This window comes from Stenotrophomonas sp. FW305-3-2-15-E-LB1, from assembly GCF_058787375.1.
Map to the genome: position 1 here is coordinate 1 of NZ_JBYSZR010000031.1, position 55,587 is coordinate 55,587.

Here is a 55,587-nt window from a genome sequence, read left to right on the forward strand (position 1 = left end):
TGCGGCGACCAAGCCCCCATGGATGGGTTTACGGCGTCCCCGCAAACCCACAGTGCCCCGCCATCCCACGGAATGCCGCTTCGGCTTTTGAAGTTGCCGTTGCAGTGAGCAGGTGCAGGGCTGCAAGCCCTGCAGAAAAAACCTACCTCGCCTGCTCCTGCTTGCGCACGATCGCCATCGCTATCTCCAGCGACTGCTCATAGTTCAACCGCGGGTCCACCGTCGAGCGATACGCACGCTCCAGATCACGCTCGGTCAACTCGCGCGCACCACCGGTGCATTCGGTCACGTCCTCGCCGGTCAGCTCCAGGTGCACGCCACCCAGCCGCGTGCCCGCTGCTGCGTGCAGGTCGAAGGACATCTCCACCTCGCCCCGCACGTTGTCGAAGCGACGCGTCTTGAAGCCGTTGGCCGTGCTCTCGGTATTGCCGTGCATCGCATCGCACACCCACAGCACGCGACGGCCATCGCGCTTCACCGCGTCCAGCAACGGCGGCAGCTTCCCGGCAATCTGCGCCGCACCCATGCGGTGGATGAAGCTCAGGCGGCCGGGTTCGTCATCCGGGTTCAGCACGTCGATCAACCGCAGCAATTGGTCCGGCTGCACCGACGGGCCCACCTTGATCGCGATCGGGTTGCGCACGCCACGCAGGTATTCCACGTGTGCACCATCCAGCGCGGCCGTGCGCATGCCGATCCACGGGTAATGCGTGCTCAGGTTCAACCAGCCCTGCTGGCGCGGCACCTGGCGGGTCAGGGCCTGCTCGTAGGGCAGCAGCAGCGCTTCGTGCGAGGTGTAGAAATCGATGCGGTTGAGGTTGTGCACGCGGGCCCCGGCCAGGGTCTCCATGAAGTGCACCGCGTCGCCGATCGAGGCCACCATCTTCTGGTACTCGGCGGCCAGCGGCGAATGCCGCACCCACTCCAGGTTCCAGTACTCGGGGTGGTGCAGGTCGGCGAAGCCACCATCGATCAACGCCCGCACGAAGTTCATCGTCATTGCCGAATGCGCGTGGGCCTGCAGCATCCGCTTCGGGTCCGGCAGGCGCGCAGCCTCGGTGAACGCCGGCGCGTTGATCACATCGCCGCGGTAGCTGGGCAGGGTCACGCCATCGCGGGTCTCGGTGTCGGCCGAACGCGGCTTGGCGTACTGGCCGGCGAAGCGGCCAACGCGGATCACCGGCTGGCGCAGGCCGTGCACCAGCACCAGGCTCATCTGCAGCAGCACCTTCAGGCGGTTGGAGATCGTGCCCGATTCGCAGTCGCTGAAATTCTCCGCGCAGTCACCGCCCTGCAGCAGGAAGCGCTTGCCCTCCTGCGCATCAGCCAGCTGCTGCTTCAGCGCCAGGATCTCCCACGAGGTCACCAGCGGCGGCAGCCGCTTCAGCTCATGCAGGGCCGCGTCCAGGGCAATCGGATCGGGATAGGTCGGCATCTGCAGCGCGGTCTTGCCACGCCAGCTCTCCGGCGACCAGCCAGCGCCGGACACGGTCGCAGCAGGATCGGAGACGGGCGGAACGGCGGACAGGCTCATTGCAGGATTCCGGGGGTGGGGGACGGTCATGGTCGCAGAGCCGGCCGCTGCCGCAAAGGCCCGGGCGACGCCTGCACATGGCTGAACGCCGGGGAAAGGTCAGCGCGAGCGGCCACAAACCGCATGCCCACAGCCCCCCGGACAGGCGCATGATTCGCTCCGCAGTGTTACGAAGTAACAATCCAGTCACCCCTACCGGCCCCTTCCACAGCCCATCCGCCATGAAGCCCTCCCTGCTCGCTACCGGCATCACGTTCGCCCTGGCCCTGGCCAGCCTGCCCAACCTCGCCCTGGCCGCCGATGCCGGCACCGACGCGGCGCCGGTGAAGGACCTCGATACGGTCACCGTCAGCGCCCAGCTCGACCAGGCGCGCAACGCGCTGTCGCCCGACATCGGCAGCAGCCAGTACCAGATCACCGCCGAGGACATCCAGAAGCAGCCGCTGGGGGCGTCCGCGCCGCTCAGCCAGGTACTGCTGCAGGCGCCCGGCGTGGTCCAGGATTCCTACGGTGGCGTGCACGTGCGCGGCGACCACGCCAACCTGCAGTACCGCATCAACGGCGTGCTGCTGCCGGAATCGATCTCCGGCTTCGGCCAGACCCTGGATGCGCGCACGATCAAGAGCATCCGGCTTATGGACGGCGCGTTGCCAGCGCAGTTCGGCGAGCGCACCGCCGCGGTGGTCGACATCACCACCCGCAGCGGCGCCGAACTCGGCAATGGCGGCAGCGTCGGCATCACCACCGGCTCGTTCGGCAAGGTCAATCCGAATGCGTCCTGGTGGGGCTCGCAGGGGCGCTGGAGCTGGTTCCTGACCGGCAACTACGACCAGAACGAGGTCGGCCTGGAGAACCCGACCAGCTCGCGCAAGCCGGAGCATGACGATACCCACCAGGGCAAAGCCTTCGCCGACCTGACCTATCTGGTCAACGACACCACCCGCCTGAGCGTGTTCGCCGGCTTCGCCAACAACCGCTTCCAGACTCCGGTCAATCCGGGGCAGACGCCCCAGTTCGGCTACCTGGACACCACCACCTTCGATTCCAGCCAGCTGGATGAGACGCAGCGCGAAACCACCCGCTTCGGCATGCTGGTGCTGCAGGGCACGCTGGGCGAGACCGCCTACCAGCTCTCCGCCGGGCAGCGCTACAGCGATGTCGGCTTCAATCCCGACGTGGCCGGCGACCTGGTGTTCAGTGGCGTCGCCTCGCAGGTCCAGCGCAACAACCGCGCCAATACGCTGCAGGCGGATTTCTCCACGCCGCTGGGCGACAACCACACGCTGCGCTACGGCGTATACGGCAACCAGGAACGCGCCCGTGCCAGCACCAACAGCTGGGTGTTCCCGGTCGACGATGACGGCGCGCAGGCCAGCACCACGCCGCTGCAGATTGCCGACAACAGCGCGTTCAAGGCCACCACCCTGGCGGTCTACGTGCAGGACGAATGGAAGATCGGCGAGGACTGGACGGTCAACTACGGCCTGCGCGGTGATCGCTACAAGGCCTTCGGCCAGACCGAGGGCCAGCTCAGCCCGCGCCTGGGCGTGGTCTGGAATGCCAGCGACAGCACCACCGTGCATGCCGGCTACTCGCGCTACTTCACCCCGCCGGCCAGCGAGCTGATCGCCACCAGCGACATCAGCCTGTATGACGGCACCACCAACGCACAGCCGTCCGGTGGCAACAACATCCCGCTGGCCGAGCGCAGCGACTACTACGACATCGGTGTCTCCCAGCAGGTCGGCGACCACCTGACCCTGGGCCTGGATGCCTACGACCGGCGCGTATCGCGCCTGCAGGACGAAGGCCAGTTCGGCGCCGCCTACATCTACTCGACGTTCAACTACCGCCGTGGCCACATCCGTGGCCTGGAATTCAGTGCCGACTACAGCAACGGTCCCTTCAGCGCCTACGTCAATGCCGCCCTGAACAAGGCCATCGGCACCGACGTCATCACCAGCCAGTACAACCTCGACCCGGAAGCACTGGCCTACGTGGCCGACCACTGGATCCACCTGGACCACGACCAGAAGCTGACCTCGTCGGGCGGTTTCAGCTATGCCTTCGCCGGCCACAACCGCGTCGGCGCGAACTACGTGTTCGGCAGCGGCCTGCGCTCGGATACCGACACCGTGCCCAACGGCGGCGAACTGCCGTCCTACCTGCAGGTGAACCTCAGCGCCGGCCACGACTTCAATGCCGACAGCGGGCATCCGCTGCACATGCAGGTGGCGTTGATCAATGCACTGGATCGCAGCTACCAGCTGCGTGATGGCGGCGGTGTGGGTGTGTTCGCCCCGCAGTGGGGCCCGCGCCGCGGTGCCTACCTGAGCCTGCAGCAGGACTTCTGAGGACGGGCCGTGGTAGTGCCGGCCGCTGGCCGGCAACTACGGGACACCCGCCATCGCTCATGAGGTTGCCGGCCAGCGGCCGGCACTACCTTGCCTCAGCGCCTGACCTTGCGCAGCGACACCACCAGCGCCCACAGCGCCAGCAGGACGAACCACACGCCCGACCACATCGGCATGGTCATGCCCAGGAAGGTCCAGTCGATGTTGCCGCAGTTGCCGGTGCCGGTCAGCACGGTGCGGAACACTTCCAGCGGCCCCATGGTCTCGCTCAGGAACGCCAGCGGCGGGCCGCAGGTGGAACCCATCTCCGGCGGGAGCATCTGCACGTACACATGGCGCCCAGCAATGCCGATTCCGACAGCTGCCGCAATGAAGGCAAGGATGCCGTAGGTCGCGCGCCCCGGCCGGTTGGAGGGGCCGTGCAAGGCGCCGATCAGGAACAACAGGCCCAGTGCAGCGAATGCCAGGCGCTGGAAGATGCACAGCGGGCAAGGCTCCAGCCCCATCTTCAGCTGCAGGAATATCGCGTAGCCAAGCAGGCCCACGCAGATCAGGAAGCCCAACAGGAACTGGGCGCGGAAGGGCCAGCGCAAAGGATTCATCGTGAACGCTCGAACGGATCAGGCGCCAAGCGTAACCGAGAGCGCCTCCCGTTCGAACCGCCACACGGCACGCCTGTCGGAACGGTGTGGGCCGGAGCGGAGCCCGGAAACGGAAACGCCGGGCATGGCCCGGCGCTACCAGAACGCAAAAGCCCGGCAGAGGCCGGGCTTTCGCTGTGTCGCGTTGGAGCGGTCCGATTACTCGGCCACTTCCTCAGCCACGGCCGGACGGTCGACCAGCTCGACGTAGGCCATCGGAGCGTTGTCGCCGGCGCGGAAGCCGCACTTCAGCAGACGCAGGTAGCCGCCCGGACGGTTCGCGTAGCGCGGGCCCAGGATGGTGAACAGGTTGCCCACGGCTTCGTTGTCACGCAGGCGGGCGAAGGCCAGACGGCGGTTGGCGACGGAGTCGACCTTGGCCAGGGTGATCAGCGGCTCGGCAACGCGGCGCAGTTCCTTGGCCTTCGGCAGGGTGGTCTTGATCAGCTCGTGCTTGAACAGCGAGGCGGCCATGTTCTTGAACATCGCTTCGCGGTGGGCGCTGGTGCGGTTGAACTTACGGCCAGACTTCATGTGACGCATGGTGATATTCCTTGGTTAATGATGAGGCTGTGTGGATCGTTGTCGCCATCCTGGCGTTGCTGCACGGACTGCGGTTGGTCCTGGCCATCCGTCCTGGACGACCTGCCCGCGAACCTGCGGTTCGTCGTGGCATGTATGTTGCGTTGAAGGCCCCACCGCGAACGGTGGAGCCTCCAGGCATTACCGATATCAGCCCAGCATGCCGTGGCTGGCGACGCCGGCCGGCGGCCAGTTCTCCAGCTTCATGCCGAGGGACAGGCCGCGCTGAGCCAGCACTTCCTTGATCTCGGTGAGCGACTTCTTGCCCAGGTTCGGGGTCTTCAGCAGCTCCACTTCGGTCTTCTGGATCAGATCGCCGATGTAGTAGATGCTTTCGGCCTTCAGGCAGTTGGCCGAACGCACGGTCAGCTCCAGATCGTCGATCGGGCGCAGCAGCACCGGATCCACGCCGTTGTTGGCCGGCTTGGCTGCACCGCGGTCGCGATGGGTGAAGTCACCGAACACCGACAGCTGGTCGCTGAGGATGTCGGCGGCGGTGCGCACGGCTTCCTCGGCGTCGATGGTGCCGTTGGTCTCGATATCGATGACCAGCTTGTCCAGGTCGGTACGCTGTTCGACACGAGCCGCTTCCACGGCATAGGCGACGCGGCGGACCGGCGAGAACGAGGCATCCAGGACCAGGCGGCCGATGGCACGGGTTTCTTCGTCCGGACGACGACGCGCGGCAGCCGGCTGGTAGCCGAAACCACGTTCGATCTTCAGACGCATGTTGATCGCCGTATCCTTGGTCAGGTGGCAGATCACATGATCGCTGTTCAGGATCTCCACATTGTGGTCGACCTTGATGTCAGCTGCAGTGACAACGCCCGGGCCCTGCTTGGACAGGGACAGGGTGGCGCTGTCGCCGGAATGCATACGGATGGCCACGTCCTTCAGGTTCAGCAGGACTTCGAGCACGTCCTCCTGCAGACCTTCGACCGTGGTGTACTCGTGCAACACGCCGTCGATTTCGACTTCCGTGATGGCGAAGCCCGGGATGGACGACAGCAGCACGCGACGCAGGGCATTACCCAGCGTATGCCCGTAACCCCGCTCCAAAGGTTCGATAACGACCTTTGCACGGGTGTCGGTAAGGCGTTCGATCTGCGGACCGCGAGGACGCAGAACCTGGTTGGCGGTAACCGTCATGTTGCGGGTTCTCCTAGTGAACCCCCGGCCGTCGCCGGGGGCTCTCCAATGATGAATTACTTCGAATACAGCTCGACGATCAGCGCTTCGTTGATGTCCGCAGGCAGATCCGAACGATCCGGAACAGCCTTGAAGATGCCGGTGAACTTGCCGGAATCCACTTCAACCCACGACGGGCTCAGGTCATGCTGGGCGGCGACGGTCAGGGCTTCCTGGACGCGCAGCTGCTTGGCAGCCTTTTCAGACAGAGCGATGGCGTCGCCAGCCTTGACCTGGTACGAAGCCAGGTTGACCGACTTGCCATTCACGGTGACGCCGCGGTGCGACACCAGCTGACGGGCAGCCGGACGGGTCACGGCGAAGCCCATGCGGTAGACGACGTTGTCCAGGCGGGTTTCCAGCAGCTGCAGCAGGTTCTCGCCGGTGTTGCCCTTCTTGGTCGAGGCCTTCTTGTAGTAGTTGCGGAACTGACGCTCCAGCAGGCCGTAGATACGCTTGACCTTCTGCTTTTCACGCAGCTGGGTGGCGTAGTCGGACAGCTTGCCCTTACGGGCAGTGGCGCCGTGCTGGCCGGGCTTCTGCTCCAGCTTGCACTTGGAGTCCAGCGCACGCGCCGGGCTCTTCAGGGACAGGTCGGCGCCTTCGCGACGGGCGAGCTTACAGGTAGGACCGATATAACGAGCCATTTCTTATCGCTCCCTTTAGACGCGACGCTTCTTCGGCGGACGGCACCCGTTGTGCGGGATAGGCGTCACGTCGATGATGTTGGTGATCTTGTAGCCGACGTTGTTCAACGAACGCACGGCCGACTCACGGCCCGGACCCGGGCCCTTGATGCGGACTTCCAGCGACTTCACGCCGTAGTCCAGCGCAGCGCGACCGGCCTTTTCGGCAGCCACCTGGGCAGCGAACGGGGTCGACTTGCGCGAACCGCGGAAGCCAGCGCCACCGGAGGTCGCCCACGACAGAGCATTGCCCTGGCGGTCGGTGATGGTCACGATGGTGTTGTTGAACGAAGCGTGGACGTGGGCAACGCCGTCGGTGACGACGCGCTTGATCTTCTTCTTGGTCTTAGCAGCGGGCTTAGCCATTTATAGGTCCCTTACTTCCTGATCGCCTTGCGCGGGCCCTTGCGGGTGCGGGCGTTGGTACGGGTGCGCTGGCCACGCAGCGGCAGGCCGCGACGGTGACGCAGGCCGCGGTAGCAGCCCAGGTCCATCAGGCGCTTGATCGCGATGCCGATTTCACGGCGCAGATCGCCTTCCACGATGTACTTGCCGACTTCGGCGCGCAGGCGCTCGATTTCCGGCTCCGACAGATCGCGGATCTTGGTGGTCGAAGCAACGCCTGCGACTTCGCAGACCTTCTTCGAACGGGTACGGCCGATGCCGTAAATGCTTTGCAACCCGACCCAGACGTGCTTCTGGGCTGGCAGGTTGACGCCTGCAATACGCGCCATGACGCGGTTCTCCAGCTGAGTGATGGCCGACAGCGCGCCTCGGGCACGCCAATCCGGCAGGATGGATCAAAAAAGTGAACTAGCGATACTAACAAGGTTCCGGTCTACATGGAAGCCCGTGAAACATTGAAGTTTCATGGACCCGGCCTGGGGAGTGTGCCCAGGCTCCGGCGCCGGACAAGGTTGGACCTGGGTTTCCCCGGGGCCGCCCGCGCTACTCCAGCGCAGGACCACCTCGCCACACCCCCACCCGGAACCGCTGCGGGGGCCGCCCTTCGTTTGTGTGGCCAGAGTCCGCGAAGCGGAGGACCATCACGTCAGGAAGACGAAAGTATAACAGGCTTATCAGCCGCGGGCAAAACCGCCGCGGTTGCCGCCCTTCAGGTTGGCCTTCTTCAGCAGGCTCTCGTACTGGTGGGACATCAGGTGCGCCTGCACCTGGGCGATGAAGTCCATCACCACCACCACGACGATCAGCAGCGACGTACCACCGAAGTAGAACGAGGCGTTCAGCTGCGTGCGCATCAGTTCCGGCAGCAGGCAGACGATCACCAGGTAGGCCGAACCGGCAGCGGTCAGGCGGGTCAGCACGCCGTCGATGTAATCGGCGGTGGCCTTGCCCGGACGGATGCCCGGAATCAGCGCGCCCGACTTCTTCAGGTTGTCGGCGGTTTCCTGCGAGTTGAACACCAGCGCGGTATAGAAGAACGCGAAACCGGTGATCAGCGCAGCGAACACGATCATGTGCAGCGGCTCGCCCGGGCCCAGGGCGTTGGCGACCTTCTGCAGGGTCTGGCCGACGGCGCTCTGGTTGGCGGCCTGGCCGGACCACATGGCCAGGGTGGCCGGGAAGGCCAGCAGGCTCGAGGCGAAGATCGCCGGGATGACGCCGGCCATGTTCAGCTTCAGCGGCAGGAACGAGGTCTGGTTCATGTACGCGTTGCGACCGCCCTGGCGGCGCGCGTAGTTGACCGTGATCCGGCGCTGGCCGCGCTCGACGAACACCACGAAGAAGGTGAAGGCGAGGACGACGATGGCGATCAGCAGCAGCTGGATGAACTGGATGTTGCCGTCGCGGTAGGCGTCGAAGGTGTGGATGACCGCACCCGGGAGGCCTGCCACGATACCGGCGAAGATGATCAGCGACACGCCGTTGCCGATGCCGCGCTCGGTGACCTGCTCACCGACCCACATCAGGAACATGGTGCCGGCGGTCAGTGCGACCACGGCGGTGAGCACGAAGCCCATGCCCGGTGCGTACACGACCGGAGCGCCCGACGGTGCCACCTGGTTCTGCAGCGCCAGGGCGATCGAACCGCCCTGCACCACCGCCAGCAGCACGGCGCCGATGCGCGAATACTGGGTGATCTTGCGGCGGCCGGACTCACCTTCCTTCTGCATCGCCTTCAGGGCGGGGAAGATGTGGGTGGCCAGCTGCATCACGATCGATGCCGAGATGTACGGCATCACGTTGAGCGCGAAGATGCTCAAACGGTGCAGGGCGCCGCCCGAGAACATGTTGAACATGTCCACGATGCCGCCGCCCTGCTGTTGCATCATGGCAAGCATGGCATCGGGATTGACGCCCGGCACCGGCACATAACAGCCGATGCGATAGACGATCAAAGCCCCGACGACGAACAGCAAACGTTGGCGAAGTTCAGTGAACTTGCCCATTCCGCCCGCGAGGTTACCGATGCCAGCTTGCGCCATGATTTCTTACTCCGTCACGCTGCCGCCGGCAGCTTCGATTGCAGCCTTGGCACCCGCCGTGGCAGCAATACCCTTCAGGGTGAACGCCTTGGTCACTTCGCCCTTGACGACGACCTTGGCCTTCTTTGCAGTGCTCGGGACCAGCTTGGCAGCACGCAGGGCAGCGAAGTCGATCTCGCCGGCCGGCAGCTTGTCCAGCGCGTACAGCAGCACTTCAGCGGTGTCCTTGGCGATCGGCGAACGGAAGCCGATCTTCGGCAGACGACGCTGCATGGGGGTCTGGCCGCCTTCGAAGCCAGCCTTGATCTTGCCGCCACCCTTACGGGCGAACGAACCCTTGTGGCCGCGGCCGGCAGTCTTGCCCAGGCCCGAGCCGATACCGCGACCGACGCGGGTGCGCTCGGTGCGGGCGCCCGGTGCCGGGCTCAGTTCATTGAGACGCAGAGTCATGATCGATTACTCCTCAACCTTGACGAGGTAGTGAACGGTGTTGATCAGACCGCGAACCTGCGGGCTGTCCTTCAGTTCACGGACATCGTTGAGCTTGTTCAGGCCCAGGGCACGCACCGACAGGCGGTGACGCGACTGGGTACCACGCAGGCCGCGCACCAGGCGCACCTTCACAGTCTTGTTGGACTCATTAGCCATGGTTGAGTTCCTCCACCTTCTTGCCGCGCTTGGCCGCGATGCGAGCCGGCGACTGCGCAGCAGACAGGCCCTTCACGGTGGCACGCACCAGGTTGATCGGGTTGCGCGAACCGGTGGCCTTGGCCAGCACGTTCTTCACGCCAACCGCTTCCAGCACGGCGCGCATGGCACCGCCGGCGATGACGCCGGTACCTTCGGAAGCCGGCTGCATGAACACGCGGGCTGCGCCGTGACCATCCTTGATGGTGTGCCACAGGGTGCCGTTGTTCAGGTCAACGCTGACCAGGTTCTTGCGAGCCTGTTCCATCGACTTCTGGATGGCGACCGGCACTTCGCGCGCCTTGCCATAACCGAAACCGACCTTGCCTTCGCCGTCGCCGACCACGGTCAGGGCGGTGAAGGTGAACTGGCGGCCACCCTTGACGGTCTTGCTGACGCGGTTGACCGCGACCAGCTTTTCGATCATGCCGTCGTCGACTTTCTCTTCGCGGTTACGGTCGCGATCGCGACCCCGCTGCTGACGTTCTTCTGCCATCTTGATTCCTTGGTAGTTTGGGTATGTACGGCTCGAGGCCGCTTATGGTTGTGAAGTACCGCGCTGGTGCGGTGGGCCGCTGCAGAAGAGCGGCGCCGCCCCGCCTCACTCAGGCGGGCGAGCAGGCGGACAGGGGACCAGAAGTCCCCTGCCCTTATCCCTTAGAACTGCAGGCCGGCTTCGCGGGCGGCTTCTGCCAGGGCCTTGATGCGGCCGTGGTAGCGGTAGCCCGAACGATCGAAGGCAACCTTCTCGATGCCGGCGGCCTTGGCACGCTCAGCAACGATACGGCCGACCTTGGCGGCGGCATCGGCGTTCTTGCCGTTCTTCAGGCCTTCCATGATGTCGGTCTGGGTGGTGTTGGCGGCAGCCAGCACCTTGGAACCGTCAGCGGTGAAGACCTGGGCGTACAGGTGCTGGCCGGTGCGCAGCACCGACAGGCGGGCGACGCCGAGCTCACGGATGTGGGCGCGGGTCGACTTGGCGCGACGCAGGCGGGCGATGTTCTTGTTCATGATTTTTTTCCCTTGAAAGCGGAAGGTTAGGCTTTTCCCTCAGGAGTCCGCACATGGATGTGCGGGCTCTTGCGAGGGACTCGCACTTACGCCTTCTTGGCTTCCTTACGGATGATGACTTCGTCGGAGTACTTCACGCCCTTGCCCTTGTACGGTTCCGGCTTGCGGAACGCACGGATCTTGGCGGCGACTTCACCGACGACCTGCTTGTCAGCGCCCTGCACCAGAATTTCGGTCTGGGTCGGGGTGGTGATGGTGATGCCTTCCGGCGCCACGAACACGATCGGGTGCGAGTAACCGAGCGACAGGCTCAGGTCCTTGCCCTGCATGGCAGCACGGTAACCCACGCCGACCAGCTCCAGCTTGCGCTCGAAGCCTTCGGTAACACCCTTGACCATGTTGGCCAGGATGGCGCGGACGGTGCCGGTCAGCGGGACCAGGTCAACATTCTCGGCGCTCAGGGTGGCAACGCCGTTGTCGACGTTGATGGCAATGCCGGCCGGCTTCGGCAGCGACAGGGTGCCCTTCGGGCCCTTGACGGTGACGGAATCGGACTGGACGTTCAGTTCAACCTTACCCAGGGTGACGGGCTTCTTGGCTACGCGGGACATAGTATTACTCCTTTCGCCTTAGGCCACGAAGCACAGGACTTCGCCGCCGACGCCCAGCTGGCGCGCCTGCGCATCAGTCATGATGCCCTTGGAGGTGGAAATGATGGAGATACCCAGGCCATTCATGACCTTCGGCAGCTCGCTCTTGCCGCGGTACTGGCGCAGGCCCGAACGCGAGAAGCGCTTCAGGGTCGCGATGACCGGCTTGCCTTCGAAATACTTCAGCACGATTTCCAGCTCGGACTTGTTGTTTTCCAGCTGGGTCACGCGCAGGTCGGTGATGTAACCCTCGTCCTTCAGGACCTGGGCGATCGCAACCTTGATCTTGGACGACGGGGCTTTCACCGTCTGCTTGCCAACCGCGGCCGCATTCTTGATGCGGACCAGCAGGTCGGCGATGGGATCAGTCATGCTCATATGAGTACCTTTGAGTGCACCGATATCCGCTTTCGCGAAAATCTGTTGTCTCCTGGAAACGGGCCAGGTCCCTTGTTGCAGCAGGCCGATGGCCTGCCCTGCTACCCCGTTCGCACAGAGCAAGACGCGGGAGTATACGCCAAAAGAGCCCGGCTTGCGCCGGGCTCTTCGGTTTTTTTGCGTCGGGAAAGCTGAATGCCTCCCCTGCCCGGTTCAGGAACCCCCCGAAGGGGTTCCTGATCACAGGGCCGGCTGGGATTACCAGCTGGCCTTGCGCAGACCCGGGACGTCGCCACGCATGGTGGCTTCGCGCAGCTTGTTACGGCCCAGGCCGAACTTGCTGTAGACGCCACGCGGACGACCCGACAGTTCGCAACGGTTGCGGTGGCGGCTCGGCGACGAATCGCGCGGCAGCTTGGCCAGCTTGGTTGCGGCGTCGATCTTCTCTTCGTAGGTCGCGTCCACGGAGGACACGATCTTCTTCAGAGCCGCACGCTTTTCAGCGTACTTCTTTGCCAGCTTTTCCCGCTTGATGTCGCGGTTGACCATGGAGGTCTTTGCCATTTCGGATTCCTCGACGGATCAGTTACGGAACGGGAACTTGAACGCTGCCAGCAGCGCCTTCGCTTCCGCATCGGTCTTCGCAGTGGTGGTGATGGCGATATCCATGCCGCGGATCGCGTCGACAGCGTCGAAGTCGATTTCCGGGAAGATGATCTGTTCCTTCACACCCATGTTGAAGTTGCCGCGACCGTCGAAGGAGCGACCGGAAACACCACGGAAGTCGCGCACGCGCGGCAGCGAGATGTTGATCAGGCGATCCAGGAACTCGTACATCTTGTGGCGACGCAGCGTGGTCTTGCAGCCGATCGGCCAACCATCACGGATCTTGAACGACGCAACCGACACGCGCGACTTGGTGACAACCGGCTTCTGGCCGGAAATCTTGGTCATGTCGCCGACGGCGTTTTCCAGGATCTTCTTGTTGGTGGCCGCTTCGCCGACACCCATGTTCAGGGTGACCTTGACAAGCTTCGGCACTTCCATCGGATTGGTGTAACCGAACTGCTTCATCAGCGCCGGTACCACTTCTTCCTTGTAGAACTTTTCGAGACGGGAACTCATCTTCTCATTCCTCAGGCGTCAAGCGCCTCACCGCTGGAGCGGAACACACGCAGTTTGCGTCCATCCTCCAGCACCTTGAAGCCAACGCGTTCGCCCTTGCCCGAAGCCGGGTTCAGCACATTCACGTTGGAGATATGGATCGAAGCTTCGCGCTCGACCACGCCGCCGGCAACACCTGCCTGCGGGTTCGGCTTGGTGTGGCGCTTGACGATGTTCACGTTGCCGACGACCACACGGTCGCCGTCGACGCGGACGACTTCGCCCTGCTTGCCCTTGTCCTTGCCGGCGTTGACGACAACCTGGTCGCCCTTCTTGATACGGTTAGCCATGATTATCTCCTGTCGCTCACAGCACTTCGGGAGCGAGCGAGACGATCTTCATGAACTTCTCAGAGCGAAGTTCACGAGTCACCGGCCCGAAGATACGGGTGCCGATCGGCTCCTGCTTGTTGTTCAGCAGGACGGCAGCGTTGCCGTCGAAGCGGATCAGCGAACCGTCGGCGCGACGCACACCCTTGCGGGTACGCACCACGACGGCGTCATACACTTCACCCTTCTTGACCTTGCCGCGCGGAATCGCATCCTTCACGGTGACCTTGATGATGTCGCCGATGCCGGCGTAACGGCGCTTGGAACCACCCAGCACCTTGAAGCACATCACCTGCTTGGCACCCGAATTGTCCGCGACGTCAAGGTAGCTCTGCATCTGGATCATGATTCAGCTCCTTATTCAGCCGCGCGCGTGATGACTTCCACCACGCGCCAGTTCTTGGTCTTGGACATCGGAGCAATCTCGGTCACGCGGACGACATCGCCTTCCTTGCAGGCGTTGTCGGCATCGTGGGCGTGCAGCTTCGTCGAGCGCTTGATGTACTTGCCGTACAGCGCGTGCTTGACCTGACGCTCAACCAGGACGGTAACCGTCTTGTCCATCTTGTTGCTGACGACACGGCCTTCGACCGTGCGCAGCGCCTTGTTTTCGATATTGTCGCTCATAGCGGCCGTCCTTACTTCGTGCTGCCGAGCAGCGTCTTGACGCGAGCAATCTCACGACGGACGCGGCGGATATCGTGAGTCTTCGGCAGCTGGCCGGTGACCTGCTGCATACGGACAGAGAACTGTTCCTTACGCAGGTCGATCAGGTGGGCCTTCAGTTCGTCAGCCGACTTTTCACGGAGAGTTTTCAGTTCCATCAGCGCACCGTCCGGGTCACGAAAGTGGTGGTGACCGAGAGCTTGGCGGCGGCCAGGCGGAACGCCTCGCGTGCCACTTCCTCCGAGACACCCTCGATTTCATAGATCATGCGGCCGGGCTGGATCTGGGCCACCCAGTATTCCACGTTGCCCTTACCCGAACCCATTCGAACTTCGATGGGCTTCTTGGTGATGGGCTTGTCGGGGAACACACGGATCCACATCTTGCCGCCGCGCTTGACGTAGCGGCTGATCGAGCGGCGGGCCGCTTCGATCTGACGCGCGGTCAGCTGGCCGTGGGCGGTTGCCTTGAGGCCGTACTCGCCGAAGCTGACAGCGTTGGCGCTCCAGCTCAGGCCGTCGTTACGGCCCTTGTGCACCTTGCGGTACTTGGTTCGCTTGGGTTGCAACATTGTCGTTACCTCGCTTCACGAGCCGGGCGCTGACGGTCACCGCGGTCGCCGCGATCGTGACGATCGTTGCGCGACGGGGTGTCGTCCTGCTTTTCCTGGCCAACCTGGGAGAAATCAAAGACCTCGCCCTTGTAGATCCAGACCTTGATGCCGATGATGCCGTAGGTCGTCTTGGCTTCAGCGAAGCCATAGTCGATGTCGGCACGCAGGGTGTGCAGCGGCACGCGGCCTTCGCGGTACCACTCCGAACGGGCGATTTCTGCACCGTTGAGGCGGCCACCCACGTTGACCTTGATGCCCAGGGCACCCAGGCGCATCGCGTTGCCGACCGAGCGCTTCATGGCGCGGCGGAACATGATGCGACGCTCCAGCTGCTGGGCGATCGACTCGGCAACGAGCTGAGCGTCCAGTTCCGGCTTGCGCACTTCGGTGACGTTGATGTGCGCCGGGACGCCCATCATCTCGCTCACTTCCTTGCGCAGCTTCTCGATGTCCTCACCGCGCTTGCCGATCACCACGCCCGGACGGGCGGTGTGGATCGTCACGCGAGCGGTCTTGGCCGGACGCTCGATCAGGATCTTGCTGATGCCGGCCTGAGCCAGCTTCTTGCGCAGCATTTCGCGCACTTTCAGGTCGGCTGCCAGGTAACCAGCGAACTCGGCCTTGTTGGCGTACCACTTGGAGTTCCAGTCCTTGGAAATGCCGAGGCGGATACCAATCGGATGAACTTTATGACCCATGGTCTTTTCCTTATCCGCTTACTTGGCGGCGCCCACAACCACAGTGATGTGGCTGGTGCGCTTGAGGATGCGGGTACCGCGGCCTTTCGCCCGCGCCATGAAACGCTTCAGGGTCGGACCTTCATCAACCATGATGGTCTGAACCTTCAGCTCGTCGACGTCGGCGCCCTGGTTGTTCTCGGCATTTGCAATAGCCGACTCCACCACCTTCTTGATCAGGTGGGCAGCCTTCTTGTCCGAGAACTTCAGCAGGTTGACCGCACGTTCGGCCGGCAGACCGCGCACCTGGTCAGCGACCAGACGAGCCTTCTGCGGGGAGATGCGCGCAGTGCGCAGGATGGCTTTCGCTTCCATTGTCATCTCTCCTTACTTACCCGACTTCTTGTCACCACCGTGACCCTTGAAGGTCCGGGTGATGGCAAATTCGCCGAGCTTGTGGCCGACCATGTTCTCGTTGACGAGAACCGGGATGTGGTTCTTGCCGTTATGCACGGCAATGGTGACGCCTACCATGTCAGGCAGGATCATCGAACGGCGCGACCAGGTCTTGATCGGCTTCTTGCTGCCCGCAGCGGCCTCCACCTTCTTGACGAGGTGGTGATCGACGAACGGGCCCTTCTTGAGTGAACGTGCCATGGTCGATTAGCCCCTACGATCGCGGACGATGAACTGCTGAGTGCGCTTGTTATGGCGCGTCTTGTAACCCTTGGTCGGGACACCCCACGGGGTGACCGGATGCGGATTACCCTGGCCGGCCTTGGCCTCACCACCACCGTGCGGGTGGTCAACCGGGTTCATGGCAGCACCACGAACGGTCGGGCGGACGCCGCGCCAACGCTTGGCACCGGCCTTGCCCAGCTTTTCCAGGCTGTGCTCGTCGTTGCCGACTTCACCGATAGTGGCGCAGCACTCGACCGGAACCTTACGCATTTCACCCGAGCGCAGGCGCAGGGTGGCGTAGATGCCTTCGCGGGCAACCAGCTGCACGGCCGCACCAGCGGCGCGGGCGATCTGAGCGCCCTTGCCGGGCTTCAGTTCGATGCAGTGGATGGTGGTACCGACCGGGATGTTGCGCAGCGGCAGGGTGTTGCCAGCCTTGATCGGGGCATCCGAACCAGCGATCACCTGATCACCAGCCTTCAGGCCCTTCGGGGCGATGATGTAGCGACGCTCGCCGTCGACGTAGCACAGCAGGGCGATGTGGGCGGTGCGGTTCGGATCGTATTCGATGCGTTCCACGCGCGCCGGGATGCCCAGCTTGTTGCGCTTGAAGTCGATGATGCGGTAGTGCTGCTTGGCACCACCACCGACGTGACGCACGGTGATGCGGCCATGGTGGTTACGACCACCCGAGCGGCTCTGCGACTCGACCAGTGCGGCGTGCGGAGCACCCTTGTGCAGGTCGGGGGTAACCACGCGCACGGCCGAACGGCGGCCGGGGGAAGTGGGCTTGAATTTCATCAATGGCATGGGATGTACCTCAGGCCTTGGCCGTTACATCGATCGACTGGCCGTCGGCCAAGCGAACGTAAGCCTTACGCCAATCGCCGCGGCGGCCAGCACGGTTACGGAAGGACTTGTTCTTGCCCTTGACGTTGACCACGTTGACAGCCTCGACCTTGACGCCGAACAGCTGCTCAACCGCGGCCTTTACATCGGCTTTGGTGGCTTCGTTCGAAACTTCGAAGGCATACTGGTTGGAGAGTTCCTGAATGCGAGCGGTCTTTTCGGAGACACGCGGGGCACGCAGCACGCTGAAGATTTTTTCGTTGCTGTTCATGCCAGCCACTCCTCGACCTTCTTGACCGCATCAGCGGTGATGACGACCGTGTCGGCACCGACCAGCGACACCGGGTCCAGACCCTGGACGTCACGCACCTGCACGTACGGCAGATTGCGGGCGGACAGGTACAGGTGCTCGGAGGCTTCTTCAGTGACGATCAGCGGGCGCTTGCCCACTTCCAGGCCGGCCAGCTTGGCGATCAGACCCTTCGTGTTGGTCACTTCGACATCGAAGGACTCCACGATGGTCAGACGGCCCTGACGGTTCAGCTCGGACAGGATCGCGCACATGGCGGCACGGTACTGCTTACGATTGACCTTCTGCTCGAAGCTGCGCGGCTTTGCCGCGAAGGTGACACCGCCGCCGACGAAGATCGGAGCCGTCAGTGCGCCATGACGCGCGCCGCCGCCCTTCTGCTTCTTCGACTTCTTGGTGGTACCTGCCACTTCGGAGCGAGTCTTCTGCGCCTTGGTGCCGGCGCGACCGGCGTTGCGGTAAGCAACGACGACCTGGTGGACCAGATCTTCGCTGAAATCGCGACCGAACACGGCGTCGGAGACCGAGACCTTGTTATTGCTACCCGTGATAACGAGTTCCATCGTCATCTCTCCTTATGCCTTGCTCGCCGGACGGACGATCACGTCGCCACCCGCCGCGCCCGGAACGGCGCCGCGAACCGCGATCAGACCGCGTTCGACGTCGACCTTGACAACTTCCAGGTTCTGGGTGCTCTGCTGCACGGAGCCCATGTGACCGGACATCTTCTTGCCCGGGAACACGCGACCCGGCGTCTGGCGCTGACCCAGCGAACCCGGCGCGCGATGCGACAGCGAGTTACCGTGGGTAGCGTCACCCATACGGAAGTTGTAGCGCTTGATGGTGCCCTGGAAGCCCTTACCCTTGGTGACACCCTGGACGTCGACGATCTGGCCGACTTCAAAGATGTCCGCCTTGACTTCGCCGCCAACGGCGAAATCGCCGAGCTGCGCGTCTTCAACGCGGAATTCCCACAGGCCACGACCCGCTTCCACCTTCGCCTTGGCGAAGTGGCCGGCTTCCGGCTTGTTGACCAGGGCAGCGCGACGAGCGCCGACGGTCACCTGCACGGCGCTGTAGCCGTCGGTTTCGACGGTCTTGATCTGCGCGATGCGGTTCGGGGTTGCTTCGATCAGGGTCACCGGGATGGAGCGGCCATCTTCGGTGAACACGCGGCTCATGCCAGCCTTGCGGCCCACGAAGCCCAACGAATACTTCTTCGTCATGGTCGTAGTCCTCAGGTCAGCTTGATCTGAACGTCGACGCCGGCAGCCAGTTCGAGCTTCATCAGCGCGTCCACGGTCTTGTCATTCGGGTCAACGATATCGAGCACGCGCTTGTGCGTGCGGGTCTCGTACTGGTCACGCGCGTCCTTGTCGACGTGCGGGGAAACGAGAATGGTGTAACGCTCGATCTTGGTCGGCAGCGGGATCGGGCCACGCACTTGCGCGCCGGTCCGCTTGGCCGTCTCAACGATCTCGCTGGCCGAACGGTCGATCAGACGATGATCGAACGCTTTCAGCCGGATCCGGATCTTTTGGTCCGCCATGGCGGTAGGTTCCTTCGTTAAAAGAGCGACAGACAAAGCCTCTGGGTTGCTTTGCCCCATGAAATCCCTGAATACGGACGGCCCGCACTCCTGCAGGCCGACAAGGTCAATCCGTAGACCTCAAAAACGTAGGCAGACCTAGAAACAGGCCTGCCCAGACGACGAAGCATAATGGCACGCAAGGCAGCTGTCAACAGTTTCCTGTTGACGCCGCCTGAATGGCATTGACCCTTCCTGGTCCGGGGAACACAAGGCACATCCTGTGCCTACTTTCCCGTTTGATACGCCCCGATGCCCTACCCAGGCAACATCGGGGCGCAGAGTGTAGCAGATTACTCGATGATGGTGGAGACCACACCGGCACCGACGGTACGGCCACCTTCGCGGATTGCGAAGCGCAGGCCGGCGTCCATTGCGACCGGGTTGATCAGGGTGACAACCATCTTGATGTTGTCGCCCGGCATCACCATCTCGACGCCTTCCGGCAGTTCAACCGCACCGGTGATGTCGGTGGTACGGAAGTAGAACTGCGGACGGTAGCCCTTGAAGAACGGGGTGTGACGGCCGCCCTCGTCCTTCGACAGCACGTAGACTTCGGCGTCGAACTTGGTGTGCGGCTTGATCGAACCCGGCTTGGCCAGGACCTGGCCACGCTCGACGTCGTCACGCTTGGTGCCGCGCAGCAGCAGACCGGCGTTGTCACCTGCCTGGCCCTGGTCCAGCAGCTTGCGGAACATTTCGACGCCGGTCACGGTGGTCTTCTGCACCGGACGGATGCCGACGATTTCGATTTCTTCGCCGACCTTGATCACGCCGCGCTCGATACGACCGGTCACCACGGTGCCGCGGCCCGAGATCGAGAACACGTCTTCCACCGGCATCAGGAACGGCTTGTCGACGTCACGCTCCGGGGTCGGGATCCAGCTGTCGAGAGCATCGACCAGCTTGATCACGGCCGGCACGCCGATGTCGCTCTGGTCGCCTTCCAGCGCCAGGCGGGCCGAACCCGAGATGATCGGGGTGTCGTCGCCCGGGAAGTCGTACTTGCTCAGCAGCTCGCGGACTTCCATTTCGACCAGTTCCAGCAGCTCGGCATCGTCAACCATGTCGGCCTTGTTCAGGAACACGACGATGTACGGCACGCCGACCTGACGCGACAGCAGGATGTGCTCGCGGGTCTGCGGCATCGGGCCGTCAGCGGCCGAGCACACCAGGATCGCGCCGTCCATCTGGGCGGCACCGGTGATCATGTTCTTGACGTAGTCAGCGTGGCCCGGGCAATCGACGTGGGCGTAGTGACGGGTGGTGGATTCGTATTCGACGTGCGCGGTCGAGATCGTGATACCACGAGCCTTCTCTTCCGGAGCGGCGTCGATTGCCGAGTAGTCCTTGAACTCGCCGCCGAAGCGCTCGGCGCCGATCTTGGTCAGCGCGGCGGTCAGCGTGGTCTTGCCGTGATCGACGTGACCGATGGTGCCGACGTTGACGTGCGGCTTGGTGCGCTCGAACTTACCCTTTGCCATTGTTGTATCCCTTGATTGTCGTAAGTGTTTTCAGGAGAGGCTGAGCGAGGCTCAGCCCTTCTTCATGACGGCTTCGGCGATGTTGTTCGGCGCCGGCTCGTAATGGTCGAATTCCATGGTGAAGGTGGCGCGGCCCTGGGTCTGCGAACGCAGCGCAGTGGCGTAACCGAACATTTCACCCAGCGGGATCATCGCGTTGATGATCGAAGCGGAGCCGTCACCGGTGGTGTCGGAACCCTGCAGCACGCCGCGACGACGGCTCACGTCGCCCATCACGTCACCCTGGTAATCCTCCGGGGTCACGATCTCGACCTTCATGATCGGCTCCAGCAGCACCGGCTTGGCCTTGGCGAAGCCCTGCTTGAAGGCCATCGACGATGCCAGCTTGAACGCCATTTCCGAGGAGTCGACGTCGTGGTACGAACCGAAGACCAGCTTGACCTTCACGTCCACCACCGGGAAGCCAGCCAGCGGACCGCTGGTGATGGTTTCGCGCAGGCCCTTTTCGATCGAAGGAATGAATTCCTTCGGAATCACGCCGCCGGTGATGTCATTGACGAACAGGAAGTCGTCCTTGATCAGCGGAGCGATCTTCGCATCGGCGCGGTCTTCAGCGGTGATCGGCGACAGCTCGATCACGACGTGACCGTACTGACCCTTACCACCGGACTGCTTGGCGTGCTTGTAGTCCGACTTGACGTCGGCCAGGGTGATGGTTTCGCGGTAGGCAACCTGCGGCGCGCCGACGTTGGCTTCAACGTTGAACTCGCGCTTCAGGCGGTCGACGATGATGTCCAGGTGCAGCTCGCCCATGCCCGAGATGATGGTCTGGCCGGATTCTTCGTCGGTCTTGACGCGGAACGACGGATCTTCCTGCGCCAGACGGCCCAGGGCCAGACCCATCTTTTCCTGGTCCGACTTGGTCTTCGGCTCGACAGCCATCGAGATCACCGGTTCCGGGAACGTCATGCGCTCCAGGATGATCGGCTGGTCGATCGAGCACAGGGTGTCACCGGTGGTGGTGTCCTTCAGGCCCACGGCAGCGGCGATGTCACCGGCCAGAACTTCCTTGATTTCTTCGCGGTTGTTCGAATGCATCTGCAGGATGCGGCCGATGCGCTCCTTCTTGCCCTTCACCGAGTTCAGGACGGTGTCGCCACCGTTCAGGGTGCCCGAGTAGACACGGAAGAAGGTCAGCGCGCCGACGAACGGATCGGTGATGATCTTGAAGGCCAGCGACGAGAACGGAGCCTTGTCGTCGGACTTGCGGGTCATGGCGACGTTTTCGTCATCCACGTCGGTACCGGTCACGTCCGGCACGTCGACCGGCGACGGCAGCAGCTGGATCACGCCGTCCAGCATGGCCTGCACGCCCTTGTTCTTGAACGCCGAACCGCAGTACATCGGGACGATTTCGGTGGCCAGGGTACGGGTACGCAGCGCGTTGATGATTTCGGCCTCGGCCAGCTCTTCGCCGCCCAGGTACTTTTCCATCAGCTCTTCGCTGGCTTCAGCCGCGGTTTCGATCATGTAGGTACGGGCTTCTTCAGCCTTTTCCTGCAGGTCGGCCGGGATTTCGCCATACTCGAACTTCATGCCCTGCGAGGCTTCATCCCAATGGATGGCCTTCATCTTCAGCAGGTCGACGACGCCCTTGAAGCCGTCCTCGGCACCGATCGGCAGCTGCATCGGCACGGCGACAGCGCCGAGCTTGGCCTTCAGCTGGTCACGGACCTTGTAGAAGTTGGCGCCGGTGCGGTCCATCTTGTTGACGAACGCAATGCGCGGCACTTTGTAACGGTTGGCCTGGCGCCACACGGTTTCCGACTGCGGCTGCACGCCACCGACGGCACACAGCACGAACACCGCGCCATCGAGCACGCGCAGCGAACGCTCGACTTCGATGGTGAAGTCGACGTGCCCGGGGGTGTCGATGATGTTGAAGCGGTGTTCCGGCAGGGACTTGTCCATGCCCTTCCAGAACGCGGTGGTGGCAGCGGACTGGATCGTGATGCCACGCTCCTGCTCCTGCTCCATCCAGTCCATGGTGGCGGCGCCGTCGTGCACTTCACCGATCTTGTGGCTCTTGCCGGTGTAGAACAGGATGCGCTCGGACGTGGTGGTCTTGCCGGCATCGATGTGAGCCATGATGCCGAAGTTACGGTAACGCTCGATGGGAGTGGAACGGGCCACGGGGAGCCTCTCAGATTTCTTGGATTTCGGATGGCCGAACGCCGCCTTGCGGCGGCCTTCGGATTGGCGCAGCCCTTCCGGGGCCGCGAGGCAGCACCGATGTGGTGCTGCCCTGCCTGTTTTACAAGGCCGTCAAACTCACCAGCGGTAGTGGGCGAAGGCCTTGTTGGCTTCGGCCATGCGGTGGGTTTCTTCGCGCTTCTTGATGGCGCCGCCACGGTTTTCCGAGGCGTCGATCAGTTCAGCAGCCAGCTTCTTCGGCATGGTGTTCTCACCACGCTTGCGCGCGGAGTCGATCAGCCAGCGCATGGCCAGGGCCATCTTGCGCGATGCACGCACTTCGACCGGCACCTGGTAGGTGGCACCACCGACACGGCGCGACTTCACTTCGACCGCCGGAGCGACGTTGTCCAGAGCCTTCTGCACCAGCTCGATCGAGTTGGCGTTCTTCTCGGCGATGACGTCCATGGCACCGTACACGATCTTCTCAGCGACGGACTTCTTGCCGCTCAGCATGACCATGTTGATGAAACGGGCGATGGTTTCGCTTCCGTGCTTCGGATCCGGCAGGACGGAACGCTGCGGAGTATTACCCTTACGCGACATAGTGGTCTCTCCTTATGCCTTCGGACGCTTGGCGCCGTACTTGGAACGGGCCTGGCGACGCTTGGCAACGCCGGCGGCGTCGAGCGAGCCACGAACGGTGTGGTAACGCACACCCGGCAGATCCTTGACGCGACCGCCACGGATCAGGACCACGGAGTGCTCCTGCAGGTTGTGGCCTTCGCCGCCGATGTAGGAAATGACTTCTTCCTGGTTGGTCAGGCGGACCTTGGCAACCTTGCGGAGAGCCGAGTTCGGCTTCTTCGGGGTGGTGGTGTAAACGCGCGTGCAGACGCCACGGCGCTGCGGGCACTTGTCGAGCGCCGGCGAGGCACTCTTGTACGTAGTAGCTTGCCGCGGCTTGCGGACCAGCTGGTTGATCGTCGCCATCAGTAGGTTCTTCTGATTGGTGGCCGGAAATCCGGCCAGAGATGCGGAAATGTTAAAGCAGGCCAAAATTCTGGCCTGCTGAGACAGACGATTGTAGCAACCTGTCAGGAAAGCAGTCAAACGCCTCCTGTCAAGCCCGTTCCTGATCCTGGAACGTTACTGGGGAGCCTCCGTGCACCCCGTTCAGGTTGGCCGGGAGGATCGCGGACGATCCCCCCTGCCCTTTCCCAATCCCGTCGATGGACCGACGGGGTGGTCCGGCCTCGCGGCCGGACCTGATACCTCATTCTTCGCCAGACGCCTGTTCAGCTTCGGCTTCAACGGCCGGAGCTTCGACGGCTGCCGGGGTGCCGGTCAGGGCCTGCATCTCCGAGTCGGTGAGACCCGAAGCGCCGCGGCGGCGGCTGCTGTGGTACGACAGACCGGTACCGGCCGGGATCAGGCGGCCGACGATGACGTTTTCCTTCAGGCCGCGCAGGTTGTCCTTGGTGCCGCGGACGGCAGCTTCGGTCAGCACGCGGGTGGTTTCCTGGAACGAAGCGGCCGAGATGAACGATTCGGTCGCCAGCGATGCCTTGGTGATACCCAGCAGGACCGGATCGAAGTGCGCCGGCAGCTCGTTGCGGGTCGACAGGCGCGCATTCTCCTCGATTACGCGCTGGCGCTCCACCTGTTCGCCGTTCAGGAACTTGCTGCTGCCCTGGTCGGTGATCTCGACCTTGCGCAGCATCTGGCGGGTGATGACCTCGATGTGCTTGTCGTTGATCTTCACGCCCTGCAGGCGGTACACGTCCTGGATTTCCTTCACCAGGTAGGCGGCCAGCGGTTCGACACCCAGCAGGCGCAGGATGTCCTGCGGGCTCGGCTCGCCGTCCACGATGGTTTCACCCTTGGTGACATGCTCGCCTTCGAACACGATGACCTGGCGGTACTTCGGGATCAGCTCTTCGTGTTCCGAACCATCGGTGTCCTTGATGATCAGGCGCTGCTTGCCCTTGGTGTCCTTGCCGAAGCTGATGATGCCCGAACGCTCGGCCAGCACTGCCGGATCCTTCGGCTTGCGGGCTTCGAACAGATCGGCCACGCGCGGCAGACCACCGGTGATGTCGCGGGTCTTCGACGCTTCCTGCGGGATCTTGGCGACGACGTCGCCCACGCCCACTGCGGCGCCGTCCTGCAGGTTGACGATCGAACGCGGCGGCAGCAGGTACTGCGCCGGCAGATCGGTGCCCGGGATGGACAGGTCGTTGCCCTTGGCGTCGACGATGCGCACGATCGGGCGCAGGTCCTTGGCCTGGGCACCACGACGCTTCGGATCGGTGATTTCGCGCGAAGCGAGGCCGGTCAGCTCGTCGGTCTTCTCGATGACGGTGATGCCGTCGACGAAGTCGATGAAGCGGATGAAGCCGGCAACTTCCGACACGATCGGGTGGTTATGCGGATCCCAGTTGGCCACGGTCTGGCCAGCCTTGATCGCATCACCGTCCTTCGAGGTGATGGTCGCACCGTACGGCAGCTTGTAACGCTCACGCTCACGGCCGTGGGCATCGAGCACCGAGATTTCGCCCGAACGCGACACTGCCACCAGCGAGCCGTTGGCGTGCTCGACCGACTTGAGGTTGCTGAACTTGACCGAACCGGTGGTCTTGACGGTGATGTTGTCGACCGCAGCAGCTCGCGACGCCGCACCACCGATGTGGAACGTACGCATGGTCAGCTGGGTACCCGGCTCACCGATGGACTGGGCAGCGATGACGCCGACCGCTTCACCGATGTTGACCAGGTGGCCACGGGCCAGATCGCGGCCGTAGCAGCGACCGCAGACACCGAAGGCCGATTCGCACGAGATCGTCGAACGCACCTTGATGCTCTGCACGCCGGCATCTTCCAGCTTGGCGACCCAGGCTTCGTCGAGCAGGGTGTTGCGGGTGACGATCGGATCTTCGTCGTTGCCCGGCAGGAACACGTCCTCGGCAACCACGCGACCCAGCACGCGATCCTTCAGCGGCTCGACCACGTCGCCGCCTTCCACGATCGGGGTCATGATCAGGCCTTCGGTGGTACCGCAATCCACTTCGGTGATGACCACGTCCTGCGCGACGTCGACCAGACGACGGGTCAGGTAACCCGAGTTCGCGGTCTTCAGTGCGGTATCGGCCAGACCCTTACGGGCACCGTGGGTGGAGTTGAAGTACTCCTGCACGTTCAGGCCTTCGCGGAAGTTCGCCTTGATGGGCGTCTCGATGATCGAGCCGTCCGGACGCGCCATCAGGCCGCGCATACCGGCCAGCTGACGGATCTGCGCCTGCGAACCACGCGCACCGGAGTCGGCCATGATGTACAGCGAGTTCATCGACTTCTGGTCGATGGTCTCGCCCTTGGCATTGACGACCTTCTCGGTACCGATGGTGTCCATCATCGCCTTGGCGATGCGCTCATTGGTGCGCGACCAGATGTCGACCACCTTGTTGTAGCGCTCGCCGGCGGTGACCAGGCCCGACTGGTACTGCTCCTGGATTTCCAGCACTTCGGCTTCGGCCTCGGTGAGGATGCCCTTCTTCTCGTCCGGGATCAGCATGTCGTCGATGCCGATGGAGACGCCGGCGCGGGTCGCGTAAGCGAAGCCGGTGTACATCAGCTTGTCGGCGAACACGACCGTGTCCTTCAGGCCCAGCTGGCGGTAGCTGGAGTTGATCAGGCGGCTGATGTTCTTCTTGGTCAGCTCGGTGTTGGCCAGCGCGAACGGCAGGCCTTCCGGCAGGATTTCAGCCAGCAGGGCGCGACCGATCGTGGTGTCCACGATCGAGGTCTTGTTCTGCTTGTTGCCTTCTTCGTCGGTCACCACTTCGGTGATGCGGACCTTGACGCGTGCGTGCAGTTCCACCACGCGGTTGTCGTAGGCGCGCTTGACTTCGGCGATGTTGGCGAAGGCCATGCCCTCGCCCTTCTTGTTTTCCAGCGAGCGGGTCATGTAGTACAGACCCAGCACGACGTCCTGCGACGGCACGATGATCGGCTCGCCGTTGGCCGGCGACAGGATGTTGTTGGTCGACATCATCAGCGCACGCGCTTCCAGCTGGGCTTCCAGCGAGAGCGGCACGTGGACGGCCATCTGGTCACCGTCGAAGTCGGCGTTGAACGCGGTGCAGACCAGCGGGTGCAGCTGGATGGCCTTGCCTTCGATCAGCACCGGCTCGAACGCCTGGATGCCCAGGCGGTGCAGGGTCGGCGCACGGTTCAGCATGACCGGGTGTTCGCGGATGACCTCTTCCAGGATGTCCCAGACTTCGGCTTCTTCGCGCTCGACCAGCTTCTTGGCGGCCTTGATGGTGGTGGCCAGGCCACGACGCTGCAGCTTGGCGAAGACGAACGGCTTGAACAGCTCGAGCGCCATCTTCTTCGGCAGGCCGCACTGGTGCAGGCGCAGGTACGGGCCGACCACGATGACCGAACGGCCCGAGTAGTCGACGCGCTTGCCCAGCAGGTTCTGGCGGAAGCGGCCCTGCTTGCCCTTGATCATGTCGGCCAGCGACTTCAGCGGGCGCTTGTTGGTGCCGGTGATGGCACGGCCGCGACGGCCGTTGTCCAGCAGCGCATCGACCGATTCCTGCAGCATGCGCTTTTCATTGCGCACGATGATGTCCGGCGCGCTCAGTTCGAGCAGGCGGCGCAGGCGGTTGTTGCGGTTGATGACGCGGCGGTACAGGTCGTTCAGGTCGGAGGTCGCGAAGCGGCCGCCATCCAGCGGGACCAGCGGACGCAGGTCCGGCGGCAGCACCGGCAGCACGGTCATGACCATCCATTCCGGACGGTTGCCCGATTCCAGGAAGGCTTCGATCAGCTTGATGCGCTTGGTGAGGCGCTTGAGCTTGGTTTCCGAACCGGTTGCGGCGATTTCCTCGCGCAGGCGGGTCATTTCCGACTGCAGGTCGATCGTGCGCAGCAGTTCGTACACGGCCTCGGCGCCCATGGCGGCGTCGAAGTCGTCACCGTGTTCCTGGCGGGCGGTCAGGTACTGTTCTTCGGTCAGCAGCTGGCGGCGCTCCAAGGCGGTCAGGCCCGGCTCGGTCACCACGTAGGCTTCGAAGTACAGCACGCGCTCGATGTCACGCAGGGTCATGTCCAGCATCAGGCCGATGCGCGACGGCAGCGACTTGAGGAACCAGATGTGCGCGACCGGCGAAGCCAGGTCGATGTGGCCCATGCGCTCGCGGCGCACCTTGGCCAGGGTCACTTCGGTGCCGCACTTTTCGCAGACCACGCCGCGGTGCTTCATGCGCTTGTACTTGCCGCACAGGCACTCGTAGTCCTTGACCGGCCCGAAGATGGCGGCGCAGAACAGGCCGTCACGCTCCGGCTTGAAGGTACGGTAGTTGATGGTTTCCGGCTTCTTCACTTCGCCGAAGGACCACGAACGGATCAGGTCCGGCGAGGCCAGCGCGATCTTGATCGCGTCGAAGTCCAGCGTCTGGCGCTGCTGGTTGAAGAGGTTGAGCAGGTCTTTCATGGTGTTCTCCAGAAGGAGGAATGCTGTGTCGATGGGCTTTCAGTTGACTGCCAGCGGCGCGGCGGCGGACCGCCGCGCCGGCATGGATCAGTTGTCTTCCAGTTCCATGTTGATGGCCAGCGAGCGGATTTCCTTCACGAGGACGTTGAAGGATTCCGGCATGCCCGCGACCATCTCGTGCTCACCGTCGACGATGTTCTTGTACATCTGGTTGCGGCCCTGCACGTCATCGGACTTCACCGTCAGCATTTCCTGCAGGGTGTAGGCCGCGCCGTAGGCTTCCAGCGCCCAGACTTCCATTTCACCGAAGCGCTGGCCACCGAACTGCGCCTTGCCGCCCAGCGGCTGCTGGGTGACGAGCGAGTACGGACCGGTCGAACGGGCGTGCATCTTGTCGTCGACCAGGTGGTTCAGCTTCAGGTAGTGCATGTAACCCACGGTGGTGTGGCGATCGAACGCTTCACCGGTGCGGCCGTCATACAGCTGGGTCTGGCCACTGCTCGGCAGGTCGGCCAGTTCCAGCATGCGCTTGATTTCCGCTTCGGTGGCGCCGTCGAACACCGGGGTAGCCATCGGCACGCCGTCGGTGAGGTTACGGGCCAGACGCAGCAGTTCCTCGTCGCTGAACTGCGACAGGTCGACACGGTTGGCCACGTTGGTGTCGTCGTGGTTGTAGATGTCGTCCAGGAACTTGCGCAGGTCGGCAACCGCAGCCTGGGCTTCCATCATCGCCTGGATCTTGCGACCCAGGCCCTTGGCTGCCCAGCCCAGGTGCACTTCCAGGATCTGGCCGATGTTCATGCGCGACGGCACGCCCAGCGGGTTCAGCACGATGTCCACGGTTTCACCCGAGGCCATGTACGGCATGTCCTCGACCGGCACCACGTTGGAGACCACACCCTTGTTGCCGTGGCGGCCTGCCATCTTGTCGCCCGGCTGGATGCGGCGCTTCACGGCCAGGAAGACCTTGACCATCTTCAGCACGCCCGGGGCGAGGTCGTCGCCGGCGGTGATCTTGCCGCGCTTGTCGGCGAAGCGACGCTCGAATTCCTTCTCGTGCGCCTGGATCTGCTTCTGTGCGCGCTCGATGGCTTCCGAAGCGTCCTCGTCCTTCATGCGCAGGGCGAACCAGTCAGCCTTCTTCAGGCCGTCCAGGTAGGCGTCGGAGATGACGTCGCCCTTCTTCAGGCCGGCACCACCGTTGACCACCTTGCCCACGATCTGCGAACGCAGACGCATGTAGATGGCCGCTTCCAGGATGCGGAACTGGTCGTCGAAGTCCTTCTTGACGCGCTTGATTTCAGACTCTTCGATCTGGCGGGCGCGCTTGTCCTTCTCGATGCCGTCGCGGGTGAAGACCTGCACGTCGATGACGGTGCCGTCCATGCCCGGCGGAACGCGCAGCGAGCTGTCCTTAACGTCCGAAGCCTTCTCGCCGAAGATCGCGCGCAGCAGCTTCTCTTCCGGGGTCAGCTGGCTTTCGCCCTTCGGGGTGACCTTGCCGACCATGATGTCGCCGGCGCGGACTTCCGCACCGATGTACACCACGCCGCTTTCGTCCAGGCGGTTCAGCGCCTGCTCGGAAACGTTCGGGATGTCGGCGGAGATTTCCTCCGGCCCCAGCTTGGTGTCACGCGCAACGCAGGTCAGCTCTTCGATGTGGATCGTGGTGTAGCGATCCTCTTCCACCACGCGCTCGGAGAGCAGGATGGAGTCTTCGAAGTTGTAGCCGTTCCACGGCATGAACGCGATCAGCATGTTCTGGCCCAGGGCCAGTTCGCCGATGTCGGTGGACGGACCGTCGGCCAGCACGTCGCCGCGGGCGATGACGTCACCCACCTGGACCAGCGGACGCTGGTTGATGCAGGTGTTCTGGTTCGAACGGGTGTACTTGACCAGGTTGTAGATGTCCACGCCTGCATCGGTGGCGCCAACGATCTCTTCCTCGTTGACCTTGACCACGATGCGGGCAGCGTCGATCTGCACGATCTCGCCACCACGACGGGCGTTCACGGTCACACCGGAGTCACGCGCCACGGCGCGCTCGATGCCGGTACCGACCAGCGGCTTCTGCGCACGCAGGGTCGGCACGGCCTGACGCTGCATGTTGGCGCCCATCAGTGCACGGTTGGCGTCATCGTGCTCGAGGAACGGAACCAGCGCGGCCGCGATCGACACGGTCTGCATCGGCGAGACGTCCATGAAGTGGACTTCCGCCGGCGGCTTCAGCAGCGATTCGCCCTGGAAGCGGCACGGAACGAACTGCTCGGTCAGCACGCTGTCGGCATTGGTCAGCGCGTTGGCCTGCGCAATGACGTATTCGTTTTCTTCGATCGCCGACAGGAACTCGACTTCGTCATAGACCTTGCCGTCCACGACCTTGCGGTACGGGGTCTCGAGGAAACCGTACTGGTTGGTGCGGGCGTACACGGCGAGCGAGTTGATCAGGCCGATGTTCGGGCCTTCCGGCGTTTCGATGGTGCAGACGCGGCCGTAATGGGTCGGGTGCACGTCGCGCACTTCGAAGCCGGCGCGCTCACGGGTCAGACCGCCCGGGCCCAGGGCCGAGACGCGACGCTTGTGCGTGACTTCCGACAGCGGGTTGTTCTGATCCATGAACTGCGACAGCTGCGAGGAGCCGAAGAACTCCTTGATGGCAGCGGCGACCGGCTTGGCGTTGATCAGCTCCTGCGGGGTCAGGCCTTCCGACTCGGCCATCGACAGGCGTTCCTTGACCGCGCGCTCGACGCGGACCAGGCCGACGCGGAACACGTTCTCGGCCATTTCACCGACCGAACGCACGCGACGGTTGCCCAGGTGATCGATGTCATCGACCACGCCGCGACCGTTGCGGATCTCGGTCAGGACCTTGATCACGTCCAGGATGTCGGAACTGTCGCCGTGGGCGCCGACCAGGCGCTTGGACTCTTCGTCGTTGCGCTCACCGAAGTACTTGCTGTCGTACAGCACGGCTTCGCCGGTGGTTTCCTTGCGGCCCACGCGACGGTTGAACTTCATGCGGCCGACCGCGGACAGGTCGTAGCGCTCGAAGGTGAAGAACAGGTTGTGGAACAGGTTCTGCGCGGCATCCTTGGTCGGCGGCTCGCCCGGACGCATCATGCGGTAGATTTCGACCAGGGCTTCCAGCTGGGTCTTGGTCGGATCGATGCGCAGGGTGTTGGACAGGTACGGGCCACGATCCAGGTCGTTCACCCACAGGGTGCCCACCGCATCGACGCCGGCCTTGCGGAAGTTCTGCAGCTGCTCGTCGCTGATCTCGTCGTTGGCCTGGGCCAGCAGTTCGCCGGTCGAGGCATCGACCACGTCGTGCGACAGGATGCGGCCGACGATGTAGTCGTCCGGCACGGCCAGGGCGGCGATGCCCGAGGCTTCCAGCTGCTTGATGTGGCGCGCGGTGATGCGCTTGCCGGCTTCCACGATGACCTTGTCGCCGTCGGCGAGGTCGAAGCCCAGGGTTTCGCCACGCAGGCGCTCCGGCACCAGCTCCAGCTGGACGCCTTCATCCGGGTTGATGTGGAAGGTGTTGATCTCGAAGAACTCGGCCAGCATCTCTTCGTTGCTGTAGCCAAGCGCGCGCAGCAGGATCGACACCGGCAGCTTGCGGCGACGGTCGATACGGGTGAACAGCGCGTCCTTCGGGTCGAACTCGAAGTCCAGCCAGGAGCCGCGGTAAGGAATGATGCGGGCGCTGTACAGCAGCTTGCCCGAGCTGTGGGTCTTGCCACGGTCGTGGTCGAAGAACACGCCCGGCGAACGGTGCAGCTGCGAGACGATGACGCGCTCGGTGCCGTTGACGATGAAGGTGCCGTTCTCGGTCATCAGCGGGATTTCGCCCAGATAGACCTCCTGCTCCTTCACGTACTTGATGGCCTTGGTCGACGACTCGCGGTCGTAGATGACCAGGCGCACGGTCACGCGCAGCGGCGCACCGTAGCTCATGCCACGCTGACGGCACTCACGCTCGTCGAAGACCGGCTCGCCCAGCTTGTAGCCGACGTATTCCAGGGCAGCATTGCCGCTGTAGCTGGCGATCGGGAAGACCGACTTCAGCGCAGCGTGCAGGCCGTAATCGGCGCGCTTGGCCGGATCGATGTTTTCCTGCAGGAAATCACGGTAGGAATCCACCTGGATGGCCAGCAGGAACGGCACTTCGAGGATCGAGCGCTGCTTGCCGAAATCCTTGCGGATACGCTTTTTCTCGGTGAACGAATAGGACGTCATGAGGTCTTCCACCTGTTTGTGCGGGTCGTGCGCCCACGACCCGAAGGGAACTTGAAATTGTCAGTTGGAAGTCGCTGGTATTGCCGGCACCAGCACGCCTTCTCTTGCTACTTCCAACTGCCAACTCGTCTGCATCTACTGCCCTGCCGCCGCGCGAGGCGCTGGCTGGCGAGGTTGTGACCGCAGCCCGTGTTGGGCTTTTTCTGCTTTTGAACCGGTAGAGTCGACTGTTAGTCGACTTCCTTCACAGCAGTCGACTAACAGTCGACTCTACAACACCGCAACAACGACCAAAGGCCGGGGGCTTACGCCCCCAGCCTTGGCTGCATCGCCGTGAATCGATGACGATGCAAGGGAAGTGCTTACTTGACTTCGACAGTCGCGCCAGCAGCTTCCAGGTCCTTCTTCATCTTCTCGGCTTCGTCCTTCGAAGCGTTGTCCTTCAGGACGCCGCCGGCTTCGGCCAGGTCCTTCGCTTCCTTCAGGCCCAGGCCGGTGATGGCGCGGACGGCCTTGATGACTTCGACCTTCTTGTCGCCAGCGGTCTTCAGGGTGACGACGAATTCGGTCTGCTCTTCAACAACGGCAGCCGGGCCAGCCACAGCAGCGGCGACCGGAGCAGCGGCGGAGACGCCGAACTTCTCTTCGATGGCCTTGACCAGCTCCATCACTTCCATCAGGGACTTCTCGGCGATGGCGTCGACGATCTGTTCGTTGGTAAGGGACATGATAATTACCTTTGGATGATTTTCTGGGATGAGGTTCCGCAAGGAACCACTAAATAGTCGAAACTCAGGCGGTCTCGGCGGCCGGTTCAGCAGCTTCAGCGGCTTCGCCACCGTTCTGCTTGTCACCGATAGCCTTGATGGCGCGGGCGAACATCGTGACCGGCTCGGCCAGGACGCGTGCCAGCATTGCCAGGGCCTGGTCGCGGGTCGGCAGCGATGCCAGAACCTCGACGTGGCTCGCCGGGAACACTTCACCACCGATGGCGACGACCTTAGCCTTCAGCTTGTCGTTGCCCTTGGCGGCTTCCTTGATCAGGCGACCGGCTGCGCCGGGCTCCTCGAGCGAGAACGCGTACAGCAGCGGACCAACCATCTGGTCCTGTGCGACTGCGAACTCGGTGCCTTCAACGGCACGCGAAGCCAGGGTGTTCTTGACAACCTTCAAGAAAACACCGGTTTCACGAGCCTGCTTGCGCATCGCGGTCATCTGGGCGACCGTGGTGCCAGCGTATTCGGCTGCGATCAAGGAGTGGGCCTTGGCGGCGACGTCTGCCAGCTCGGCGACTACTTCTTGCTTCTGGGACAGATTGAGAGCCATTGCACTCCTCCAATTGAACTCCGCTTACGGCTCCTGCCGTGTGCGGTCCTGTGCGGCATCCGTCCTGGACGCCGGGAACATCGGAATGATGTTCCGGGGGTGGGCCGTTCCAGACCTGGAGTGCAATCGGGGAAGATCCCAGACGTGCGTGAACCAGAAAAACTCCAGAAGGGCACCATCTACGCAGGTTGATTCCGAAGAATCGATTAAGCGGTCATTGCTGCTCCGGCGGCGACTCCCTGCCATATCGAGCTTCCGTGCCCGTCGCCGGTATTGCCACGACCGCGCCTGCGGTCTTTGACGGCTACCACCAGCGATGTACGGCTGGCGATGCCTTCAAATGTCACGGTCACGGTGCCCGAGGGTACCGTGACCGCTTGAAACAATTACTTCAGGGTCAGCGACGACTGGTCGACGGTGACGCCCGGGCCCATCGTCGAGCTGACCGAAACCTTCTGCAGGTAGGTGCCCTTCGAGGTGGCCGGCTTGGCCTTGATCAGGTCCAGCAGCAGCGCGGTCAGGTTCGACTTCAGCGCGTCTTCGGCGAAGTCGGCCTTGCCGATGGTGCAGTGGATGATACCGGCCTTGTCGGTGCGGTAACGGACCTGGCCCGACTTGGCGTTCTTCACGGCTTCACCCGGGTTCGGGGAAACGGTGCCGACCTTCGGGTTCGGCATCAGGCCGCGCGGGCCCAGCACGGTGCCCAGCTTACCGACGACGCGCATGGCGTCCGGGGTCGCGATGACGACGTCGTAGTTCAGATCGCCGGCCTGCATCTTCTCGGCCAGGTCGTCCATACCGACGGCTTCGGCGCCAGCAGCCAGGGCTTCGTCAGCCTTGGCACCGGCCGGAGCGAAGACAGCGACGCGGACCGACTTGCCGGTACCCGCCGGCAGCACGGTGGAGCCACGGACCTGCTGGTCGGACTTCTTCGCATCGACGCCCAGGCGCACAGCAACGTCGATCGACTCGACGAACTTGGCCTTGGTGGCGGTCTTCAGGATGTTGATCGCGTCTTCGAAGGCGTACGACTTGCCCGGGACAACGGCGGCCTTGATGGCCTTTTCGCGCTTGTTCTGTGCCATCTGATTAACCCTCCACCACGAGGCCCATGGAACGGGCAGAGCCAGCGATGGTACGCACGGCGGCGTCCAGATCGGCGGCAGTCAGATCCGGTTCCTTCGCCTTGGCGATCTCTTCCAGCTGCTTACGGGTGACCTTGCCGACCTTCTCGGTGTTCGGGCGCTTGGAGCCCGACGAGATGCCAGCGGCCTTCTTCAGCAGGGTGGTGGCCGGGGTGCTCTTGGTGATGAAGGTGAACGTACGGTCCGAGTAGGCCGTGATGATCACCGGAACCGGCAGACCCGGCTCGAGCTTCTGCGTGGCAGCGTTGAACGCCTTGCAGAATTCCATGATGTTCAGGCCGCGCTGACCCAGCGCAGGACCGACCGGCGGCGAGGGGTTGGCCTGACCGGCCTTCACCTGCAGCTTGATGTAACCGACAACTTTCTTTGCCATGAGTATGCTCTCCGGGTGCTAGCGCCTTGCGACAACAGGCTCCCCATCGGACCGGGAATCACGCGTCCCGGCATCGCGTTTTGAAATCATGCTGAAGGCCACCTTGCGGCGGCCTCGTCCTGCTGGCTTCCCAGCGGGGAGCCGCGCACTATAACAGGTTTTTTCTTCACATGCCTGAAGCGGCACGTAAACGAATGAAACCGGGCTGAGCCCGGTTCCTGGTTCCGTAGAGTCGAGCTTGCTCGACTGATCTGCAAAGTCGAGCAAGCTCGACTCTACCGACAGGTCAGACGGCCTTTTCGACCTGGCCGAACTCGAGCTCGACCGGAGTGGCACGACCGAAGATCAGCACCGAGACGCGCAGACGGCTCTTCTCGTAGTTGACTTCTTCGACGACGCCATTGAAATCGTTGAACGGGCCGTCGGTAACGCGGACCATCTGGCCCGGCTCGAACAGCACCTTCGGACGCGGCTTCTCGACACCTTCCTGAACGCGGTTCAGGATGGCTTCGGCCTCGGAATCGGCGATCGGCAGCGGACGATCGGCGGTGCCGCCGATGAAGCCCATGACGCGCGGGGTTTCCTTGACCAGGTGCCAGCTTTCGTTGTCGATGCGCGGGATGCCGGCTTCTTCGTGGGTCTCGATCTGGACCAGCACGTAACCCGGGAAGAACTTGCGCTCGGAACGACGCTTCTGGCCGGCACGCATCTCGACCACTTCTTCGGTCGGGACCAGGACATCGCCGAAGCGCTCTTCCATGCCATCACGGACGATGCGATCACGCAGGGCCTGCGCAACCGACTTCTCGAAGCCCGAATAGGCGTGAACGACGTACCAACGCTTCATGCAAATCTCCTTAGCGGGTCAGGAACAGCTGGACCAGCCGCTGAATGACGTAATCGAATCCACCCAGCAGCAGGCTGAGGATGATCACCACAACCATCACGACCCAAGTCATGCGGGTGGCTTCCTGGCGCGTCGGCCAGACCACCTTGCGCAGCTCGAAGCGCGACTCGGAGAGGAATTCGCGGGTATCACGACCCTTGCCGGTCAGCAGGAACACGCCGATACCACCAGCCAGACCCACGACAACGGCCAACGCACGCAGCTGACCCGTCCACGCGCCCAGCTGGGCAGCGCGACCGGAGTCAGCGGAGAACCAGAACCAGACGAACAGACCAGCCAGCACCAGCAGGGTGGCGAGGGCGTACTTGACGATATCCCCACCCTGGGTGGAGGTGTCCTTGGAGTGTTCGATCTTGCTATTCATCAGGCTATGTCTGCTTTAGCGGCCGAACCGCTGGATAAGGTGGGCAGATGGCACGCCAGGAGGGACTCGAACCCCCAACCTGCGGTTTTGGAGACCGCTGCTCTGCCAATTGAGCTACTGGCGTACAGATTGAAACTTGCCTTCCCTTAGACGGCGAAGGCGGACCGAGGTTCCCGGCCCGCCACTCGCGCGACCGGCAGCGCTATGCAACCGCCGGCTTTGCAGGCTTACTCGATGATGGTGGAGACCACACCGGCGCCGACAGTACGGCCACCTTCGCGGATTGCGAAGCGCAGGCCGGCGTCCATGGCGACCGGGTTGATCAGGGTGACAACCATCTTGATGTTGTCGCCCGGCATCACCATCTCGACGCCTTCCGGCAGCTCAACCGCACCGGTGATGTCGGTGGTACGGAAGTAGAACTGCGGACGGTAGCCCTTGAAGAACGGGGTGTGACGGCCGCCCTCGTCCTTCGACAGCACGTAGACTTCGGCGTCGAACTTGGTGTGCGGCTTGATCGAACCCGGCTTGGCCAGAACCTGGCCACGCTCGACGTCGTCACGCTTGGTGCCGCGCAGCAGCAGACCGGCGTTGTCACCTGCCTGACCCTGGTCCAGCAGCTTGCGGAACATTTCGACGCCGGTCACGGTGGTCTTCTGCACCGGACGGATGCCGACGATTTCGATTTCTTCGCCGACTTTGATCACGCCGCGCTCGATACGACCGGTCACCACGGTGCCGCGGCCCGAGATCGAGAACACGTCTTCCACCGGCATCAGGAACGGCTTGTCGACGTCACGCTCCGGGGTCGGGATCCAGCTGTCGAGAGCATCGACCAGCTTGATCACGGCCGGCACGCCGATGTCGCTCTGGTCGCCTTCCAGCGCCAGGCGGGCCGAACCCGAGATGATCGGGGTGTCGTCGCCCGGGAAGTCGTACTTGCTCAGCAGCTCGCGGACTTCCATTTCGACCAGTTCCAGCAGCTCGGCATCGTCAACCATGTCGGCCTTGTTCAGGAACACGACGATGTACGGCACGCCGACCTGACGCGACAGCAGGATGTGCTCGCGGGTCTGCGGCATCGGGCCGTCAGCGGCCGAGCACACCAGGATCGCGCCGTCCATCTGGGCAGCACCGGTGATCATGTTCTTGACGTAGTCAGCGTGGCCCGGGCAATCGACGTGGGCGTAGTGACGGGTGGTGGATTCGTATTCGACGTGCGCGGTCGAGATCGTGATACCACGAGCCTTCTCTTCCGGAGCGGCGTCAATGGCCGAGTAGTCCTTGAACTCGCCACCGAAACGCTCGGCACCGATCTTGGTCAGTGCGGCGGTCAGCGTGGTCTTGCCGTGGTCGACGTGACCGATGGTGCCGACGTTGACGTGCGGCTTGGTGCGCTCGAACTTACCCTTGGCCATGGCTGCTTATCTCGAATTCGTCTGGTGTGGTGCTTAAGATGGTGCTCACAAAAGGAATCGAACCTTCGACCTCTTCCTTACCAAGGAAGTGCTCTACCGACTGAGCTATGTGAGCGAGTTTTGCATTATGGCATGAACTCGATAATATTCAAAGTTCATTCAATGGAGCGGGAGACGGGAATCGAACCCGCACCATCAGCTTGGAAGGCTGAGGTTCTACCATTGAACTACTCCCGCACCGGGAATGTGCCACAACGTGAATCTGGTGGAGGGAGGTGGATTCGAACCACCGAAGGCGTAAGCCAGCAGATTTACAGTCTGCCCCCGTTGGCCGCTTGGGTATCCCTCCTTACCACCCCATCCCGTTGCCGCCGAAGCGTTGCGGTGTGTGGTGGTGAGCCGCTTATTCTGCTGATGGGACGGGGGGCTGTCAACGCTTTTTTCCATTTTTTTCACACGTTGTCGCAAACCCATTGATACGCAACGTTATTGCCCTGGCAGCACCAGGGTCTCGTTGGCGAAAATTGCGACATGAGGCACTCCGTCGGCGCCGATCCAGCCCCGATACATGCCCTGCGTGTTGAACGGCGTGGCTGCTTTTCCGTCTGCGGACAGCACGATCGCCCCACCGTCGCCCCCCATCTTCGGGATGGTGTCGTTGATGACGCCCTTGCCAGCCTGCTCCGGCGTCTGCCCCTGGTAGCGCATGCGCGCGCAGATCTCGTGCGCGGCCGCAGTGCGGATGTAGTACTCGCCCCAACCAGTGCCCGACACCGCGCAACGCGCATCAGCCCAGGTGCCGGCACCGATGATCGGCGAATCACCCACGCGCCCGTAGCGCTTGTTGGTCATGCCGCCGGTGGACGTGCCGGCCGCAAGATGGCCCTGCGCATCCAGTGCGACCGCACCGACGGTACCGAAGTGCTTTGCCGTCTCCAGATCGGCATGGGCCTGGCCGCTGGCCTCTTCCTTGAGCGCGCGCTGCAGCTGCTGCCAGCGCTTGTCGGTGCGGAAGTACGAGGGATCGACCAGGCTGACACCCTGCTCCACCGCGAATGCCTCGGCGCCCTGCCCGACCATCATCACGTGCGGCGATTTCTGCATGACCAGCTGCGCCAGCTGGATCGGGTTGCGCACGCGCTGCACGCCGGCCACCGCGCCGGCCGCCTGGGTGGCGCCATCCATCAGCGCGGCATCCAGTTCGTTGCGGCCGTCATGGGTGAATACCGCACCCTTGCCGGCATTGAAGGTCGGATCGTCCTCGAGCACGCTGATCGCGGCGGTCACTGCGGCCAGCGCGGGACGGCCGGCAGCCAGTTCGGCGTGGCCTTTCAACAGTGCAGCCTGAAGCGCGGCGCGCGCAGCCTTCTCTTCGGCCGGCGACAGATCCTTGCGCTCGACCCCTGCCCCGCCATGGATGACCAGCAGCGGTGAAGTGGACGGCGCTGCCTGCGCGAGCAGGGGCAGGGACAGCAGGGCGGACAGCGCCAGGCGCAGTTTCATCAGGTACGTCTCCAGGGAAATGGTTCGGTAGCGCCGGGCCATGCCCGGCGGAAGGTGCTTCGCGGCAAGGCCGCCGGCCCGCGGCCGGCACTACCGGCGGATGACTTCGATCTCGCCGTCGGTGATGTCGGCCATGGCCTGGTAGTCGACGTCGGCCTGGAAGTCATCCAGGCGCAGGCGGCCACCACTGGCGACCACGGTTACCGGCACTGCGTGGAACTGCAGCGGTTCGCCCTCCACCAGGCGGTCGGCGTCGCGGCCGGGACTGACCACCCAGACCTTGCCTTCGCCATCGGCGCTGTAGACCTGGGCCTGGCCGTCGGGCTCCACGCACAGGGCCGTGTCCTCGTCCACACCGATGCCGACCATGTCCGGATCACCACTCTCGCGGGCGGCGCGGGCAACGAACACGATCAGGCGGCCGAGGCGGTCGCGCTTGTCGAAGTGGGTGTCGGTGACCACGCGCTGCAGATAGGGCATGTGCAGGAAACCGCTGTCGAGAGTCACCGCACTGCCCATCGGGTCGGCCAGCGCGCCGGCCGAGGTGATGCTGCCGCCGTCCAGCGCGCCATAGGCATAGCCGCCGAGGATCGCCAGGCCGGCACTGGTGCCGGCAATCGGCTTGCCGGCCCGCACGTGCGCATTGAGGGCACGATTGAGCGCCGTGCCCTTCCAGAAGCGGATGTAGCGCGACTGGTCGCCGCCGGCGATGAAGATGGCATCGGCGGCGGCCACCACGCGCAGCACCGCCGGATCGTCGGCACCGCGGCGGTTGTCGAACACCAGGGTCTGCACGGCGGTGGTACCGCCGATGTCGCGGTACAGGCGCTCCTGCAGTTCGTCGCGGCCCGATGCGCGCAGGATCAGCACGCGGCCGTTGCCGGCCTGGCGCAGCCACCACTGGAAGGCTTCGGGTACCCACTCGCCGCCCCCCATCAGCATCATCGCCGGCGCGCGCGGGCCGGGCCGGGGTGCATCCAGGTCGCCAATCTCGTAATAATCGAAACCGGGGGACTGCAGGTCGCGGGGGTCCTGCGCTGATGCCAGCGGGGCCATCAGTGCCAGCACGATCCCCAGCACGAGGCTTGAGCAGACGCGGCGGACAAGGGCGCTCATGGTTGATCTCCCTGAACAGAATCGGCTTGCAATCGTTTTCACTCTTTGCCAGATGAAAGACCTGTAGTCAAGAGCGTAAAAAAGGCGTTAAATGCGCGCGCCCATTCCGGATTGTGAATGGGGGACAGGGCCCCTCCTCTGCGGGCCGGCTTCATTCCCGAGATATTTCTCATGCGTAGACAGGCGATGGCGTGGTCGATCCAGCTGGCGTTGATGGGTGTTGCTGCCTCGGCAGCGGCCCAGAGCCCCGGCTCCTCTTCGGTGCAGCAACTTGATGCAGTCCAGGTAACCGGTTCGCGCATCCCGCGCGCGCAGGTGGAAGGCCCGGCACCGATCACGGTGATCAATGCCGAGGAGATCCGCTCCAGCGGCTTCACCACGGTGCCTGACGTGCTGCGTGCGATGACCCAGAACGGCGGCGAGACCCAGAGCCAGCAGTCCTCCAGCGGCGCCGACTTCTCGCCGGGCGCACAGCAGGTCGACCTGCGCGGGCTGGGCCCGAACCACACCCTGGTGCTGGTCAACGGCCGCCGCATCGCCGATTTCCCGATGCCCTTCCAGGGCCGCAGCAACTTCACCGACGTGTCCAACATCCCGCTGGGCATGATCGACCGCATCGAAGTGCTGACCGGCAGCGCGTCGGCCATCTACGGCTCGGATGCGATCGCCGGCGTGGTCAACTTCATCCTGAAGAAGAAGGCCGACGGCACCACGGTCGACGTGCGCATGGGCACCACCAGCGAAGGCGGCGGCGAGTCGTTCGACATGAGCCTGTCCAGCGGCTTCAGCAAGGGCAACTTCAATGCGGTCTACAGCGTGGAGCTGCAGTCGCAGACGCCGCTGTGGGCCTACGAGCGCGACATCCAGGATTCGACCCAGGACGGGCCGACCGAAGGCTCGCGCATCGCGCGCCGTGCCTACCTGCGCACCGACTACAACGATGACTACCTGGACCCGGGCGCGGCCACCTGCGAAGCGCTGGCCGGGCAGAACCAGGGCAGCACCTACCACGCCTTCCGCCCGCGCTATGGCTACTACTGCGGCAGTGATGCGTCGATCGGCTACGGCACCATCCTCAGCAAGCGCCGCGGCGCCAACGGCTACGCCTCGCTGAGCTATGACTTCGACAACGGCCAGCAGTGGTTTGCCGACGTGCAGATGGGCTACCACACGCTGGCGCTGATGCGCGACGTCACCTCGTGGGGACGCATGGCGGCCGACGGCGACGAGTCGGGCTACTTCAACAACGAGGCCACCGGCGAGATCGAGTTCTGGCAGCGCCAGTTCTCGCCCGAGGAAATGGGTGGCCTGCGCAACGCCATGGTGCGCAGCACGCAGAAGACCTTCAGCGTGACCACCGGCTTCAAGGGCAACCTGGCGGGCAACTGGGACTACGAAGCGGCGCTGAGCCATTCGCAGTACCAGTCGCGGATCAGCTGGCCGCAGATCATTGCCGCCAAGGCCAACGACCTGTTCCTGGGGCCGCAGCTGGGCGAGGACGATGATGGCTTCCCGATCTACAACGCCGACCCGTCGCGCCTGTACCGGCCGCTGACCCGCGCCGAGTACGAGTCGATCGCCGCGCGCACGACCTACACGCCGAAATCGCGCACCGAGACGGCCGCCCTCACGCTGACCAACGGCTCGCTGTTCGCGCTGCCCGGCGGCGACGCTGGTTTCGCCGCGACGGTGGAAGTGGGCCAGCAGGCCTATGCACTGAATCCCGACCCGCTGGCGACCGAGTACTACTACTACAGCTGGAAGGATTCGGACGGCAAGGGTTCGCGCAACCGCTGGGCGACCGCCGCCGAGCTGCGCCTGCCGCTGCACGACACGCTGAACCTGAGCGTGGCCGGCCGCTACGACCAGTACCGCTACTCGGGCCATACCATCGGCAAGGCGACCTGGAGCGGCGGCCTGGAATGGCGACCCGTGGACAGACTGCTGGTGCGCGGCTCCTACGGCACCGCCTTCCGCGCGCCGGACCTGCACTACGTGTTCGCCGGCCCGGGCAACGACGAGACCACGGCGGAAGACCTGTACAGCTGCCGTGCCGACGACGCCGATGACTGCTCCGACTACGAGCGCAACGTGATCCGCAGCCGCAGCGGCAACCGCGAACTCGACCCGGAGACCAGTACCTCGTGGAGCGCAGGCTTCGTCTGGTCGCCGGCCGCCGGCCTGGACCTGTCGGTGGACTGGTTCGACATCGACATGCGCAAGCAGGTGCAGGACATGGACGTGCGCACGATCCTGGCCAGCGAAGCGAACTGCCGCCTGGGCGACGCCGACATCACCTCGCCCACCTGCGTGGACGCGCTGGCGCGGGTGACCCGCACCGCCGACGGCCGCCTGTACGGCGTGTACGTGAACCCGATCAACGTGGCACGCGAGTCGACCTCGGGCATCGACGTGGGCCTGCGTTACCGCCTGCAGACCGGCGCTGGCGACTTCATCTTCAACGGCACCCATACCTGGGTGAAGAAGCATGATTTCCAGCGCTACCCGGGGGATCCCATCGAAGACCAGTTCGCGGTGAACAGCGGCTTCGACATCCCGCGCACCAAGACCAGTGTCAGCGTGACCTGGGAGAAGGACGCGTGGTCGGCGACCGTGTACGGCTCGCGCCTGGGCAAGCTGCCGAACTCGGACAGCTACGACCAGGTGTTCGACGAGGACAGCGGCGACAGCCCGTACATCAAGGCCACCTACCGCTACAACGCCTCGGTGCAGTACCGCTTCGACGACCACTCGCGCCTGTCGCTGTCGGTGGTCAACGTGTTCAACAAGATGCCGCCGAAGGACGCCACGTATACGGCCTACCCGTACTACGACGTGTCCTGGTTCGACAGCGTAGGCCGTACGATCAACCTGCAGTACACCCACAAGTTCGGCGGCAGCGCGCTGTAAGCGCGGTTTCGCAGGACGTGGACGATGAGGCCCGCCATTGGCGGGCCTTGTTGTCTGGGAACCTGGCTTTGGTAGATGCCCACCTTGGTGGGCACTGCTTTGCCGCGCGCCCACCAAGGTGGGCGACTACCAGAGCATAAGAAGCGATGGGAACCTGGCTTTGCGCGCCCGCCGGGTTTTCCACACGACGCGTGGAAAGCGATGGGAACTTGGTGTGGACAAGTGGCCGCGAGCCTTGCGTTGCAGGCGTTTCCAGGCGTGGTGATTTTTTGTCCATGCCTCCGGTTGTTTTCCACACGGCACGTGGAAAGCGATGGGAACTTGATGTGGACAAGTGGGTGCGAGCGTTATGCCGCAGGCGTTTCCCAGCGTGGTGAAATTTTGTCCATGCCGCGCGGGCCAGCTTCTGTAGAGCCGAGCCCATGCTCGGCTCCGGCGGGCATCAGCCGAGCATCGGCTCGGCTCTACAGTGGCAGGCTGGGTTTTCCACACCCCGCGTGGAAAGCGGTGGGGGTTTGGTGTGGACAAGTGCGTGCGAGCCTTGCACCGCAGGCGTTTCGAAGCGTGGTCATTTTTTGTCCAGCGCAGAAACCGGTGCCGGAAACGCGGACGCCCCGCTCGAGGCGGGGCGTCCGGAGTCGATCCGTTGCCGCTGGATCAGACGTTGAAGCGGAAGTGCAGCACGTCGCCTTCCTGCACGCGGTATTCCTTGCCTTCCAGGCGCAGGCGACCGGCTTCCTTGGCACCCGCTTCGCCCTTGTACTTGATGAAGTCGTCATACGCGATGGTTTCGGCGCGGATGAAGCCCTTCTCGAAGTCGGTGTGGATGACCGCGGCGGCCTGCGGCGCGGTGGCGCCCTTGCGCACGGTCCACGCGCGGACTTCCTTCACGCCAGCGGTGAAGTAGGTCTGCAGGCCCAGCAGGCTGTAGGCCGCGTTGATCACGCGGTTCAGGCCCGGCTCGCTCAGGCCCAGGTCGGCCAGGAAGGTGTCGCGGTCTTCGTCGTCAAGCTGGGACAGCTCTTCTTCGATCGCGGCCGACACCGGCACCACCTGCGCGCCTTCCGCGGCGGCGTGGGCGCGCACGGCGTCCAGGTGCGGGTTGTTCTCGAAGCCGTCTTCCAGCACGTTGGCGATGTACATCACCGGCTTCAGGGTCAGCAGGAACAGGTCACGGACCAGCGCCTTCTCTTCCTCGTCCAGGCCAACCGAACGACCGGACTTGCCGTCGGCCAGGGCAGCCTGCAGCTTGGCCAGCACCGGCTTGCGCGCGGCCGCTTCCTTGTCGCCACCCTTGGCGGCGCGCTCGGCGCGGTTCAGGGCCTTCTCGACGCTGTCCAGGTCGGCCAGGGCCAGCTCGGTATCGATGGTTTCGATGTCCGAGATCGGGTCGACCTTGTTGTTGACGTGGATGACGTCGGCGTTCTCGAAGCAGCGCACCACGTGGGTGATCGCATCGACTTCGCGGATGTGCGCCAGGAACTTGTTGCCCAGGCCTTCGCCGCTGGCTGCACCGGCCACCAGGCCGGCGATGTCGACGAACTCCACCGCGGTCGGGATGACCTTCTGCGGGTTGATGATCGCCGCCAGCTCACCCAGGCGCGGGTCCGGCACCGGCACGATGCCGACGTTCGGTTCGATGGTGCAGAACGGGAAGTTCGCCGCGGCGATGCCCGCCTTGGTCAGCGCGTTGAACAGGGTCGACTTGCCGACGTTGGGCAGGCCGACGATGCCGCATTTGATACCCATGGTGACAGCTCTCTGGGGTGAAAGTGATTGGGGAAACAGCGGCGTGGCCGCCGTTTTTCCAATCATTCTCCGTACCGACCAACGGTCGGTACCTACCGGTCTGGCCGACCAACGGTCGGTACCTACCGGTTATTTCGGGGTGTGCAGCCGCTTCATTGCTTCGTTGAAATCGCCCTGCACCGCCAGCGGCAGCACGTCGATGGCGTCGTCGATGGCGCGTGCGATGAGCACGTCATCGTCCTTGGAGGGACGACCGAGCACCCAGCCCACTACGCGGTCCTTGTGGCCGGGATGGCCGATGCCCACGCGCAGGCGATGGAACTTGCCGTGCCCCAGCAGGCGCATGGTGTCGCGCAGGCCATTCTGGCCGCCATGGCCACCGTCGAACTTCAGCCGTACCGCACCGGGCGGCAGGTCCAGTTCGTCGTGTGCCAGCAGCGTTTCCTCCGGCTCGATCTTCCAGAACCGCTGCGCGGCGGTGACCGACTTGCCACTGAGGTTCATGAAGGTAGCCGGCTTCAGCAGCCAGACGGTCTGCCCGGCGATCTCGACCTTGGCGGTCTCGCCGAACAGCTTGCTGTCCACGTTCCAGCGTGCACCGGCTTTTTCAGCCAGGGCCTCAACGAAATGAAACCCGGCATTGTGCCGGGTCCGGGCGTGTTCCGATCCGGGATTGCCCAGACCGACGATCAGTCGCAGTCCTGCCATGGTTCCTTCCAGAACGGTGCCTGCCCGGAGGCAGGCACCGCCACTGTATTACTCGGCAGCCGGTGCTTCAGCGTCGGCAGCGTCTTCCTTGCCGTGCTTGGCGGTGACGATGGCGTCGTCGTGGTCCTTGCCCAGCGCCAGCGCCGGGATTTCCACGCCCTTCGGCAGCTTGATGTTGGACAGGTACACCACGTCGCCAGCGTTCAGGCCGCCCAGGTCGACTTCGATCGACTCCGGCAGGTCCTTCGGCAGGCAGCTGATGGTCACTTCCTTCAGTTCGTGGGTGACCACGACGTCGGCAGCCTTGCCGGCCGGCGAGGTGTGTTCGTTGATGAAGTGCAGCGGGACCGAAGCGGTCAGGGCTTCGTTCTCGTTCACGCGCTGGAAGTCCAGGTGCATGATCAGCTGCTTGTACGGGTGGCGCTGCATGTCACGCAGCAGGACCTTCTGCACCTGGCCGTCCAGGTTCAGGTCCAGGATCGAGGCATAGAACCACTCGTTCTGCTGGGCCAGCCAGATTTCGTTGTGGTCCAGGCTGATGGCGACCGGCTCGGCGTTGCCGCCGTACACGATGGCCGGGATCACACCAGCGTGACGCAGGCGGCGGCTCGCACCCTTACGCTGCAGTTCACGCTTGGTGACCTTGATTTCATGGGTCTTCGACATTTTCGACTACTCAGGTTGTTGCCGCACCTTGCGGCGTGGCGGTTGAAGATGCTTCCGCGACCAGAAGCACCCGGGGGGTGTCCCCACCGTTGCCGGCGGGGACGAAAATCAATCGACGTACAGCGAGCTGACCGACTCGCCGAAGGCGATGCGGCGCATCGTTTCGGCCAGCATTTCCGCCACGCTCAGCTGGCGGATCTTGCTGCACACCCGCGCTGCGTCCTTCAGCGGGATGGTATCGGTCACCACCAGTTCGTCGAGCTGGGAATTGGTGATGTTGTCCACCGCCGGGCCCGACAGCACCGCGTGGGTGCAGTAGGCGGCGACCTTGAGCGCACCGCGCGCCTTGAGGGCAGCGGCAGCGGCGCACAGGGTGCCGGCGGTATCGACGATGTCATCGACCATGACGCAGGTCTTGCCTTCGACGTCACCGATGATGTTCATCACGGTGGAGACGTTGGCGCGCGGGCGGCGCTTGTCGATGATCGCCAGGTCGGCGTCATCCAGGCGCTTGGCCACCGCACGGGCGCGGACCACGCCGCCCACGTCCGGCGAGACGACGATCAGGTTCTCGGTGCCGTAGGCGCGCCAGATGTCGGCCAGCAGCAGCGGGGACGCATACACGTTGTCCACCGGGATATCGAAGAAGCCCTGGATCTGGTCGGCGTGCAGGTCGACGGTCAGCACGCGATCAGCGCCAGCGGTGCTGAACATCTTGGCCGCCAGCTTGGCGGTGATCGGCACGCGCGAGGAACGCATGCGGCGATCCTGGCGCGAGTAGCCGAAGTACGGCACCACGGCGGTCACGCTGGCCACCGATGCGCGCTTGAGCGCGTCGATCAGCACCAGCAGTTCCATCAGGTTCTCCGCGCTCGGCGCCGAGGTCGGCTGGATCACGAAGACGTCCTGCTTGCGGACGTTCTCTTCGATCTCGACCTGCACTTCACCATCGGAGAAGTGCGAGACCAGCGCCTTGCCCGGGCGGACTCCCAGTTCCTTGCAGATGTTCTGCGCCAGACGTTTGTTGGCGTTGCCGGAAAAGACCAGCAGGTTCGGGGACTCTTGCATCATGATTGTCTCGGGCGGGGACGAGTGGCGGGGATCCGGTAGCGGCAAGGACCGCTGCGGCCCCTGCTGCTTACAACACCGCGACTGTTTCCACGTCCCGCGCAGTGATGCGCTGGATGGCGCGGACGCAGCCGCATTGGCAGGGGCGGGAGGATTCGAACCTCCGAATGCCAGGATCAAAACCTGGTGCCTTGGGCCTCTTGGCGACGCCCCTGCATTGATGAATCAGTGTTGCTCGAGTGCATCCAGCAGTGGCGAACGTGCAACGCCCGCGGCCACCCTTGCCCGCAACTCCTTCGGCAATTCCGCTCGCCCCTGCTCTGCGGCAGCCTGCGAATCGAACTCGACGAAACAACCACTTCCGGACCCGGTCAAACGTGCCTGGCCTATGCTGCTCAACGCGGCAAGCACCGCCTCTACGGCAGGCTCGCGACGGCGCAGCACCGGCTCGAACACGTTTCCGACCAGAGCGCCGGAAGCGAAGTCGCCTATTTTCGCCTTTGGGCAGTCGCGCGTCAAATCCGGGTCAGCGAACAGGGTCGGGGTCGGCACATGAACGCCCGGCTCGACGATGACGTACCAGGCCGGCGCCAGCGTGACCGGCTGCAGCCGCTCGCCTACGCCCTCGGCCCAGGCGTTGTGGCCGCGCACGAAGACCGGCACATCGGCGCCCAGGCGCAGGCCCAGCGCCGCCAGCGCGTCCTCGTCCAGGCCGGCCTGCCAGAGCCGGTTCAGGACCACCAGCACGGTGGCAGCGTCGGACGAGCCCCCACCGAAGCCGCCGCCCGCCGGAACGCTCTTTTCAACGATGATGTCAGCACCTTGGCCGACATTGGCAACGCTTTTAAGAAGCACAGCCGCACGCACGGCGAGATCATCGGCCTCGGCAACACCGGCCAGGCCGTCGCCCTGCCGTCGCACCTGGCCGTCGTCGCGCAGGCGCAGGCCGATCCGGTCGCCCCAGTCCAGCAGGCGGAACACGGTCTGCAGCTCGTGGTAGCCATCGGCGCGACGGCCGGTGATGTGCAGGAACAGGTTCAGCTTGGCCGGGGCCGGCCACCAGGACCAGCCATCGGCGTCAATCTGCGCGGTCATGGCGCGTCGGTGCCCCACTGGTCGACCAGCAGGCGCACCTTGGCGTCCTCGCGGCTGGCCTCGATCCGCCGCGGCAGTGCCGGGCTTCCTTCCTGGGCCGGGTACCAGTCCAGGTACTGGATCAGCCAGCCGGCCTGCTGCATGCGCCGCGGGCGGCCCTCGGCATCCCGCTCCACGCTGCTTTCGCCGGACCCGCGCAGCACCAGGCCACGGGTCCAGTCGGACAGTTCATTGACCGGGATATCCCAGCCGGTGGCATCGAGCAGCAGCTGGCGCGCGTCATCGCCGGCGCGCGGGCCATCGCCCAGCCCGTCCAGGCGCGCCCCGCCCTGCACCGAATCCCCCTGCAGGGTCCAGCTCTGGCGGGTGACCGGCGCACTCAGCTGGATGCGGTACTCGCTGCCCTGCTGGACCCAATCGATGCGGCCGCTGCCCCCGTTCTTTCCTTTGCTGACCGCGACGCGGCCCTGGAAGCTGTAATCGGGCTGGGCACGCAGGGCCTGCACGCGGGCTTCCTCGGCGCGCTCGGCGGCCGGCGACACGGTGTAGACCACGTCCGGGGCCGGCGTCTTCTGCGTGCCCACGCTGGTACAGGCGCTCACCGCCAGGGTCACGGCCACCAGCAGCAGCGGCCGGATCATGGAAACACTCATGGATTGAATTTCTCGCGGGCGCGCAGCAGCGCGCGGTTTTCAGGGTCGAGCTTGGCCGCCTCCTCGAAGAAGTGGCGGGCCTCGTCGTGCTTGCCGAGCACCCACAGCACCTCGCCCACGTGGGCGGCGATCTCCGGGTCGCGGGACAGGGTCCAGGCCCGGCGCAGCTGCACCAGGGCTTCCTCGTTGCGGCCCAGGCGATACAGCACCCAGCCGTAGCTGTCGACGATGGCCGGGTTGTCCGGCTCGGCCACCCGCGCGCGGTCGATCAGTTCCAGGGCTTCCTGGTAGCGCTTGGTGCGGTCGGCCAGGGTGTAGCCCAGGGCGTTCAGCGCCGGCACGTTCTCCGGATCGGTCACCAGCACCTTGCGCAGGTCGGCCTCGGCGCGGGCGATGTCGTCCCGGCGTTCCCAGGCCAGTGCACGGGCGTACAGCAGGGCGTTCTCGTCCGGGTAGGCGGCCAGGCCCCGGGCCAGCGCATCCAGCTCGCCGGGCAGGTCATTGCCACGCTGGCGCAGCTCGGCTTCCAGCAGGTAGGCGTCGCGGCGCACGTCGTCATCCACGCTGGCATCGGACTGGATGGCGTGCACCTCGTCCAGCGCCAGCGACTGGCGGCCGGCCAGGCCCTGCGCATTGGCCGCGCGCAGGCGCGCCTCGCTCAGTTCGTCGCCGCCGGGAACGCTGTGGTACCAGTTGACCGCCTCGGGGTAGCGCTTGAGGTACTCGGCGATCTTGCCCAGCAGCAGGCGCTGCGCCGGATCAGGCTTGGCGGCCTGGCGCGACAGCTCGTTGTAGAGGCCCGACAGCGCCGCGGTGTCACCCTGCTTGGCCAGCAGCGAGGCACGCATGCCCCAGGTCTGCACGTTCTGCGGGCCCACGGCCAGCACCCGCTCGGCGGCGGCCGGCTGGCCCAGGCTGTCATAGGCGATGGCCACGGCGTTGCGCAGCTCGGGGTCCTGCCGGGTCTTCGGCTCAACCCCCTGCAACAGGGCCAGCGCCTGCGCAGTCTGCCCGGCCTGCTGCAGCTGGCTGGCGCGCAGCAGGGCCACCCGCGGCTCGTCCGGGAAGCGCTTGACCACTTCGTCGATCATGCGCCGGGCCAGCTCGGGCTTTTCCATGCGCAGCGCCAGCCGGCCGAATTCCTGCCAGGCTTCGATCTTCGGCGGAATGGCGTTGGCATCGACCAGTTCGCCCAGCACCTGCGCCGGCACGGCCGGGTCGCGGCCACCGCCGATCAGGGCGGCCAGCGCGAACTTCCAGGCCGTTTCGTCGGGGTCGGCCAGCAGCGCCTGCAGTTCGATCCGCGCGGCCTTCACGTTGCCCTGGCGCATCGCCAGTGCACCGGCGGCGCTGCGCATGGACAGCGAGCTGGGGGCGCGCTTCTCCCACAGGGCCAGGCCCTTGGCGGCGCTGGCGTCATCGTTGGCCAGCATGGAGATGCGGGTGGCCCGTTCGGCCAGCCCGGCATCGCCGGCGGTCTGCTCGGCCGCCTGCAGGTACCAGTGCGCGGCATCGGCCAGCTTGCCGGCCTGCAGGGCGAATTCACCGGCCATCACCGGTTCCAGGGCCAGTTCTTCGCTGGCCGGGACCCGCGCGGGGGCCTTGGCCGGCGCGGCCGCCAGCACCTGGCTGCAGGCCAGGGACAGCAGCAGAACACTGGGGATGCGAATCAATGCGGGCATCGTCGGCATCGGGGCCTTAAAATGTCGTCCAATGGCCAGCAGCTTATCGCAAGCAACTGAACAATGACCCTGTGGGTGCTCGGACTGAATCACCAGACCGCACCGGTGGAGCTGCGCGAACGCGCGGCCTTCGCCGGTGACGCGCTGCCGCGCGCGCTCGGTTCGCTGCGCGATACCCCGCAGATCGCCGAGGCGGTCCTGCTTTCCACCTGCAACCGCACCGAGCTGTACGCGGTGGCCGATTCGCCGCAGGCGCTGGACCAGTGGCTGCACAGCCAGGCCGGCGACCTGCAGGGCTACCTGTACAAGCATGCCGATGCCGATGCGGTGCGCCACCTGTTCCGGGTCGCCACCGGGCTCGATTCGATGGTGCTGGGCGAGCCGCAGATCCTGGGCCAGGTGAAGGACGCCTGGTCCACCGCGCGCGACCACGGCCTGCTCGGCCAGCGCCTGGACCGGTTGTTCCAGCAGACCTTCTCGGTGGCCAAGCGCGCACGCACCGATACCCAGGTGGGCGCCAACCCGGTGTCGGTGGCCTCTGCGGCCGTGCGCCTGGCGCAGAACGCGTTCGCCCGCCTGGATGATTCGACGGTGCTGCTGGTCGGTGCCGGCGAGACCATCGAGCTGGCTGCACGGCACCTGAGCGAAGGCAAGGTGCGCCGCCTGCTGATCGCCAACCGCACCCTGGCCCATGCGCAGGAACTGGCCACCCGCCACGGCGGCGTCGCCCTGCCGCTGACCGAACTGGAACGCCACCTGGCCGAAGCCGACGTGGTGTTCTCGGCCACTGCCGCACGCGAGCCGGTCATCCACCGCGAAATGGTGGCCAAGGCCCTGCGCGCGCGCCGGCACAAGCCGATGCTGCTGTTCGACCTGGCCGTGCCGCGCGACATCGAGGCCGAGGTCGGCACGCTCAACGATGCGTTCCTGTACACCGTGGACGACCTTGAGCGCGCGGTGGAAGACAACCGCCGCGGCCGCCGCGAAGCTGCCGCCGAGGCCGAAGCGATCATCGACCTGCAGGTGTCGCGTTTCGTCGAAACCCTGCAGGCCAGCGCCCACCAGGCCCCGCTGCGGCAGCTGCGCGCCTTCGGCGAGGCCACCCGCGCCGAACTGCTGGAACGTGCGCGGCAGCAGCTGGCCAATGGCAAGCCCGCCGACGAAGTGCTGGAACTGCTGGCCCATGGCCTGACCAACCGCCTGCTGCACCCGCCGACCGCCGCCCTGCGCGCGGCCGCGCTCAGTGGCGATGCCGACCTGACCCGCGCCGCCGAGCGCCTGTTCCCGGCCACGCCGGGCTACCGCCACCCACCCGTGAGACCCGATGACGCCGACCCTGCGCCGTAAGCTGGAAGCGCTGGCCGAGCGCCGCGAAGAACTGGAACGCCTGCTCGCCGAACCCGACGTGGTCGCCGACAACACCCGTTTCCGCGATCTTTCGCGCGAATTCGCCCAACTTGAACCGGTCGCCACCGCACTGGCCGACGAAGCCCGCGCCAAGGCCGACCTGGCCGCCGCCGAAGGCATGCGTGCCGACCCTGACCTGCGCGAGCTGGCCGACGAGGAAATCGCCGCTGCCCAGGCCAGGTTGCAGGAACTGGAAGAGGAACTGGCCCTGCTGCTGGTGCCGCGCGACCCGCGCGACGAGGGCAACCTGTTCCTGGAAGTGCGCGCCGGCACCGGCGGCGACGAAGCTGCGATCTTCGCCGGCGACCTGTTCCGCATGTACGCCCGCTATGCCGAGCGCCAGGGCTGGAAGGTGGAGATCGAATCGGACAACCCCGGCGAACATGGCGGCTACAAGGAAGTGGTGGCACGCGTGGTCGGCCGCGGCGCGTTCTCGCGCCTGAAGTTCGAATCGGGCACGCACCGCGTGCAGCGCGTGCCGGCCACCGAATCGCAGGGCCGCATCCACACCTCGGCCGCTACCGTGGCGATCATTCCCGAGGCCGACGAGGTGGATGACATCGTCATCAATCCGGCCGACCTGCGGGTGGATACCTTCCGTTCGTCCGGCGCCGGCGGCCAGCACGTCAACAAGACCGAATCGGCCATCCGCATCACCCACGTGCCGACCGGCGTGGTGGTGGAATGCCAGACCGAGCGCAGCCAGCACGCCAACCGCGACAAGGCGATGAAGCGCCTGAAGGCGCAGCTGCTGGATGCCGAGCGCCAGCGCCAGGACGCGGCGCAGGCCGAATCGCGGCGCCTGCAGGTGGGCAGCGGCGACCGCAGCCAGCGTATCCGCACCTACAACTTCCCGCAGGGACGGATCACCGACCACCGCGTGGAAGGCCTGACCCTGTACGACCTGCCCAACATCCTGTCCGGCGACCTCGACGCCCTGCTGCAGCGCCTGAGCCACGAGCACCAGGTGGATGCGCTGGCGCAGCTGTCGGCGGGCTGAGCCGATGTCGGCCTGGCAGCAACGGCAGCAACTGCAGCAGGCGCTGGCACGCCAGCCCGGTGACTTCATCGCCTGGGTGATGCTGGCCGACCTGGAACTGGAGGCCGGCGACATCGGCGCCGGCGAACGCGCCGCGCGCCGCGCCCTGCAGCTGCGGCCGAACCATCCCGAGGCACTGGCCCGGCTGGGCCGGGTGGCCTGGATGGCCGGTGCCCACGCCGACGCGGCGACGCTGCTCGGCCAGGCCTCCGCACTGGCACCGGAGCATCCGGGCATCGCCCTGTGGCTGGGCCATGCACTGGAAGATGCCGACGACGCCGAGGGCGCAGCGGCCGCCTACCGCCGCGCACACGCGCTGCTGCCGGGCGAACCGTACATCGCCGCGCAGCGCCTCGCCTGGCAGCGCCGCCTGTGTGACTGGCAGGACGTGGACGCGCTGGCCGCACAGGTACGCGCCGCGGTTGCCAGCGGCCAGGGCGTGGTCGAGCCCTTCGCTTTCCTCAGCGAGGATGCCAGCGCCGCCGAGCAGCTGGCCTGCGCGCGTGCGCGTGCCGCAGCGGTGGCCGCCGCCGTGCGCCCGCTGCCGGCCGTGCCCGTGCGTGCACGTGGCCCGCTGCGCATCGGCTTCCTCTCCAATGGATTCGGCGCGCACCCCACCGGCCTGCTGACCGTGGCACTGCTGGAACACCTGCAGGCGGACCCGGCGCTGCAGCTGCACCTGTTCGCGCTGAACCGCAATGACGGCAGCCGCATCCGCCAGCGCCTGCAGTCCGCGGCGCGGCTGCACGAGGTGGCCGGCCAGCGCCATGCCGAGACCGCTGCGCAGATCCGTGCGCAGGGCATCGACGTCCTGTTCGACCTGCGTGGCTGGGGCGGTGGCGGCACGCCGGAAGTGCTGGCCATGCGCCCTGCCCCGCTGCAATTGAACTGGCTGGCCTACCCCGGTACATCCGGCGCGCCGTGGCTGGATGCGGTGGTCGGCGATGCGTTTGCCCTGCCGCCGGCGCTGGAACCGCACTACAGCGAGCGCGTGCTGCGCCTGCCGCGCGCGTTCCAGCCGTCGGACAACACCCGCGTGCTGCAGCCGGCGCCGACCCGGGCCGAGTGCGGCCTGCCCGAGCAGGGCGTAGTGTTCTGCTGCTTCAACAACAGCTACAAGTTGAACCCGCGCAGCGCCGGCCGTGCCTTCGCGGTGCTGCGGGCGGTGCCTGGCAGCGTGCTGTGGCTGCTGTCCGGCCCAGGCCAGGCCGATGCGCGCCTGCGTGCGGCCGCGCAGGCCGCCGGCGTGGATCCGGCACGGCTGGTGTTCATGGCGAAGCTGCCCCACCCGCAGTACCTGGCCCGCTACGCGCTGGCCGACCTGTTCCTGGACACGCATCCGTACAACGCCCACACCACGGCGTCGGATGCGCTGTGGGCCGGCTGCCCGGTACTGACCTGCCCCGGCGACACCTTCGCCGCGCGCGTGGCCGGCAGCCTCAACCATCATCTCGGCCTGGCGCACATGAACGTGGCCGATGACGCCGCCTTCATCGCCACCGCCAGCGCGCTGGGCAACGACCCGGCCGCATTGACCGCGCTGCGCGCCGAGCTGGCGCAGGCACGCGGGCGCAGCGGCGTGTTCGACATGGACGGCTTCGCCACCGATCTGTCGGCGTTGCTGCAGCATCTGGCGGGCGAGCAGGGCTGGCTGGGCGCACAGTGAACGACAGCACCGCCTTCGACCAGGTACTGCCCCTGCTGCAGGCCGCTCAACGCGAAACCATCGACGGGCTGCGGCACAGCCCGGGCACGCCTGCCCTGCTGGAGCGCAAGCGGCAGCTGGATCGTGCGGTGGCTTGCCTGCAGCTGTGCGCACAGCACGCGATCGACGGGCGCGCGCAGGTGACGGTGCTGCCATGGGCAGGCGATGCGTTCGGTAGTTTCGGAGTGTTTGAACTGGACGAGGAAGGCCAGCCGGCCAATGGCCAGGTCATGCAGCTGGACGATGTACGGCTGGAACTGCTCCCCGGCGATCTGCTGGTACAGGGGACCGGCCGGCTG

General features: G+C 64.7%; 57 protein-coding genes and 5 tRNA genes (1 of these 62 only partly in view). 6 read left to right on the top strand and 56 right to left on the bottom strand.

Annotated features, from left to right (window positions below; translation table 11 throughout):
• Positions 1–142 precede the first annotated feature (142 nt).
• Positions 143–1,534 (bottom strand): class II 3-deoxy-7-phosphoheptulonate synthase, encoded by a 1,392-nt coding sequence (locus AC3WL7_RS17835; RefSeq protein WP_492752146.1) that lies wholly within the window; start codon positions 1,532–1,534, stop codon positions 143–145.
• Positions 1,535–1,755: 221 nt separating this feature from the next.
• Between AC3WL7_RS17835 and AC3WL7_RS17840 the strand changes: the two genes are divergently transcribed.
• Positions 1,756–3,888 (top strand): TonB-dependent receptor, encoded by a 2,133-nt coding sequence (locus tag AC3WL7_RS17840; protein ID WP_492752149.1) that lies wholly within the window; start codon positions 1,756–1,758, stop codon positions 3,886–3,888.
• 95 nt (positions 3,889–3,983) lie between these two features.
• Here AC3WL7_RS17840 and AC3WL7_RS17845 read toward each other — a convergent pair whose 3' ends face one another.
• The 47 genes from AC3WL7_RS17845 to AC3WL7_RS18075 form a co-directional block, all read right to left on the bottom strand.
• Positions 3,984–4,490 (bottom strand): disulfide bond formation protein B, encoded by a 507-nt coding sequence (locus tag AC3WL7_RS17845; protein ID WP_492752153.1) that lies wholly within the window; start codon positions 4,488–4,490, stop codon positions 3,984–3,986.
• A gap of 198 nt (positions 4,491–4,688) precedes the next feature.
• On the bottom strand, positions 4,689–5,072 hold the full coding sequence (gene rplQ, locus AC3WL7_RS17850) for a 50S ribosomal protein L17 (protein WP_079220763.1): 384 nt from the start codon (positions 5,070–5,072) through the stop codon (positions 4,689–4,691).
• A gap of 189 nt (positions 5,073–5,261) precedes the next feature.
• Entirely contained in the window at positions 5,262–6,260 is a 999-nt protein-coding gene (locus AC3WL7_RS17855) for a DNA-directed RNA polymerase subunit alpha (RefSeq protein WP_079220762.1), read from the bottom strand.
• A 56-nt stretch (positions 6,261–6,316) separates the two neighbouring features.
• Positions 6,317–6,946: a 30S ribosomal protein S4 gene (gene rpsD, locus AC3WL7_RS17860; RefSeq protein ID WP_004145446.1), complete on the bottom strand. Its 630-nt coding sequence runs from the start codon at positions 6,944–6,946 to the stop codon at positions 6,317–6,319.
• 15 nt (positions 6,947–6,961) lie between these two features.
• A complete protein-coding gene (rpsK, locus tag AC3WL7_RS17865; protein ID WP_004145443.1) occupies positions 6,962–7,351 on the bottom strand; it encodes a 30S ribosomal protein S11 in 390 nt (129 codons plus the stop codon).
• An 11-nt stretch (positions 7,352–7,362) separates the two neighbouring features.
• Positions 7,363–7,719, bottom strand: a complete 357-nt coding sequence (rpsM, locus tag AC3WL7_RS17870; RefSeq protein WP_004145437.1) for a 30S ribosomal protein S13 — start codon at positions 7,717–7,719, stop codon at positions 7,363–7,365.
• Between the two features lie 345 nt (positions 7,720–8,064).
• Positions 8,065–9,432: a preprotein translocase subunit SecY gene (gene secY / locus AC3WL7_RS17875; RefSeq protein WP_079220761.1), complete on the bottom strand. Its 1,368-nt coding sequence runs from the start codon at positions 9,430–9,432 to the stop codon at positions 8,065–8,067.
• A gap of 6 nt (positions 9,433–9,438) precedes the next feature.
• Positions 9,439–9,882, bottom strand: coding sequence for a 50S ribosomal protein L15 (rplO, locus tag AC3WL7_RS17880; protein WP_004154498.1), 444 nt, complete (start codon positions 9,880–9,882; stop codon positions 9,439–9,441).
• Between the two features lie 6 nt (positions 9,883–9,888).
• The gene (rpmD, locus tag AC3WL7_RS17885; RefSeq protein ID WP_004154497.1) at positions 9,889–10,080 is read right to left on the bottom strand and encodes a 50S ribosomal protein L30; all 192 of its coding nucleotides are present in this window, start codon (positions 10,078–10,080) and stop codon (positions 9,889–9,891) included.
• The gene (gene rpsE / locus AC3WL7_RS17890; RefSeq protein WP_004145411.1) at positions 10,073–10,615 is read right to left on the bottom strand and encodes a 30S ribosomal protein S5; all 543 of its coding nucleotides are present in this window, start codon (positions 10,613–10,615) and stop codon (positions 10,073–10,075) included. The genes rpmD and rpsE overlap by 8 nt, the downstream gene beginning before the upstream one ends.
• Positions 10,616–10,776: 161 nt before the next feature.
• Positions 10,777–11,130, bottom strand: a complete 354-nt coding sequence (gene rplR, locus AC3WL7_RS17895; RefSeq protein ID WP_234458748.1) for a 50S ribosomal protein L18 — start codon at positions 11,128–11,130, stop codon at positions 10,777–10,779.
• A gap of 86 nt (positions 11,131–11,216) precedes the next feature.
• On the bottom strand, positions 11,217–11,741 hold the full coding sequence (gene rplF, locus AC3WL7_RS17900) for a 50S ribosomal protein L6 (protein ID WP_492752171.1): 525 nt from the start codon (positions 11,739–11,741) through the stop codon (positions 11,217–11,219).
• 18 nt (positions 11,742–11,759) lie between these two features.
• Positions 11,760–12,158 (bottom strand): 30S ribosomal protein S8, encoded by a 399-nt coding sequence (gene rpsH, locus AC3WL7_RS17905; protein ID WP_005408210.1) that lies wholly within the window; start codon positions 12,156–12,158, stop codon positions 11,760–11,762.
• Between the two features lie 258 nt (positions 12,159–12,416).
• Positions 12,417–12,722 carry a 30S ribosomal protein S14 gene (gene rpsN, locus AC3WL7_RS17910; protein WP_079220758.1) on the bottom strand — a complete coding sequence of 102 codons (306 nt, stop codon included), beginning with the start codon at positions 12,720–12,722 and terminating at the stop codon, positions 12,417–12,419.
• Positions 12,723–12,740: 18 nt separating this feature from the next.
• Positions 12,741–13,283 carry a 50S ribosomal protein L5 gene (gene rplE, locus AC3WL7_RS17915; protein ID WP_079220757.1) on the bottom strand — a complete coding sequence of 181 codons (543 nt, stop codon included), beginning with the start codon at positions 13,281–13,283 and terminating at the stop codon, positions 12,741–12,743.
• Positions 13,284–13,294: 11 nt separating this feature from the next.
• Positions 13,295–13,612 carry a 50S ribosomal protein L24 gene (rplX, locus tag AC3WL7_RS17920; RefSeq protein WP_079220756.1) on the bottom strand — a complete coding sequence of 106 codons (318 nt, stop codon included), beginning with the start codon at positions 13,610–13,612 and terminating at the stop codon, positions 13,295–13,297.
• A gap of 16 nt (positions 13,613–13,628) precedes the next feature.
• The gene (gene rplN, locus AC3WL7_RS17925; protein WP_010483978.1) at positions 13,629–13,997 is read right to left on the bottom strand and encodes a 50S ribosomal protein L14; all 369 of its coding nucleotides are present in this window, start codon (positions 13,995–13,997) and stop codon (positions 13,629–13,631) included.
• An 11-nt stretch (positions 13,998–14,008) separates the two neighbouring features.
• Positions 14,009–14,278 carry a 30S ribosomal protein S17 gene (gene rpsQ / locus AC3WL7_RS17930; protein WP_079220755.1) on the bottom strand — a complete coding sequence of 90 codons (270 nt, stop codon included), beginning with the start codon at positions 14,276–14,278 and terminating at the stop codon, positions 14,009–14,011.
• Positions 14,279–14,289: 11 nt separating this feature from the next.
• Positions 14,290–14,475, bottom strand: coding sequence for a 50S ribosomal protein L29 (rpmC, locus tag AC3WL7_RS17935; RefSeq protein WP_004145353.1), 186 nt, complete (start codon positions 14,473–14,475; stop codon positions 14,290–14,292).
• The gene (rplP, locus tag AC3WL7_RS17940) at positions 14,475–14,888 is read right to left on the bottom strand and encodes a 50S ribosomal protein L16 (RefSeq protein ID WP_004154486.1); all 414 of its coding nucleotides are present in this window, start codon (positions 14,886–14,888) and stop codon (positions 14,475–14,477) included. Before rplP ends, rpmC begins: the two co-directional genes overlap by 1 nt.
• A 5-nt stretch (positions 14,889–14,893) precedes the next feature.
• Positions 14,894–15,628 (bottom strand): 30S ribosomal protein S3, encoded by a 735-nt coding sequence (rpsC, locus tag AC3WL7_RS17945; RefSeq protein ID WP_004145350.1) that lies wholly within the window; start codon positions 15,626–15,628, stop codon positions 14,894–14,896.
• 18 nt (positions 15,629–15,646) lie between these two features.
• The gene (rplV, locus tag AC3WL7_RS17950; protein WP_004145348.1) at positions 15,647–15,982 is read right to left on the bottom strand and encodes a 50S ribosomal protein L22; all 336 of its coding nucleotides are present in this window, start codon (positions 15,980–15,982) and stop codon (positions 15,647–15,649) included.
• A gap of 12 nt (positions 15,983–15,994) precedes the next feature.
• Positions 15,995–16,264 (bottom strand): 30S ribosomal protein S19, encoded by a 270-nt coding sequence (gene rpsS, locus AC3WL7_RS17955; RefSeq protein ID WP_004154485.1) that lies wholly within the window; start codon positions 16,262–16,264, stop codon positions 15,995–15,997.
• Between the two features lie 6 nt (positions 16,265–16,270).
• Positions 16,271–17,098: a 50S ribosomal protein L2 gene (gene rplB / locus AC3WL7_RS17960; protein WP_004145339.1), complete on the bottom strand. Its 828-nt coding sequence runs from the start codon at positions 17,096–17,098 to the stop codon at positions 16,271–16,273.
• A 10-nt stretch (positions 17,099–17,108) separates the two neighbouring features.
• Positions 17,109–17,408: a 50S ribosomal protein L23 gene (gene rplW / locus AC3WL7_RS17965; protein ID WP_079220754.1), complete on the bottom strand. Its 300-nt coding sequence runs from the start codon at positions 17,406–17,408 to the stop codon at positions 17,109–17,111.
• Complete coding sequence (gene rplD, locus AC3WL7_RS17970) at positions 17,405–18,010, bottom strand: 50S ribosomal protein L4 (RefSeq protein ID WP_004145337.1); 606 nt, start codon at positions 18,008–18,010, stop codon at positions 17,405–17,407. Before rplD ends, rplW begins: the two co-directional genes overlap by 4 nt.
• 12 nt (positions 18,011–18,022) lie before the next feature.
• On the bottom strand, positions 18,023–18,673 hold the full coding sequence (rplC, locus tag AC3WL7_RS17975) for a 50S ribosomal protein L3 (protein ID WP_059066096.1): 651 nt from the start codon (positions 18,671–18,673) through the stop codon (positions 18,023–18,025).
• An 11-nt stretch (positions 18,674–18,684) separates the two neighbouring features.
• Positions 18,685–18,996 carry a 30S ribosomal protein S10 gene (gene rpsJ, locus AC3WL7_RS17980; protein WP_010341589.1) on the bottom strand — a complete coding sequence of 104 codons (312 nt, stop codon included), beginning with the start codon at positions 18,994–18,996 and terminating at the stop codon, positions 18,685–18,687.
• A gap of 332 nt (positions 18,997–19,328) precedes the next feature.
• Positions 19,329–20,519: an elongation factor Tu gene (gene tuf, locus AC3WL7_RS17985; protein WP_079220745.1), complete on the bottom strand. Its 1,191-nt coding sequence runs from the start codon at positions 20,517–20,519 to the stop codon at positions 19,329–19,331.
• A 51-nt stretch (positions 20,520–20,570) separates the two neighbouring features.
• Positions 20,571–22,712 carry an elongation factor G gene (fusA, locus tag AC3WL7_RS17990; RefSeq protein ID WP_283221798.1) on the bottom strand — a complete coding sequence of 714 codons (2,142 nt, stop codon included), beginning with the start codon at positions 22,710–22,712 and terminating at the stop codon, positions 20,571–20,573.
• A gap of 138 nt (positions 22,713–22,850) precedes the next feature.
• Positions 22,851–23,318, bottom strand: a complete 468-nt coding sequence (gene rpsG, locus AC3WL7_RS17995; protein WP_108767848.1) for a 30S ribosomal protein S7 — start codon at positions 23,316–23,318, stop codon at positions 22,851–22,853.
• Positions 23,319–23,330: 12 nt separating this feature from the next.
• Positions 23,331–23,705 carry a 30S ribosomal protein S12 gene (gene rpsL, locus AC3WL7_RS18000; RefSeq protein WP_004145320.1) on the bottom strand — a complete coding sequence of 125 codons (375 nt, stop codon included), beginning with the start codon at positions 23,703–23,705 and terminating at the stop codon, positions 23,331–23,333.
• Between the two features lie 283 nt (positions 23,706–23,988).
• Positions 23,989–28,212 (bottom strand): DNA-directed RNA polymerase subunit beta', encoded by a 4,224-nt coding sequence (gene rpoC, locus AC3WL7_RS18005; RefSeq protein ID WP_079220750.1) that lies wholly within the window; start codon positions 28,210–28,212, stop codon positions 23,989–23,991.
• Between the two features lie 87 nt (positions 28,213–28,299).
• Positions 28,300–32,454: a DNA-directed RNA polymerase subunit beta gene (rpoB, locus tag AC3WL7_RS18010; protein WP_492752193.1), complete on the bottom strand. Its 4,155-nt coding sequence runs from the start codon at positions 32,452–32,454 to the stop codon at positions 28,300–28,302.
• 362 nt (positions 32,455–32,816) lie between these two features.
• Positions 32,817–33,182, bottom strand: a complete 366-nt coding sequence (gene rplL, locus AC3WL7_RS18015) for a 50S ribosomal protein L7/L12 (protein ID WP_025879347.1) — start codon at positions 33,180–33,182, stop codon at positions 32,817–32,819.
• Between the two features lie 64 nt (positions 33,183–33,246).
• On the bottom strand, positions 33,247–33,780 hold the full coding sequence (gene rplJ, locus AC3WL7_RS18020; protein ID WP_079220748.1) for a 50S ribosomal protein L10: 534 nt from the start codon (positions 33,778–33,780) through the stop codon (positions 33,247–33,249).
• A gap of 386 nt (positions 33,781–34,166) precedes the next feature.
• The gene (rplA, locus tag AC3WL7_RS18025) at positions 34,167–34,865 is read right to left on the bottom strand and encodes a 50S ribosomal protein L1 (RefSeq protein ID WP_079220747.1); all 699 of its coding nucleotides are present in this window, start codon (positions 34,863–34,865) and stop codon (positions 34,167–34,169) included.
• Between the two features lie 4 nt (positions 34,866–34,869).
• Positions 34,870–35,298, bottom strand: a complete 429-nt coding sequence (rplK, locus tag AC3WL7_RS18030) for a 50S ribosomal protein L11 (RefSeq protein ID WP_004145248.1) — start codon at positions 35,296–35,298, stop codon at positions 34,870–34,872.
• Between the two features lie 286 nt (positions 35,299–35,584).
• Positions 35,585–36,145, bottom strand: a complete 561-nt coding sequence (gene nusG / locus AC3WL7_RS18035; protein ID WP_004154362.1) for a transcription termination/antitermination protein NusG — start codon at positions 36,143–36,145, stop codon at positions 35,585–35,587.
• A gap of 10 nt (positions 36,146–36,155) precedes the next feature.
• Positions 36,156–36,569, bottom strand: coding sequence for a preprotein translocase subunit SecE (gene secE, locus AC3WL7_RS18040; protein WP_079220746.1), 414 nt, complete (start codon positions 36,567–36,569; stop codon positions 36,156–36,158).
• A gap of 48 nt (positions 36,570–36,617) precedes the next feature.
• Positions 36,618–36,693 (bottom strand) — tRNA-Trp (locus tag AC3WL7_RS18045).
• 103 nt (positions 36,694–36,796) lie between these two features.
• A complete protein-coding gene (tuf, locus tag AC3WL7_RS18050; protein ID WP_079220745.1) occupies positions 36,797–37,987 on the bottom strand; it encodes an elongation factor Tu in 1,191 nt (396 codons plus the stop codon).
• 39 nt (positions 37,988–38,026) lie between these two features.
• A tRNA-Thr gene (locus tag AC3WL7_RS18055) sits at positions 38,027–38,102 on the bottom strand.
• Between the two features lie 48 nt (positions 38,103–38,150).
• A tRNA-Gly gene (locus tag AC3WL7_RS18060) sits at positions 38,151–38,224 on the bottom strand.
• A 26-nt stretch (positions 38,225–38,250) separates the two neighbouring features.
• Positions 38,251–38,336, bottom strand: a tRNA-Tyr gene (locus AC3WL7_RS18065).
• Positions 38,337–38,473: 137 nt separating this feature from the next.
• Entirely contained in the window at positions 38,474–39,490 is a 1,017-nt protein-coding gene (locus AC3WL7_RS18070; RefSeq protein WP_492752202.1) for an isoaspartyl peptidase/L-asparaginase family protein, read from the bottom strand.
• 90 nt (positions 39,491–39,580) lie between these two features.
• On the bottom strand, positions 39,581–40,546 hold the full coding sequence (locus AC3WL7_RS18075; protein ID WP_492752216.1) for a cyanophycinase: 966 nt from the start codon (positions 40,544–40,546) through the stop codon (positions 39,581–39,583).
• 231 nt (positions 40,547–40,777) lie between these two features.
• Here AC3WL7_RS18075 and AC3WL7_RS18080 point away from each other — a divergent pair, with 231 nt between their 5' ends.
• A complete protein-coding gene (locus AC3WL7_RS18080) occupies positions 40,778–43,516 on the top strand; it encodes a TonB-dependent receptor plug domain-containing protein (RefSeq protein ID WP_492752204.1) in 2,739 nt (912 codons plus the stop codon).
• A gap of 657 nt (positions 43,517–44,173) precedes the next feature.
• On the opposite strand, the gene ychF is transcribed toward AC3WL7_RS18080, so the two are convergent.
• From ychF to AC3WL7_RS18120, 8 genes are all read right to left on the bottom strand, one after another.
• Entirely contained in the window at positions 44,174–45,265 is a 1,092-nt protein-coding gene (gene ychF, locus AC3WL7_RS18085) for a redox-regulated ATPase YchF (RefSeq protein ID WP_079220741.1), read from the bottom strand.
• 129 nt (positions 45,266–45,394) lie between these two features.
• Entirely contained in the window at positions 45,395–45,973 is a 579-nt protein-coding gene (gene pth / locus AC3WL7_RS18090; protein WP_079220740.1) for an aminoacyl-tRNA hydrolase, read from the bottom strand.
• Positions 45,974–46,021: 48 nt separating this feature from the next.
• Positions 46,022–46,639: a 50S ribosomal protein L25/general stress protein Ctc gene (locus AC3WL7_RS18095; protein ID WP_492752205.1), complete on the bottom strand. Its 618-nt coding sequence runs from the start codon at positions 46,637–46,639 to the stop codon at positions 46,022–46,024.
• A gap of 108 nt (positions 46,640–46,747) precedes the next feature.
• The gene (locus AC3WL7_RS18100; RefSeq protein ID WP_025879147.1) at positions 46,748–47,707 is read right to left on the bottom strand and encodes a ribose-phosphate diphosphokinase; all 960 of its coding nucleotides are present in this window, start codon (positions 47,705–47,707) and stop codon (positions 46,748–46,750) included.
• A gap of 137 nt (positions 47,708–47,844) precedes the next feature.
• A tRNA-Gln gene (locus AC3WL7_RS18105) sits at positions 47,845–47,921 on the bottom strand.
• 11 nt (positions 47,922–47,932) lie between these two features.
• Positions 47,933–48,802 carry a 4-(cytidine 5'-diphospho)-2-C-methyl-D-erythritol kinase gene (gene ispE / locus AC3WL7_RS18110; RefSeq protein WP_492752206.1) on the bottom strand — a complete coding sequence of 290 codons (870 nt, stop codon included), beginning with the start codon at positions 48,800–48,802 and terminating at the stop codon, positions 47,933–47,935.
• Positions 48,799–49,455: a lipoprotein insertase outer membrane protein LolB gene (gene lolB, locus AC3WL7_RS18115; RefSeq protein WP_079220737.1), complete on the bottom strand. Its 657-nt coding sequence runs from the start codon at positions 49,453–49,455 to the stop codon at positions 48,799–48,801. Before lolB ends, ispE begins: the two co-directional genes overlap by 4 nt.
• Positions 49,452–51,137: a tetratricopeptide repeat protein gene (locus tag AC3WL7_RS18120; RefSeq protein WP_492752209.1), complete on the bottom strand. Its 1,686-nt coding sequence runs from the start codon at positions 51,135–51,137 to the stop codon at positions 49,452–49,454. The genes lolB and AC3WL7_RS18120 overlap by 4 nt, the downstream gene beginning before the upstream one ends.
• Before the next feature lie 63 nt (positions 51,138–51,200).
• On the opposite strand from AC3WL7_RS18120, the gene hemA reads away from it, so the two are divergent.
• The 4 genes in view from hemA to AC3WL7_RS18140 are tightly spaced (at most 4 nt apart) and all read left to right on the top strand, a layout consistent with a single transcriptional unit that may run on beyond the window.
• On the top strand, positions 51,201–52,484 hold the full coding sequence (hemA, locus tag AC3WL7_RS18125; RefSeq protein WP_108746014.1) for a glutamyl-tRNA reductase: 1,284 nt from the start codon (positions 51,201–51,203) through the stop codon (positions 52,482–52,484).
• Positions 52,462–53,544, top strand: coding sequence for a peptide chain release factor 1 (prfA, locus tag AC3WL7_RS18130; protein WP_108758849.1), 1,083 nt, complete (start codon positions 52,462–52,464; stop codon positions 53,542–53,544). Before hemA ends, prfA begins: the two co-directional genes overlap by 23 nt.
• Positions 53,545–53,548: 4 nt before the next feature.
• Positions 53,549–55,249 (top strand): O-linked N-acetylglucosamine transferase, SPINDLY family protein, encoded by a 1,701-nt coding sequence (locus AC3WL7_RS18135; protein ID WP_492752212.1) that lies wholly within the window; start codon positions 53,549–53,551, stop codon positions 55,247–55,249.
• Positions 55,246–55,587, top strand: the 5' portion of a protein-coding gene (locus AC3WL7_RS18140; protein ID WP_079220732.1) for a hypothetical protein. Its footprint extends 21 nt past the window's final position; only the first 342 of its 363 coding nucleotides appear in the window; its start codon is at positions 55,246–55,248; its stop codon lies beyond the right edge, outside the window. Before AC3WL7_RS18135 ends, AC3WL7_RS18140 begins: the two co-directional genes overlap by 4 nt.

Coding starts and splice junctions, on each gene's coding strand:
- rplB (WP_004145339.1), bottom strand. CDS start 17,098: ATGCCATTGATGAAATTCAAGCCCACTTCCCCCGGCCGCCGTTCGGCC.
- rpsE (WP_004145411.1), bottom strand. CDS start 10,615: ATGGCAGAAGAACGTCAGCAGCGGGGTCGCGATCGCGACCGTAACCGC.
- rpsG (WP_108767848.1), bottom strand. CDS start 23,318: ATGTCGCGTAAGGGTAATACTCCGCAGCGTTCCGTCCTGCCGGATCCG.
- rpsQ (WP_079220755.1), bottom strand. CDS start 14,278: ATGAGCGACAATATCGAAAACAAGGCGCTGCGCACGGTCGAAGGCCGT.
- rpsC (WP_004145350.1), bottom strand. CDS start 15,628: ATGGGTCATAAAGTTCATCCGATTGGTATCCGCCTCGGCATTTCCAAG.
- rplF (WP_492752171.1), bottom strand. CDS start 11,741: ATGTCCCGCGTAGCCAAGAAGCCCGTCACCCTGGGTAAGGTTGAACTG.
- prfA (WP_108758849.1), top strand. CDS start 52,462: ATGACGCCGACCCTGCGCCGTAAGCTGGAAGCGCTGGCCGAGCGCCGC.
- rplP (WP_004154486.1), bottom strand. CDS start 14,888: ATGTTGCAACCCAAGCGAACCAAGTACCGCAAGGTGCACAAGGGCCGT.
- rplN (WP_010483978.1), bottom strand. CDS start 13,997: ATGATCCAGATGCAGAGCTACCTTGACGTCGCGGACAATTCGGGTGCC.
- lolB (WP_079220737.1), bottom strand. CDS start 49,455: ATGAGTGTTTCCATGATCCGGCCGCTGCTGCTGGTGGCCGTGACCCTG.
- AC3WL7_RS18135 (WP_492752212.1), top strand. CDS start 53,549: ATGTCGGCCTGGCAGCAACGGCAGCAACTGCAGCAGGCGCTGGCACGC.
- AC3WL7_RS18120 (WP_492752209.1), bottom strand. CDS start 51,137: ATGCCCGCATTGATTCGCATCCCCAGTGTTCTGCTGCTGTCCCTGGCC.
- rpsJ (WP_010341589.1), bottom strand. CDS start 18,996: ATGGCGGACCAAAAGATCCGGATCCGGCTGAAAGCGTTCGATCATCGT.
- rplD (WP_004145337.1), bottom strand. CDS start 18,010: ATGGAACTCGTTATCACGGGTAGCAATAACAAGGTCTCGGTCTCCGAC.
- AC3WL7_RS17855 (WP_079220762.1), bottom strand. CDS start 6,260: ATGACGGTTACCGCCAACCAGGTTCTGCGTCCTCGCGGTCCGCAGATC.
- rplC (WP_059066096.1), bottom strand. CDS start 18,673: ATGACGAAGAAGTATTCGTTGGGCTTCGTGGGCCGCAAGGCTGGCATG.
- AC3WL7_RS18080 (WP_492752204.1), top strand. CDS start 40,778: ATGCGTAGACAGGCGATGGCGTGGTCGATCCAGCTGGCGTTGATGGGT.
- AC3WL7_RS18075 (WP_492752216.1), bottom strand. CDS start 40,546: ATGGCCCCGCTGGCATCAGCGCAGGACCCCCGCGACCTGCAGTCCCCC.
- AC3WL7_RS18100 (WP_025879147.1), bottom strand. CDS start 47,707: ATGCAAGAGTCCCCGAACCTGCTGGTCTTTTCCGGCAACGCCAACAAA.
- rplQ (WP_079220763.1), bottom strand. CDS start 5,072: ATGCGTCACATGAAGTCTGGCCGTAAGTTCAACCGCACCAGCGCCCAC.
- hemA (WP_108746014.1), top strand. CDS start 51,201: ATGACCCTGTGGGTGCTCGGACTGAATCACCAGACCGCACCGGTGGAG.
- secY (WP_079220761.1), bottom strand. CDS start 9,432: ATGGCGCAAGCTGGCATCGGTAACCTCGCGGGCGGAATGGGCAAGTTC.
- ychF (WP_079220741.1), bottom strand. CDS start 45,265: ATGGGTATCAAATGCGGCATCGTCGGCCTGCCCAACGTCGGCAAGTCG.
- rpsH (WP_005408210.1), bottom strand. CDS start 12,158: ATGAGCATGACTGATCCCATCGCCGACCTGCTGGTCCGCATCAAGAAT.
- rplJ (WP_079220748.1), bottom strand. CDS start 33,780: ATGGCTCTCAATCTGTCCCAGAAGCAAGAAGTAGTCGCCGAGCTGGCA.
- rplR (WP_234458748.1), bottom strand. CDS start 11,130: ATGAACAAGAACATCGCCCGCCTGCGTCGCGCCAAGTCGACCCGCGCC.
- rpoB (WP_492752193.1), bottom strand. CDS start 32,454: ATGACGTCCTATTCGTTCACCGAGAAAAAGCGTATCCGCAAGGATTTC.
- tuf (WP_079220745.1), bottom strand. CDS start 20,519: ATGGCAAAGGGTAAGTTCGAGCGCACCAAGCCGCACGTCAACGTCGGC.
- nusG (WP_004154362.1), bottom strand. CDS start 36,145: ATGAAGCGTTGGTACGTCGTTCACGCCTATTCGGGCTTCGAGAAGTCG.
- rpsK (WP_004145443.1), bottom strand. CDS start 7,351: ATGGCTAAGCCCGCTGCTAAGACCAAGAAGAAGATCAAGCGCGTCGTC.
- rpoC (WP_079220750.1), bottom strand. CDS start 28,212: ATGAAAGACCTGCTCAACCTCTTCAACCAGCAGCGCCAGACGCTGGAC.
- AC3WL7_RS18070 (WP_492752202.1), bottom strand. CDS start 39,490: ATGAAACTGCGCCTGGCGCTGTCCGCCCTGCTGTCCCTGCCCCTGCTC.
- rplO (WP_004154498.1), bottom strand. CDS start 9,882: ATGACTCTGCGTCTCAATGAACTGAGCCCGGCACCGGGCGCCCGCACC.
- ispE (WP_492752206.1), bottom strand. CDS start 48,802: ATGACCGCGCAGATTGACGCCGATGGCTGGTCCTGGTGGCCGGCCCCG.
- AC3WL7_RS18095 (WP_492752205.1), bottom strand. CDS start 46,639: ATGTCGAAGACCCATGAAATCAAGGTCACCAAGCGTGAACTGCAGCGT.
- rplX (WP_079220756.1), bottom strand. CDS start 13,612: ATGGCTAACCGTATCAAGAAGGGCGACCAGGTTGTCGTCAACGCCGGC.
- rplA (WP_079220747.1), bottom strand. CDS start 34,865: ATGGCACAGAACAAGCGCGAAAAGGCCATCAAGGCCGCCGTTGTCCCG.
- secE (WP_079220746.1), bottom strand. CDS start 36,569: ATGAATAGCAAGATCGAACACTCCAAGGACACCTCCACCCAGGGTGGG.
- rpsS (WP_004154485.1), bottom strand. CDS start 16,264: ATGGCACGTTCACTCAAGAAGGGCCCGTTCGTCGATCACCACCTCGTC.
- rpsL (WP_004145320.1), bottom strand. CDS start 23,705: ATGGCGACGATCAACCAGCTGGTCCGCAAGCCGCGGCAAGCTACTACG.
- pth (WP_079220740.1), bottom strand. CDS start 45,973: ATGGCAGGACTGCGACTGATCGTCGGTCTGGGCAATCCCGGATCGGAA.
- rplK (WP_004145248.1), bottom strand. CDS start 35,298: ATGGCAAAGAAAGTTGTCGGTTACATCAAGCTGCAGGTGAAGGCCGGT.
- AC3WL7_RS17845 (WP_492752153.1), bottom strand. CDS start 4,490: ATGAATCCTTTGCGCTGGCCCTTCCGCGCCCAGTTCCTGTTGGGCTTC.
- rplL (WP_025879347.1), bottom strand. CDS start 33,182: ATGTCCCTTACCAACGAACAGATCGTCGACGCCATCGCCGAGAAGTCC.
- rpsN (WP_079220758.1), bottom strand. CDS start 12,722: ATGGCAAAGACCTCCATGGTCAACCGCGACATCAAGCGGGAAAAGCTG.
- AC3WL7_RS17835 (WP_492752146.1), bottom strand. CDS start 1,534: ATGAGCCTGTCCGCCGTTCCGCCCGTCTCCGATCCTGCTGCGACCGTG.
- AC3WL7_RS17840 (WP_492752149.1), top strand. CDS start 1,756: ATGAAGCCCTCCCTGCTCGCTACCGGCATCACGTTCGCCCTGGCCCTG.
- rpsD (WP_004145446.1), bottom strand. CDS start 6,946: ATGGCTCGTTATATCGGTCCTACCTGTAAGCTCGCCCGTCGCGAAGGC.
- tuf (WP_079220745.1), bottom strand. CDS start 37,987: ATGGCCAAGGGTAAGTTCGAGCGCACCAAGCCGCACGTCAACGTCGGC.
- rplW (WP_079220754.1), bottom strand. CDS start 17,408: ATGAACAGCAACGAAAAAATCTTCAGCGTGCTGCGTGCCCCGCGTGTC.
- rplV (WP_004145348.1), bottom strand. CDS start 15,982: ATGGAAGCGAAAGCCATCCTGCGCACTGCGCGCATCTCCCCGCAGAAG.
- rplE (WP_079220757.1), bottom strand. CDS start 13,283: ATGAGTTCCCGTCTCGAAAAGTTCTACAAGGAAGAAGTGGTACCGGCG.
- rpmD (WP_004154497.1), bottom strand. CDS start 10,080: ATGGCTAATGAGTCCAACAAGACTGTGAAGGTGCGCCTGGTGCGCGGC.
- rpsM (WP_004145437.1), bottom strand. CDS start 7,719: ATGGCGCGTATTGCAGGCGTCAACCTGCCAGCCCAGAAGCACGTCTGG.
- rpmC (WP_004145353.1), bottom strand. CDS start 14,475: ATGGAACTGAAAACTCTCCGTGAAAAGTCGGCTGACGAACTGAAGGCC.